Annotated in this window: 57 protein-coding genes (1 of these 57 running past the window's edge); 25 read left to right on the top strand and 32 right to left on the bottom strand. The window is 55.5% G+C overall.

The features are described from left to right. The 7 genes in view from VI895_01320 to VI895_01290 are tightly spaced (at most 9 nt apart) and all read left to right on the top strand, a layout consistent with a single transcriptional unit that may run on beyond the window. A protein-coding gene (locus VI895_01320; protein HLG18439.1) for a hypothetical protein crosses the window boundary here: on the top strand, window positions 1-100 show its 3' portion. Its footprint begins 794 nt before the window's first position; 100 of the gene's 894 nt are visible here — the last part of the coding sequence; its start codon lies off the left edge, out of view; the stop codon is at window positions 98-100. After that, the gene (locus VI895_01315; protein HLG18438.1) at window positions 100-633 is read left to right on the top strand and encodes a hypothetical protein; all 534 of its coding nucleotides are present in this window, start codon (window positions 100-102) and stop codon (window positions 631-633) included. The genes VI895_01320 and VI895_01315 overlap by 1 nt, the downstream gene beginning before the upstream one ends. Further along, a complete protein-coding gene (locus VI895_01310; GenBank protein ID HLG18437.1) occupies window positions 630-4,067 on the top strand; it encodes a molybdopterin-dependent oxidoreductase in 3,438 nt (1,145 codons plus the stop codon). The genes VI895_01315 and VI895_01310 overlap by 4 nt, the downstream gene beginning before the upstream one ends. Window positions 4,068-4,069: 2 nt before the next feature. After that, on the top strand, window positions 4,070-4,321 hold the full coding sequence (locus tag VI895_01305) for a hypothetical protein (protein HLG18436.1): 252 nt from the start codon (window positions 4,070-4,072) through the stop codon (window positions 4,319-4,321). A gap of 9 nt (window positions 4,322-4,330) precedes the next feature. Then, window positions 4,331-5,572, top strand: a complete 1,242-nt coding sequence (locus VI895_01300; GenBank protein HLG18435.1) for a 4Fe-4S dicluster domain-containing protein — start codon at window positions 4,331-4,333, stop codon at window positions 5,570-5,572. Beyond that, window positions 5,556-6,218 carry a molecular chaperone TorD family protein gene (locus VI895_01295; protein ID HLG18434.1) on the top strand — a complete coding sequence of 221 codons (663 nt, stop codon included), beginning with the start codon at window positions 5,556-5,558 and terminating at the stop codon, window positions 6,216-6,218. Before VI895_01300 ends, VI895_01295 begins: the two co-directional genes overlap by 17 nt. Then, window positions 6,215-7,672, top strand: coding sequence for an ethylbenzene dehydrogenase-related protein (locus VI895_01290; protein ID HLG18433.1), 1,458 nt, complete (start codon window positions 6,215-6,217; stop codon window positions 7,670-7,672). The genes VI895_01295 and VI895_01290 overlap by 4 nt, the downstream gene beginning before the upstream one ends. Window positions 7,673-7,897: 225 nt before the next feature. Here VI895_01290 and VI895_01285 read toward each other — a convergent pair whose 3' ends face one another. From VI895_01285 to VI895_01255, 7 genes are all read right to left on the bottom strand, one after another. Then, window positions 7,898-8,581 carry a hypothetical protein gene (locus VI895_01285; protein HLG18432.1) on the bottom strand — a complete coding sequence of 228 codons (684 nt, stop codon included), beginning with the start codon at window positions 8,579-8,581 and terminating at the stop codon, window positions 7,898-7,900. Between the two features lie 13 nt (window positions 8,582-8,594). Next, the gene (locus VI895_01280) at window positions 8,595-9,077 is read right to left on the bottom strand and encodes a DoxX family protein (protein HLG18431.1); all 483 of its coding nucleotides are present in this window, start codon (window positions 9,075-9,077) and stop codon (window positions 8,595-8,597) included. Window positions 9,078-9,131: 54 nt separating this feature from the next. Beyond that, window positions 9,132-9,272, bottom strand: coding sequence for a hypothetical protein (locus tag VI895_01275; protein ID HLG18430.1), 141 nt, complete (start codon window positions 9,270-9,272; stop codon window positions 9,132-9,134). After that, window positions 9,269-9,475, bottom strand: coding sequence for a hypothetical protein (locus VI895_01270; GenBank protein ID HLG18429.1), 207 nt, complete (start codon window positions 9,473-9,475; stop codon window positions 9,269-9,271). Before VI895_01270 ends, VI895_01275 begins: the two co-directional genes overlap by 4 nt. A 1,286-nt stretch (window positions 9,476-10,761) precedes the next feature. After that, a complete protein-coding gene (locus tag VI895_01265; protein HLG18428.1) occupies window positions 10,762-11,019 on the bottom strand; it encodes a hypothetical protein in 258 nt (85 codons plus the stop codon). Window positions 11,020-11,110: 91 nt separating this feature from the next. Further along, window positions 11,111-11,695, bottom strand: coding sequence for a hypothetical protein (locus tag VI895_01260; GenBank protein HLG18427.1), 585 nt, complete (start codon window positions 11,693-11,695; stop codon window positions 11,111-11,113). Window positions 11,696-11,761: 66 nt separating this feature from the next. Next, window positions 11,762-12,100, bottom strand: a complete 339-nt coding sequence (locus VI895_01255) for a hypothetical protein (protein ID HLG18426.1) — start codon at window positions 12,098-12,100, stop codon at window positions 11,762-11,764. Between the two features lie 60 nt (window positions 12,101-12,160). Here VI895_01255 and VI895_01250 point away from each other — a divergent pair, with 60 nt between their 5' ends. From VI895_01250 to VI895_01220, 7 genes are all read left to right on the top strand, one after another. Further along, the gene (locus VI895_01250) at window positions 12,161-15,607 is read left to right on the top strand and encodes an Ig-like domain-containing protein (protein ID HLG18425.1); all 3,447 of its coding nucleotides are present in this window, start codon (window positions 12,161-12,163) and stop codon (window positions 15,605-15,607) included. Window positions 15,608-15,624: 17 nt separating this feature from the next. Beyond that, entirely contained in the window at window positions 15,625-16,005 is a 381-nt protein-coding gene (locus VI895_01245) for a hypothetical protein (GenBank protein ID HLG18424.1), read from the top strand. 227 nt (window positions 16,006-16,232) lie between these two features. Further along, window positions 16,233-16,511, top strand: a complete 279-nt coding sequence (locus VI895_01240; protein HLG18423.1) for a hypothetical protein — start codon at window positions 16,233-16,235, stop codon at window positions 16,509-16,511. A gap of 42 nt (window positions 16,512-16,553) precedes the next feature. Then, window positions 16,554-17,630 (top strand): ACR3 family arsenite efflux transporter, encoded by a 1,077-nt coding sequence (gene arsB, locus VI895_01235; GenBank protein HLG18422.1) that lies wholly within the window; start codon window positions 16,554-16,556, stop codon window positions 17,628-17,630. A gap of 90 nt (window positions 17,631-17,720) precedes the next feature. Beyond that, the gene (locus VI895_01230) at window positions 17,721-18,050 is read left to right on the top strand and encodes a carboxymuconolactone decarboxylase family protein (protein ID HLG18421.1); all 330 of its coding nucleotides are present in this window, start codon (window positions 17,721-17,723) and stop codon (window positions 18,048-18,050) included. Further along, window positions 18,047-18,952 (top strand): 1,4-dihydroxy-2-naphthoate octaprenyltransferase, encoded by a 906-nt coding sequence (gene menA / locus VI895_01225; protein HLG18420.1) that lies wholly within the window; start codon window positions 18,047-18,049, stop codon window positions 18,950-18,952. Before VI895_01230 ends, menA begins: the two co-directional genes overlap by 4 nt. Before the next feature lie 11 nt (window positions 18,953-18,963). Next, window positions 18,964-19,959 (top strand): adenosine deaminase, encoded by a 996-nt coding sequence (locus VI895_01220; GenBank protein HLG18419.1) that lies wholly within the window; start codon window positions 18,964-18,966, stop codon window positions 19,957-19,959. A 3-nt stretch (window positions 19,960-19,962) separates the two neighbouring features. Here VI895_01220 and VI895_01215 read toward each other — a convergent pair whose 3' ends face one another. From VI895_01215 to VI895_01205, 3 genes are read right to left on the bottom strand one after another with little or no spacing between them, the layout of a single operon-like run. After that, window positions 19,963-20,532, bottom strand: a complete 570-nt coding sequence (locus tag VI895_01215) for a GNAT family N-acetyltransferase (protein HLG18418.1) — start codon at window positions 20,530-20,532, stop codon at window positions 19,963-19,965. 41 nt (window positions 20,533-20,573) lie between these two features. Next, window positions 20,574-21,122, bottom strand: coding sequence for a hypothetical protein (locus VI895_01210; GenBank protein ID HLG18417.1), 549 nt, complete (start codon window positions 21,120-21,122; stop codon window positions 20,574-20,576). Window positions 21,123-21,152: 30 nt separating this feature from the next. Then, on the bottom strand, window positions 21,153-22,889 hold the full coding sequence (locus VI895_01205) for a hypothetical protein (protein ID HLG18416.1): 1,737 nt from the start codon (window positions 22,887-22,889) through the stop codon (window positions 21,153-21,155). A 144-nt stretch (window positions 22,890-23,033) separates the two neighbouring features. On the opposite strand from VI895_01205, the gene VI895_01200 reads away from it, so the two are divergent. Together VI895_01200 and VI895_01195 are read left to right on the top strand one after the other, a co-directional pair. Further along, complete coding sequence (locus VI895_01200) at window positions 23,034-24,443, top strand: NapC/NirT family cytochrome c (GenBank protein HLG18415.1); 1,410 nt, start codon at window positions 23,034-23,036, stop codon at window positions 24,441-24,443. Between the two features lie 23 nt (window positions 24,444-24,466). Next, entirely contained in the window at window positions 24,467-25,300 is an 834-nt protein-coding gene (locus tag VI895_01195) for a hypothetical protein (GenBank protein ID HLG18414.1), read from the top strand. A gap of 28 nt (window positions 25,301-25,328) precedes the next feature. Here the strand turns inward: VI895_01195 and VI895_01190 are convergent, their stop codons facing one another. Beyond that, the gene (locus VI895_01190) at window positions 25,329-26,225 is read right to left on the bottom strand and encodes a hypothetical protein (protein ID HLG18413.1); all 897 of its coding nucleotides are present in this window, start codon (window positions 26,223-26,225) and stop codon (window positions 25,329-25,331) included. Between the two features lie 74 nt (window positions 26,226-26,299). On the opposite strand from VI895_01190, the gene VI895_01185 reads away from it, so the two are divergent. The 4 genes from VI895_01185 to VI895_01170 all read left to right on the top strand — a co-directional run bounded on the left by VI895_01185 (window position 26,300) and on the right by VI895_01170 (window position 29,302). After that, window positions 26,300-26,620 (top strand): hypothetical protein, encoded by a 321-nt coding sequence (locus VI895_01185; protein ID HLG18412.1) that lies wholly within the window; start codon window positions 26,300-26,302, stop codon window positions 26,618-26,620. A gap of 29 nt (window positions 26,621-26,649) precedes the next feature. Continuing rightward, window positions 26,650-27,183: a hypothetical protein gene (locus VI895_01180; GenBank protein ID HLG18411.1), complete on the top strand. Its 534-nt coding sequence runs from the start codon at window positions 26,650-26,652 to the stop codon at window positions 27,181-27,183. Window positions 27,184-27,401: 218 nt separating this feature from the next. Beyond that, window positions 27,402-28,733 (top strand): APC family permease, encoded by a 1,332-nt coding sequence (locus VI895_01175; protein HLG18410.1) that lies wholly within the window; start codon window positions 27,402-27,404, stop codon window positions 28,731-28,733. A gap of 68 nt (window positions 28,734-28,801) precedes the next feature. Then, entirely contained in the window at window positions 28,802-29,302 is a 501-nt protein-coding gene (locus tag VI895_01170; protein ID HLG18409.1) for a hypothetical protein, read from the top strand. A 57-nt stretch (window positions 29,303-29,359) separates the two neighbouring features. On the opposite strand, the gene VI895_01165 is transcribed toward VI895_01170, so the two are convergent. Beyond that, window positions 29,360-30,364 (bottom strand): dihydroorotate dehydrogenase-like protein, encoded by a 1,005-nt coding sequence (locus VI895_01165; GenBank protein HLG18408.1) that lies wholly within the window; start codon window positions 30,362-30,364, stop codon window positions 29,360-29,362. Then, window positions 30,348-33,920, bottom strand: a complete 3,573-nt coding sequence (nifJ, locus tag VI895_01160) for a pyruvate:ferredoxin (flavodoxin) oxidoreductase (GenBank protein ID HLG18407.1) — start codon at window positions 33,918-33,920, stop codon at window positions 30,348-30,350. Before nifJ ends, VI895_01165 begins: the two co-directional genes overlap by 17 nt. 299 nt (window positions 33,921-34,219) lie before the next feature. Here nifJ and VI895_01155 point away from each other — a divergent pair, with 299 nt between their 5' ends. Continuing rightward, on the top strand, window positions 34,220-34,564 hold the full coding sequence (locus tag VI895_01155; GenBank protein ID HLG18406.1) for an RNA-binding protein: 345 nt from the start codon (window positions 34,220-34,222) through the stop codon (window positions 34,562-34,564). A 60-nt stretch (window positions 34,565-34,624) separates the two neighbouring features. Here VI895_01155 and VI895_01150 read toward each other — a convergent pair whose 3' ends face one another. Genes VI895_01150 through VI895_01140 form a run of 3 tightly spaced genes read right to left on the bottom strand, consistent with a single transcriptional unit; the run spans window position 34,625 to window position 36,166 of the window. Next, entirely contained in the window at window positions 34,625-34,903 is a 279-nt protein-coding gene (locus VI895_01150) for a GIY-YIG nuclease family protein (GenBank protein HLG18405.1), read from the bottom strand. 12 nt (window positions 34,904-34,915) lie between these two features. Further along, the gene (locus VI895_01145) at window positions 34,916-35,851 is read right to left on the bottom strand and encodes an ROK family protein (GenBank protein HLG18404.1); all 936 of its coding nucleotides are present in this window, start codon (window positions 35,849-35,851) and stop codon (window positions 34,916-34,918) included. A 3-nt stretch (window positions 35,852-35,854) separates the two neighbouring features. Continuing rightward, window positions 35,855-36,166, bottom strand: a complete 312-nt coding sequence (locus VI895_01140) for a hypothetical protein (protein HLG18403.1) — start codon at window positions 36,164-36,166, stop codon at window positions 35,855-35,857. A 123-nt stretch (window positions 36,167-36,289) separates the two neighbouring features. Here VI895_01140 and VI895_01135 point away from each other — a divergent pair, with 123 nt between their 5' ends. After that, window positions 36,290-36,715, top strand: coding sequence for an OsmC family protein (locus tag VI895_01135; protein ID HLG18402.1), 426 nt, complete (start codon window positions 36,290-36,292; stop codon window positions 36,713-36,715). 39 nt (window positions 36,716-36,754) lie between these two features. Here the strand turns inward: VI895_01135 and VI895_01130 are convergent, their stop codons facing one another. Both VI895_01130 and VI895_01125 read right to left on the bottom strand, forming a co-directional pair. Continuing rightward, on the bottom strand, window positions 36,755-37,090 hold the full coding sequence (locus VI895_01130; GenBank protein ID HLG18401.1) for an RNA-binding protein: 336 nt from the start codon (window positions 37,088-37,090) through the stop codon (window positions 36,755-36,757). A 143-nt stretch (window positions 37,091-37,233) separates the two neighbouring features. Next, a complete protein-coding gene (locus tag VI895_01125; protein HLG18400.1) occupies window positions 37,234-37,731 on the bottom strand; it encodes a ferritin-like domain-containing protein in 498 nt (165 codons plus the stop codon). A gap of 93 nt (window positions 37,732-37,824) precedes the next feature. Here VI895_01125 and VI895_01120 point away from each other — a divergent pair, with 93 nt between their 5' ends. Continuing rightward, on the top strand, window positions 37,825-38,640 hold the full coding sequence (locus tag VI895_01120) for a BtpA/SgcQ family protein (protein HLG18399.1): 816 nt from the start codon (window positions 37,825-37,827) through the stop codon (window positions 38,638-38,640). Between the two features lie 262 nt (window positions 38,641-38,902). Here VI895_01120 and VI895_01115 read toward each other — a convergent pair whose 3' ends face one another. The 6 genes from VI895_01115 to VI895_01090 form a co-directional block, all read right to left on the bottom strand. After that, window positions 38,903-39,541 (bottom strand): hypothetical protein, encoded by a 639-nt coding sequence (locus tag VI895_01115; protein ID HLG18398.1) that lies wholly within the window; start codon window positions 39,539-39,541, stop codon window positions 38,903-38,905. 8 nt (window positions 39,542-39,549) lie between these two features. Beyond that, window positions 39,550-40,596 carry a hypothetical protein gene (locus VI895_01110; GenBank protein HLG18397.1) on the bottom strand — a complete coding sequence of 349 codons (1,047 nt, stop codon included), beginning with the start codon at window positions 40,594-40,596 and terminating at the stop codon, window positions 39,550-39,552. Between the two features lie 55 nt (window positions 40,597-40,651). Next, entirely contained in the window at window positions 40,652-41,803 is a 1,152-nt protein-coding gene (locus VI895_01105) for a serine/threonine-protein kinase (protein HLG18396.1), read from the bottom strand. Between the two features lie 24 nt (window positions 41,804-41,827). Then, the gene (locus VI895_01100; GenBank protein ID HLG18395.1) at window positions 41,828-43,648 is read right to left on the bottom strand and encodes an ABC transporter ATP-binding protein/permease; all 1,821 of its coding nucleotides are present in this window, start codon (window positions 43,646-43,648) and stop codon (window positions 41,828-41,830) included. 252 nt (window positions 43,649-43,900) lie between these two features. Beyond that, complete coding sequence (locus VI895_01095; GenBank protein HLG18394.1) at window positions 43,901-44,593, bottom strand: hypothetical protein; 693 nt, start codon at window positions 44,591-44,593, stop codon at window positions 43,901-43,903. Between the two features lie 349 nt (window positions 44,594-44,942). Then, window positions 44,943-45,422 (bottom strand): YbhB/YbcL family Raf kinase inhibitor-like protein, encoded by a 480-nt coding sequence (locus VI895_01090; GenBank protein ID HLG18393.1) that lies wholly within the window; start codon window positions 45,420-45,422, stop codon window positions 44,943-44,945. A 209-nt stretch (window positions 45,423-45,631) separates the two neighbouring features. Between VI895_01090 and VI895_01085 the strand changes: the two genes are divergently transcribed. Continuing rightward, on the top strand, window positions 45,632-46,873 hold the full coding sequence (locus VI895_01085) for an MFS transporter (protein HLG18392.1): 1,242 nt from the start codon (window positions 45,632-45,634) through the stop codon (window positions 46,871-46,873). Window positions 46,874-47,002: 129 nt separating this feature from the next. Here VI895_01085 and VI895_01080 read toward each other — a convergent pair whose 3' ends face one another. Next, complete coding sequence (locus tag VI895_01080; GenBank protein ID HLG18391.1) at window positions 47,003-47,338, bottom strand: hypothetical protein; 336 nt, start codon at window positions 47,336-47,338, stop codon at window positions 47,003-47,005. Between the two features lie 48 nt (window positions 47,339-47,386). Here VI895_01080 and VI895_01075 point away from each other — a divergent pair, with 48 nt between their 5' ends. After that, window positions 47,387-48,229, top strand: coding sequence for a HEAT repeat domain-containing protein (locus VI895_01075; GenBank protein HLG18390.1), 843 nt, complete (start codon window positions 47,387-47,389; stop codon window positions 48,227-48,229). 30 nt (window positions 48,230-48,259) lie between these two features. Here VI895_01075 and VI895_01070 read toward each other — a convergent pair whose 3' ends face one another. The 7 genes from VI895_01070 to VI895_01040 all read right to left on the bottom strand — a co-directional run. Then, window positions 48,260-49,231 carry a glycosidase gene (locus tag VI895_01070; protein HLG18389.1) on the bottom strand — a complete coding sequence of 324 codons (972 nt, stop codon included), beginning with the start codon at window positions 49,229-49,231 and terminating at the stop codon, window positions 48,260-48,262. 20 nt (window positions 49,232-49,251) lie between these two features. Further along, window positions 49,252-51,525: a glycosyltransferase family 4 protein gene (locus VI895_01065; GenBank protein HLG18388.1), complete on the bottom strand. Its 2,274-nt coding sequence runs from the start codon at window positions 51,523-51,525 to the stop codon at window positions 49,252-49,254. A gap of 92 nt (window positions 51,526-51,617) precedes the next feature. Then, window positions 51,618-53,444, bottom strand: a complete 1,827-nt coding sequence (locus VI895_01060; GenBank protein ID HLG18387.1) for an ATP-binding protein — start codon at window positions 53,442-53,444, stop codon at window positions 51,618-51,620. A 12-nt stretch (window positions 53,445-53,456) separates the two neighbouring features. After that, the gene (locus VI895_01055) at window positions 53,457-55,589 is read right to left on the bottom strand and encodes a response regulator (protein ID HLG18386.1); all 2,133 of its coding nucleotides are present in this window, start codon (window positions 55,587-55,589) and stop codon (window positions 53,457-53,459) included. Window positions 55,590-55,869: 280 nt separating this feature from the next. Next, the gene (moeB, locus tag VI895_01050; protein ID HLG18385.1) at window positions 55,870-57,006 is read right to left on the bottom strand and encodes a molybdopterin-synthase adenylyltransferase MoeB; all 1,137 of its coding nucleotides are present in this window, start codon (window positions 57,004-57,006) and stop codon (window positions 55,870-55,872) included. A gap of 5 nt (window positions 57,007-57,011) precedes the next feature. Continuing rightward, a complete protein-coding gene (locus VI895_01045; GenBank protein ID HLG18384.1) occupies window positions 57,012-57,287 on the bottom strand; it encodes a MoaD/ThiS family protein in 276 nt (91 codons plus the stop codon). After that, window positions 57,277-57,671: M67 family metallopeptidase (locus tag VI895_01040; protein ID HLG18383.1), on the bottom strand; the 395-nt coding region annotated here is incomplete at its 5' end. The genes VI895_01045 and VI895_01040, both read right to left, overlap by 11 nt.

The raw sequence follows: 57,671 nt of genomic DNA, 5'->3' as shown, positions 1-57,671 counted from the left end.
TGTGGCCGCGCGAGTCCGAACCGATTCGCCCGAATGGAGGCGGGAGAACGGGGCGTGCGAGCGCTGCGTGGAAGGATATTTGGCCCAAGAGATTCATTGATGGCGTCCCCTTTTTCTCTCGAACGCCGGCGTTTCCTCACCGGACGTTTTGCTTCTTCGGTCCGGGCTAAGGTCGTTCACAAAGCTCGCGGTTCCATCTTTCCCCCGGGCACCGAAAACTTTGAACGGCTCTTCTCGTCTTGCGATGCCTGCGGCGGATGCGTCGAGGGCTGTCCGAAACATCTCATTCATCTGGAGGGAGATCCGCCCCTTCCCGTTCTCCGCTTCGACCGATCGGGCTGTCTCTTTTGTGAAGGTTATCCTTGTGCGGCCGCATGCGATCGAAACGCTCTCACGCTTCCAACGGTAAAACTTCCGATCGGCACGGCCGTTTTTCATTCCTCGTACTGCGCGTCCGAGACGGGATCCGAATGCCGAATGTGTGCATCGGCCTGCCCGCAGAAGGCAATCGACCTGATCGACGGGCGGCCGCACATCAACGAGTCGTGCGACGGATGCGGTTTTTGTATTCCGGCCTGTTCAACCGTTTCCAAACCGGCAGCGATTTCCATTGAACCAAGGAGAGAGACATGATGAACCGACGCAACTTTATTAAGGTCAGCTCCGCCGCAGGCGTGGCTCTTTCCGCTCCCCGAGCATTCGCGTTCGGCTCACTGAAACCGTTGACCACCGAGGTCGGCAACCCGCTGGCCGGATACCCGAACCGCGGTTGGGAAAAGGTCTACCTCGACCAATACCGATACGACGATTCGTTCACCTGGGTCTGCTCACCGAATTGCACGCATGAATGCCGGCTGCGCGGCTTCGTCCGAAACGGAATTTTTCTGCGGAGCGAGCAGAATTACGACAATCACAAAGTCAAAGACCTTTACGGAAACAAGGCGACGTATGCGTGGAATCCGCGCGGCTGCTTGAACGGCTTCACGTTCCAGCGGCGTGTATACGGACCGCATCGCCTGCGGCATCCGATCATCCGCAAGGGATGGAAACAATGGGCGGACGACGGATTTCCCGACCTGACTCCGGAACTCAAAAAGAAATATCATTTCGATTCCCGGGGCAGCGACACGTTCGACCCGATCGGATGGGACGAAGCCAACACGTATATCGCGAAGGGAATGATCGCGATCGCAAAACGTTACAGCGGCGAAGAGGGGAAAAAACGGCTCTTGGATCAGGGGTATCACCCCGACATGATGTCGTATCTGGAGGGAGCCGGAACAAGGACATTCAAGTTACGCGGTGGAATGGGACTTCTCGGCGTCATCGGCAAGTATGGAATGTACCGCTTTGCCAACATGCTGGGACTTCTCGACGCCCATGTCCGCGGCGTCGAACCGGACAAAGCCAAAGGCGCGCGAGCATGGTCGAATTATACATGGCACGGCGACCAGGCTCCCGGCCATCCGTTCGTTCACGGTCTTCAGGCGGCCGATTGCGATTTCAACGATCTCCGGCACACCAAATTACACGTCCAGTTGGGCAAGAATCTGGTCGAAAATAAAAGGCCCGACTCCCATTTCTTCATCGAAACGATGGAAAGAGGCGCCAAGATCGTCTGCATCGCGCCGGAATACAGCCCTCCCGCAACGAAAGCGGACTATTGGATTCCGGTCCGTCCGCAGACCGACGCAGCCCTATTGCTCGGCGTGACGAAACTGATGATCGATCGGAAGCAATACAATGCTGCCTTCGTCAAACAGTTCACCGATTTTCCGCTTCTGGTCCGAACCGATACTTCGCGGCGGCTTTCGGCCGCAGAACTGTTCCCCGGATATAAACCGGCGGACCTAAAGAACGGCCCGTCGTATAAGATCCATGGGCTCACCGACGAAAATCGGACGAAACTCCCCGACTACGTTGTCTACGACGAAGCCTCGAAGTCGTTCAAAGCCGTTACCCGGGACGACGTCGGCAAAACCCTGGCGTCGAAAGGGATCGATCCCGCTCTCGAAGGCGAATGGACGGTAAAACTGACCGGCGGCAAAAGTGTGAAAGTGATGACGCTTCTTTCGATGTACCACCGTCACTTACAGGATTACGACCTCGATACGGTGCAGGAGATCACGCATGCCCCGAAGGATTTGATTGTTAAGCTGGCCGACGACTTCGCCACGATCTCACCGGCGGCGATCCATGTCGGCGAGGGGATCAACCATTGGTTCCACGCGACGGAGGTAAACCGCGCGGCGTATTTGCCCCTCATTCTGACGGGAAACATCGGAAAGCCGGGCGCCGGAAGCTACACCTGGGCCGGGAATTACAAAGCCGCTCTCTTTCAGGGAGCGGAAGGCGTGGGATACGGTTTCGGATCGTGGGTCGCGGAGGATCCGTTCCACTGCAACGTCGATCCGAACGCCAAACCGAAGGAGATCCATGTCCGCGAAATTTCCCGCGGAGAGGAACCGGCGTACTGGAATTACGGCGACAAGCCGCTGATCGCCAAAACGAAGAAGGGGCCGCGCAACTTTACGGGCAAGTCGCATATGCCGACGCCCACCAAAGTCATGTGGTTTACGAACGTGAACCTCATCAACAACGCGAAATGGGTCTACGAAATGATCTTCAACGTGGATCCGAACGTCGAGATGATCGTTGCGAACGAGATCGAAATGACGGCCTCCGTCGAGTATTCGGACATCGCGCTGGCCGCGAACTCCTGGATCGAAACGGACGTCCGCGAAATCACGGCGTCCTGTTCAAACCCGTTCCTCCAGATCTGGAAAGGCGGAATTAAGCCGGTTTACAACACGCACGACGACGCGCGAATCCTGGCCGATGTTGCGAAGAAGCTGGGCGAGCTGATTCACGACCCCCGCTGCGCCGAGTATTGGAAATTCATTCTCGAGGGAAGCTCGGATGTTTATATCCAGCGGCTCCTCGACAGCTCGACTACCACACAGGGTTATCAGCTCACAGATATTATGAAGGGCAAATACGGCGAACCGGGGGCCGCGCTCATGCTCTTCCGAACGTATCCTCGAATCCCGTTTTACGAGCAGATCCACGACAGCCTTCCGTTTTTCACGCCGACCGGACGGTTACAGGCTTACAACGACGAACCGGAGGTCATGGAGTACGGCGAGAACTTCATCGTCCACCGCGAGGGACCGGAAGCGACGCCGTATCTTCCCAACGTCATCGTCTCCACCAACCCCTGGATCCGGCCGGACGACTATGGCATCCCCCGCACGGCCATGGGCCCGGATGAACGGCAAGTCCGGAACGTAAAACTTTCATGGAAGGAAGCGAAGGCGACGAAGAACCCCCTCTGGGAAAAGGGGTATCGGTTCTTCGCTCTCACACCGAAATCACGGCACACGACACATTCCAGCTGGGCGGTCACCGATTGGCACGCGATCTGGAGCAATCAGTTCGGGGATCCCTATCGAATGGACAAACGAACCCCCGGCGTCGGGGAATACGAAATCAACATGAATCCAAAGGCGGCCAAGGATCTCAAACTGAACGAGGGCGATTATGTTTACGTCGACGCGAATCCCGCCGACCGGCCGTACACCGGATGGAAGCCGAACGATCCCCGTTATCGCGTGGCTCGCCTCATGCTGCGGGTGAAATTCAATCCGGCCTACCCCTACCACATCATTATGATGAAGCACGGCGCCTTCATCGCCACAGAAAAAACGGTTAAGGCGCACGAGACTCGGCCGGACGGAAGGGCGCTCTCGGGCAACACCGGCTATCAGGCGAGCTTTAGATACGGCTCGCACCAGTCGATCACGCGCGGCTGGCTCCCTCCGATGCACCAGCTCGATTCTCTGTTCCATAAGTCGAAGGCGAAAATGAAGTTCGTCTTCGGCTTCGAGGCGGACAACCACGCCGTCAATACGGTCCCGAAAGAAACGCTGGTGAAGATCACGAAGGCGGAACCGGGAGGCCTGGGCGGAATGGGCGCCTGGAAACCGGGGAGTGAAGGAATGAATCCGGGCGAGGAGAACGAACTCATGCAGGCGTACCTCACCGGCGATCTGACGAAGGGGGGTTGATCATGCCCAAGGATGAATTCGAGTTCGACGATCCGAACGTACTGGTCGGAATGCCCATGCCGGACGATCCGGCGGCCAACGAGGAGATGGCCCGGACGATCATTGAGGAGTACGCCCGCTTCGGGCACCCGAAAGAAGAAATTCTAAAACTGTTCGAGTCGCCGTTCTATCTCATCACCCATCAACTCTACAAAGCGCACGGCCGCGAAACGATCCTGCGTTGGATCCACGAGAGCACGCCGAAGCGGGAATAAGGAGGAGATATGCCGAAAGTCTTCAACTGGCAGATCAAACGGGAAATGGAGTACCCCTACGACGCGGCTTATCCCGATGAACAGTTCGCGTTCGTGTTCAACATCAACCGGTGCATCGGGTGCCAAACCTGCACGATGTCCTGCAAATCGACCTGGACGTTCTCCAAAGGACAGGAATACATGTGGTGGAACAACGTCGAAACCAAACCGTACGGCGGATATCCCCGCCACTGGGACGTCAAGATTCTTTCCATGATGGAAAAGGCCAATCCGGAAGGGCAAGTCTGGAACGGCGGGACCTTTGAAGGGAAGACGGTTTTCGAGGCCGCGGGGCTGGTGCCGGAGTTCGGTCAACAGAGAGTGCTCGGCTATCTCCCGGACGACGATGAATGGGCGAACCCCAATCTTCACGAAGACAGTCCCCGCGGGGCGCGCTTGATGAAAACCATCGCGCATACCGAAGGAACCGAGCTGCCGGTCCATAAGACCTGGTTCTTTTACCTTCAGCGCATCTGCAATCATTGCAGCTATCCGGCTTGCCTGGCCGCCTGCCCTCGAAAGGCGCTTTATAAAAGAAAGGAAGATGGAATTGTCCTCATCGACCAGGAGAGATGCCGCGGATACCGAAAGTGCGTGGAAGCGTGTCCTTACAAAAAATCGATGTATCGGCCAGCCACGCGCACATCCGAAAAATGCATCGGCTGCTATCCGCGGATTTCCGGTCACGAACCGATGTTCCCGGGCACACCGATCGAGACCCGCTGCATGTGCGCGTGCGTGGGAAAAATTCGTCTGCAAGGGCTCGTTAAGATCGATCCCAAGAACGGCGAGTGGAAAGAAGATCGAAACAACCCGCTCTATTACATGGTGAAGGTCGCGAAGATCGCCCTTCCGCTTTATCCGCAGTTCGGGACCGAACCCAACGGCTATTACATCCCCCCGCGATGGGTTCCCCGGCCGTATCTCACTCAGATGTTCGGGCCGGGCGTCGATCACGCCATCGACGAATACACATGGCCGTCCCGCGAAACGCTGGCGGTCATGCAGCTTTTCCGCGCCGCCCAGCCGATTATTTTCAAATACAAGATCGAACAGGGGAAAAAGGTGTTCGAAACGACGATCCGAGGGAAAAAACTCGAGGTCTATAACGACCGGATCATCGGATACGACAAAAAGGGTCGCGACGTGGTGGACGTCCGTGTCGAAGAAGAAGTCTATGAAAGGCCGGCGAAACATGCCAACTCCATCTGACCGCGCGTTCGCCCTCGCGAGGCTTTATCAGCTTCCGGCGGCCTTTTTTTCCACAAAGGTCGATGCTGATTTCTTTCGCTATCTCGCGACGAAAGATGCCGACGCTGATTTAACTGGGCTGGCGGAGCAATTGGCAGACCCGGAATTGATGCAGTCCGCGAAACAGTGGGGGCAAGAAGTAGCGCAACAGACGGACAAAGAGTCGGCGTTCGAAGAACTTTTCGAGCATCTTTCGAAATACGTGATGGCCGATACCTTCCCGCCGTACAGCGCCCGCTACGGAAACCGCCAGCTCTTCGGCGAAGAACAGATCATGGCGGATGTGGCCGGCTTTTACCGGGCGTTCGCCGTCGAGCCGAACGAAAAGGAACGGGTGGATCACATCGGCCTGGAACTCGAATTTCTTTCCTTCCTTGCGTTCAAAGAGGCCGTCGCGCTCCAACAGCACGACCCGGAGCGAGCATCCGTCTCGCGTGAGGCCCGGAGCCGATTTCTCCAGGAGCATGTCGTTCCATTTCTGTTCGCCTACCTCGATGCCACGGATCGCCGGGAACCCAACAAGTTGATGCCTCCGCTCGCGGCGTTCACTCGCGCCCTGGTTGAAAACGAACTGCGCTTTTTTGGCCTTAAAGGAGATCCATCATGAAAGCGACTTTGCTTATCTCGCTGTTGCTGTTCGTCCCTGCCCTCGCTTCCGCCGCGGACGGAAAGACGCTTTACGAGGTGAAATGCGGCGTGTGCCACGGTGCAAAAGGCGACGGCCTTGGGGACGCCGCGTATCTGCTTTTCCCAAAACCGCGCGATTTCACGCGAGGCGTCTATAAATTCCGCTCGACGTCGAGCGGATCCCTTCCGACGGATCAGGACCTGGATCGGACAGTCACGAACGGCCTTCCGGGCTCATCCATGCCGGCTTGGCCCCGGCTGACCCCTGAAGAGAAACAGGCCATCATCACGTACATCAAAGGATTCTCACCCGAGTTCAAAAATCAGGCGGCGCCGGAAGTGATGAACCTCGGAACGGCTCCGGCGGTGACGAAACAACTGATCTCTCAAGGTCGGGCGGTATATGAGCGAATGCAGTGTCGGGTCTGCCACGGCGCAGACGGCAAAGGCCTCGGGACGCAATCTCAAAACCTAAAGGACGATTTCGGCCTGCCCATCCGCGCCGCGGACTTTACGCGCGGCCATTTGAAGGGGGGCCAGCGCCTGGAAGATGTTTATCGCACGATTATTACCGGCATCAACGGCACGCCAATGCCCTCTTTCACGGACGTGCTCAAGCCGAAAGAAAATTGGGCGCTCTCCGCTTTCATTCTTTCCCTCTCCAAGCCGGTGCCGATCACACCGATTGCCGAGCGACAGGTCAAGGTGACCCGGGTCGATCGCGTCGCGATGGCCTATCCGGATCCCATTTGGGATAAAGCTCCCGTCACCCGAGTCCCGCTCAAACCTCTTTGGGCGTCCGGACATTTCGCCGACAATGCCGCCGTTCGGGCCATTGCGAACGGAAGAGGAATCGCTTTCCTCTTGGAATGGGCGAGCGCGCGAAAAGACGACAACTTCATGAGCGTCGACGCGTTTTCAGACGGAAGCGCGATCCAGTTCCCCTTGGAACCGACGAAGGGCGAACCCATCTACACGATGGGCGAGCGAAATCTCCCGGTGAATATCTGGCACTGGAAAGCGGCCTGGCAGAGGGAACTCGGCGTGCAGAGGAAGCTCGCGGATGTCTATCCGTACATGGCGACCGATATGGCCTTTATGGGGTTAGAGTCGACAACGCCTTATCTCACGGCGGTCGCCGCCGGGAACCGTTTTTCGTGGCCGACCCGCAGATATCCGGTCGAAGACTTGAACGCCACCGGCTTCAGCACGCTCACCACTCAGCCGGTCGAGGCGCAAAATATCGAGGGGTTGGGTACATTTTCGGATGGGAAATGGCATGTGGTCTTCCGCCGCTCCCTCGCGAGCAAAGATAGCGCGGACGCGAAGTTCGACAAGAGCGGCGAGCTCGCCATCGCCGTATGGGACGGACAGGAAAAAGACCGCAACGGGAAGAAAAGCGTCAGCGAGTGGATTGAATACCGGCTTGAATGACCGTATGACGCGGCGATCATCTTCAGCGGGGTCCGCTGGAAGAGCGGGTCGCCCGTTGGAAAATTCCATCTTTAGGCGCACGTTGCGCTAACCCGAGATCTCGTCAGACCGGGCGGCCGGACCGATTTTCGGAACCGCCCGATCCTCGTTTTTGGATTCTATCGATCAACGCCCAGGGCGTTAGCAGGAGTCACCCGAGGGCACGCTCCTTATTACTAAGAGGACTCAAGTCGAGCAACCGTCCGTGCTCCCTTGAATGGAGCCGTTCTCAATACCGTTCTCATCGAAAATGGTGCCGGTGATCGAATTGCCCGAGATGGTTCCGGAGGCTGAACCCCCCTCGGTCGATTGAACGGTAAATGTGTCTCCATCCCGTGTCCCTGTGAGGTTACCGCCTTCGAAGTCCCCTTGATAACTCCCCGTCACCGAATTGCCGGAGACCACCACTAGGAAGACACCCGAATCCTCACTTTGAAACGTCCCGCAAAAGACAAGGACGTCGTCCACCGACGAATCAACGCCTGAAAAGGTCCCGGCATCGACACCGTCCTGAGTCAACGAACCTGTGAACGTACCATCGTCCAGGTTCAGTGTTCCCGTGAACGTGAAACCGCCGCCCGAAAGCGTAAACGCACCGTTCGACGAGGTAAGCGTTCCCTCTAAAGGGACCGTTCCTCCCGGATAAATACATTCTCCGGTGATATTCGTGCCTCCCGACCCCTGCGCACGGACGTTCAGGCGGCCGGCATCGGCCGGAACATTGATCTGAATCGATCCGTCCTGGCCGGAGTCAAACGCGATCGCGCCCTGATACGTTCCCGCCGCGCCCGACGTGTCGTCACCTCCGCAGGCCGTCAAAACCGCACACAGGATTACAAGACTGAAGCTGAATAATTTTCTTTTGGACATTCCTGCCCTCCTTCTAGTTGTTCATACCATGGTATTGTTGTTTGAGCGTGAAATGGTTTTGATCTTTTTTGTCACCGAATACTTTCGCGTCCGAAGAGAACTTCCCGGGTCCCAACGCCAGGAACAAAACAGCGACACCTAAATAGACCAGCGCCGGCTCGTAGGAAGACCCCCCCGTGGGATTCACGAACGGATCCTTCAGCACGATCAAATGCAAATTGACGGCAACCAGCATTGTAAAGCCGATTCCCAGAGATGCGAGCGGCGTCAAAAGCCCGATAACCCAAGCGATGCCCCCGCCGAACTCCGAAAGTGCCGCCAAGAATTGGAAGAAACCGGGAACAGGGGCCGGGCCCATCCAGGCAAATGGATTTTGTATCTTTCCCCACCCGTGAAGAACAAACCCGGTTCCTGCAATCAGGCGCATCAGAAGAATAGCGGTCGACGCAAAGGCTGGATAGGAACGCACTTGCAATAGTCGCTTTACTTTCGCCATGATCGTTTACCCTTCTTAAGTTCGATCACCATGACTTCAATGCAAAGAGAGATTCTACAGGGCAGCAAGAGTACGGAAAAGTTTCGACCGATTCGCCGCCGGGTTTTTCGCTACGGCAAGATACGCTTCTCGAAACGGAGTGCCCTTCACCGCCATTTTGAGCGCTCGCTCCGCGGCGTACAGCTCCGGCGTCATCGAAAGCCGCGCTCGATTTTCGTTCGGCTCGACCCTTTCAAGACCTGATCGAACACCCCCTGGCGGACGTGTCGCATCGCTTTTGGACCTTTTCGATCCCCAAACGCTTGCGGCCCATCGCACGTTTTCCCTCGCCCTTTGCATCGGATGACGTCGCGACGAACCTGATGAGCTGGCCCCACAGCGGCTTTCACGTGCACCACTCGGATTCCTTCCCCGCCTCCGACCGGCAACAGCTCACCCGCCGCTTGGCCTATGCCTTTCGAACCCCCGTCTCGTTATCCCAACTGACCTACACCCAAAACTCGGTTTCCCTGCGGACTCGGATCCGTTGGTTCCAATCCTTAAAAAAATGGAAGAGCCCTGTTCTTTGATGAACGAAAATCCGACGGCGGAAAACATCGCGAAACTCATATTTGAAACTGCGCGCGCCAAAGAACTTCCCGTTGTTGAGGTTCGCCTTTGGGAAACGCCCATGCAGTACGCGGTTTATCGCGAAAGCCGTTGATTGCCATAATCGACTAATTTCATTAGAAATTCCTACACCGCCGTGTAGCCTGTCTAAATGGGTCGTGAAAATATATCTGCGTTTGTAGTTGCTCTATTATTGTTCGTGTCGACTTCCTACAGTCAGGATTGCTCCCAGAAAACGTCCTCATTTGAGCGAGATCGATGCTGGAGCAAAGTAGGGATCGATTCCAAAGACTCTACTACCTGCGAAAAGATTCAAAACAATGAGAGTAAGCTGGGGTGCTTTTCTGGAATAGCGGTAGGGACACATGAGCCAACCGTCTGCAATAGACTCCACGACGGACATCTTCAGGACCTTTGTTTTGTCTACGCAGCAGGACGACTTAAAGATTCGACCATATGCCCTAAGATTCAAGATCAGCGCCTCGTCGATGAATGTATGCAGAACTCGACTCTTCAGAAGGTAACAGATCGCGCAATCGAAAATAAGGAACCATCTTCTTGTGAAAGAATCGCAGATCTTTCCCGTAAGCAACAATGTTATCTGTCCTTGGCCAAGGCGACAAAGACCTATTCTCTCTGTGAACAATCGGGGTGGAGTGATGAATGCAAAGTCCTGATTGCTCAGGAACATGGAGATTCGTCTATTTGTCCGTCTCTTGGGACACTCGAATCGAAAAACGACTGTTTCTTTAAGGTGGGCCAAAAATTGAATGATGTTTTGTACTGTCGAAAAATCGAACAGAACGATCAAAAAAAGGACATTTGCATTGTGGCCGTTGCAAAAGGGCTACAAAACCTTTCGCTCTGTTCGCAGGTAACCAATCCAACTCTTCAGAACGTCTGTAAATCATCGCGCTAACCATCGACGTTAAGATTTTGGTTTTGAAATTCCCTCGGGGAGGACGGCGATCTCCATCCCCTCCTCCGCGGGGTGTATCGCGTCCTGTACGATCATTATTCCCACTTCCAGAAGGTCTACCCTACCCGATTTCAGGTTTTGCTCGGCCTCTTTCGTTCATGCGTCGACCACACGGGCGATCGGTTCCTGATCTGTGGCGATCCCCGGGAGGGGGTGGCCGTCTATTCGTGTGATTCCTGTGAGCAGAAAAGAATCGTTCCCTTTTCCTGAAAGACCCGACTGTTCTGTCCCTCGTGCCACCAAAAGCGAATTCTCCTCTGGGCGGAAGACCTGATCGAACACCCCCTGGCGGACGTGTCGCAGCGCTTTTGGACCTTTTCGATCCCCAAACGCTTGCGGCCCTATTGGCTTCATAATCTTTTGAATAAGTCCCAAAAAAGGTAAGCGATAAAGCATAGATCGAAGAGCAGCACTGAAATCAAGAGAACGTTGTAAAGCAGATTCATCATCGGCTTTTCGGCTTTAATCTAATACACGACAAGCGGTTGCTAAAAAAGCGGTGTTGACTGATTTCGCCAAGGAGCCGGAAGTTATCGACCTTCATCCAGGGTTTCATGTTCCACTCTCCCCCGACATTCAGGCTCCATCCGAAATCATTTTTCTGGTCAGAAAAGTACAGAGCCCGAGGAAACCACCGACGAAGCCAAGACCCGCAAGAGTCCGCAGCAGTTTTTTCTACGGGAATAAGGAAACGCCATGTTTTTTCTCTCTTGTAAAACACCGACCGAAACATTTCCTGGCCGACAATCGTCCAGACCATGAACAGCGCTACGGCTCCCAGCATCAGTTTGATGTTCTTCCACTGAAACCCGTCGCGCAAAAGGTCCGGAATCCAACTATCCCAACGGACCTTTAATGGAACCGCTGCGTGCAGAGGCGCAAAGCCGAGACCCTCCCCGTGGGCCGACAGAGCCGAGCGGAGATCTTTCGCTTCACCTTGATTTCCCGCCTGCACGAAGCGGGAGTTCTCTCGGATGACGTCGCGACGAACCTGATGAGCTGGCCGAACAGCGGCTTTCACGTCCCTCACTCGGATTCTTCCCTGGATTTGGCTGGATTTCGTCTTGTTTAGGGTTCCAGCAGACCCTCCGTTCCCTCAAAGTCCCCCTTCCCTCGCTTTGGCCACGCCCATCCCACACTCCATACCACCGCCGGAGTTTTCAAAATTACTAAGAGGACATCCCTTCGCGCCTGCTTCGCGCAATCCTTTCCCTGCGTCGCCACCAATTGAATCAGGGGGCCGGTTCAAATGTTTAGGTTCTTCCCCAAATACAAAAGGCAGGATCATCGCGATGCTCTCGACTGAGTGGCTCGTTCCGTTTTCGTTCCATTCCTTGAGCTTACGGTATGAAAAAAAGTAACAGATGTTTGTACTTTTTGCGAAACCCAATGTGAACTTTCGTTGCCATAAACGGCGCATCTCCTCTTCCTGCAACGCTTTTTTCGCGGTCTTCCGCTTGGCTTAAAGATTGCTCCATTCTCCCGGGGTGTATTAATGAAGGAGTCCGACACTTCCGCGCTACTCGGTTTCCTCTTGGCTCTTTCGTTCCTGTTCGCTGTACCTGTGGTTGGCTGCGGCTCGAGCGCCACGAAATCCGATTTGGTTCCAGAAGAAAAGGTTCAAACTTCCTCTTTTCAAACTTCCTATTCTGAAACTCTCAATGGCGAAGATTTTTCCCGCATAACCGGCCGACTTGAAATCCTTCAAGTCGATAATTTTGACAACCCCGTTGAAGAGCGGATGTACCTTCTCGAAGATTCGGTTTCGCACAAGACCTTTGAACTTCATTTTCCCGGAGAGCCGCCCGCCGGTTTATCCACGGGTTCAATGATCTCGGTTCAAGGCGCGGTTGAAGACCAGACGATTCATCTGGAGGCCGTTTCCTATTCGCCGATCGGTGCTCTCTCGAAAGAGGCGATGGGGATTGAGGTTCTCGAAACTCCGATGGTTTCCGAAGCGGCTTTAAGCAACGTACGGCGGGCGGTCATTCTGCTGGTGGATTTCATCGATTCACCGTCCTCCTGCACCACGGAGAGCCAAGCCGCCAACATCATGTTCACAGGGGTACAATCTGTGGACGGCCTGTATCGGGAGACCTCGTTCGGCGTCGTATCTTTCCCCGGAGACACCAACGGCAACGGGCAATCGGATGTGTATCGGGTATTGATCTCCGGCTCCAAAACGGAGTCTTGCGATCCAATCACGTGGGCAACGCGAGCTGATGAAGCGGCGGTAAATATAGGGATCGATCTGAACTTATACCAACACAAAGTTTACGTTCTTCCCTCGGACAGCACTTGTACATGGGCTGGGTTGGGCAACGTCGGATGCGCTGGTGTGTGCCGCGCTTGGGTAAAATACTGTGTCGCGGATATTTTTGCCCATGAACTCGGTCACAATCTGGGGATGGCACACGCTTCCGCGGATTGGAACAACGACGGGGTTAACGATAGTGAGTATGGAGACATCACCGATTTCATGGGGATGTCGAATAATATCTTTCGGCAGGTCAACGGGCGTCACAAGGAGCAGATGGGATGGCTTCCTCCCTCGCAGATTATGGAAATCGGCAGCGCAGGGACATGGACCGTGACCGTGGCGCCCTTGGAGACCGAACCGGCCTTGGCACTCTATCCACAGCTTGTCAAAATTCCTAAAGCAGGCACGGGTGAATATTACTATGTCTCCTATAGGAGAAAAATTGGATACGACACAGCACTTGGTTCAAGATATACCGACAAGGCCAGCATTCATTACAATAAGTCGCTATCCTCGAATACGTTCTTTGTGGACACGCTTGTCGACAGCGGAGTGTTCCAAGATTCGAACAGCTGGATTACGATGACACAACTCTCCCATGACACGAACGGCGTTACGGTTCGGGTTGATGTGCCCGTGATCAATGATGCGATCCTTTCGATGACGTTTCCGGCCAGCGGCGCGACAGTGACAGGGACCATTCCTGTGTCGGCGACAGCTTCGGAAAGCCTCGGCGTTGTGAGCGTACAATTCAAACTCGATGGAGTTAATCTGGGTGCGGAAGATACGACTTCTCCTTACTCCGTTTCCTGGGATACAACCTCTGTACCGAATGGCGCGCACTCGCTTGCTGCCGTCGCGCGGGACGCAGCCGGAAATACAACCGCCACCCGTGCAATCGTTGTAACCGTTTCCAACAGCCAGCCCGTTGACAATATACCTCCGGCTGTTTCGATGCAGTTTCCGGCCGACGGCGAGACGGTTTCAGGGGTCGTCAGTGTGTGGGCTAAGGCTTCCGACAGCTTCGGAGTTGTGGGCGTCCAATTCAAGAAAAACGGGTACGATTGGGTGGAAGATACGACATTTCCTTACGCTTTTTCTTGGGATACAACCAGGGAACGGAATGGCACGCACTCGCTTACGGCCGTGGCTCGGGACGCGGCGGGGCATACCACCACCTCCAGCGCGGTCGTTGTAACGGTTTCTAATCTCGACACCACCCCGCCGTTTGTTTGGATAACATATCCTGCCAGCGGTGCGACGGTGTCAGGAACCCTCAGTGTGTCGGCGACCGCTTCCGACATCAACGGCGTCGCGGGCGTTCAATTTAAACTCGACGGTGGGAACCTGGGTGCGGAAATTACGACCGGTACTTTCTATTCAATTTCGTGGAATACAACCTCTGTCACCAACGGCTCGCACTCGCTTTCGGCCGTGGCGCGGGACGCGGCGGGGAATACCGCCACCGCGAGTGCGGTCAATGTGACGGTTTCCAACTCGTCCCTGGACACGAGCCCCCCGGCCGTTTCGATGACGTCTCCGGCCAGCGGCGCGACCGTGTCGGGGACCCTCAGTGTGTCGGCGACCGCTTCCGACAACATCGGCGTTGCGGGCGTTCAATTCAAGCTCGACGGTGCGAATCTCGGCGCGGAAGACACGACCTCTCCTTACTCTATTTCGTGGAATACAACCTCTACGGCCAACGGCTCGCACTCGCTTTCGGCCGTGGCGCGGGACGCGGCGGGGAATACCGCCACCTCCAGCGCGGTCAATGTCACGGTTTCCAATCTCTCCTCTGACACAACCCCGCCGACGATTTCAATGATATCTCCGACGTTCGGTGCGATAGTGTCAGGGACCATCAGTGTGTACGCGACGGCTTCCGACAACATCGGCGTTGCGGGCGTTCAATTCAAGCTCGACGGCGTGAATCTGGGCGCGGAAGTCACGACTTCTCCTTACTATTTTTATTGGAATACCACGTCTGCAGCCAACGGCTCGCACTCGCTTTCGGCTGTGGCTCGGGACGCGGCGGGAAATACCGCCACAACCGCGGCGGTCAATGTCACGGTTTCAAATCTCGATACGATCCCACCGACCGTTTCGATGACGTCTCCTGCAAGCGGTGCGACAGTGTCGGGAACCACCAGCGTATCCGCTGCAGCTTCCGACAACAACGGTGTTGCGGGCGTTCAATTCAAACTCGATGGCGTGAACCTGGGCGTGGAAGACACGACCTCTCCTTACTCTATTTCGTGGAATACAACCTCTGTCGCCAACGGCTCGCACTCGCTTTCGGCCGTGGCGCGGGACGCAAAGGGGAATACCGCCACCTCCAGCGCGGTCAATGTCACCGTTTCAAACATCACATCGCAACCTCCGACAGCCAACGCCGGCCCTGACTTTTCCATCGTGAAAGATACGGTAAAAACGGTCTACGGATCCGGCAGTGATCCGGACGGTACCATCGCCTCGTATTGGTGGACGATCAGTTCAACCTCCTGCGCACTCTCGACGCCTGATGCTTCTCAGACCAACATCAAATGCACGGTCGCTGGCACCTTCACATTGACGTTGAAGGTCACGGATAACCAGGGGCTCACTGCCTCGGACAGTGCGATCGTGACGGTCACCTCCCCAGGGGGTGGCGGCGGGGGGTGCGGTAGTTGTAGAATCCAATAACAAGAAGTGGAGGGGAGATGATCTCTAAAGATCAAGGGAGCCATGAGCACCTCGTGCGTTTTGTTGCGCTGTCTTTTCTCTTCCTTTTGCTTTTCTTGCTTCCGTTCACATATAGGGAGACCTCCATTGCATTCGCGCAAAATAAAAATCCTTCCCGCATCACAGGCCGACTTGAAATCCTTCAAGTCGATAATTTTGAAAATCCCGTTGACGAGAAGATGTACCTTCTCGAAGACTCGGTTTCACACAAGATCTTTCAACTTCATTTTCCCGGAGAACCCCCCGCTGGTCTCTCTACGGGATCAACGATCTCGGTTCAAGGTAAGGTTGAAGGCAGCGAGATTTATCTGGACTCCGTTCCCTTGCCAGCGGCCACGCCTCTCTTGAAAGATCGTTAGGGGATTGAGGTTCTCGAAGCTCCAATCCCTCCCGAGGCAACATCGAGCAACGCGTGGCGAGCACTCATTTTGCGGGTGAATTTTGTCAATTCGGCGGCCACGCTGGCGACGACCTACTCGAGGAATCTCACCCCGCACCTCCAACCAACCAGTTTCGCAAGTCCCCGCCAGTCAAAGCGCGAGCTTCGAAAGAACGCATATCTTGATCGGATGCCGTGCGCAGGATTTTGGCTGTTTCACGTTCATGTATCCGGCCTCTGGTTGGAGAGAATCTCCCTCCGGGCCCTGATGGAATCTGCGCTCTCGTTCCTCAAGTTTCTCGCGCCCCCCCGCACAAACCGGTGGAGTCCTTCTTCAATCGGCACGGAAAGACTCCCTCCCTCCTCGCCCCGGAGGAACCCACACCGTACGAATCGGTCGACTTCAACCAGGAACAGATCGAATCCAACGCCGAGTTCGATCAACCGAGCCAAATGACGGGGCGGAATCTTCTCTATCGATCGTGACGAAAACCGGCGCCGCCGGTCACCTTCTCTTGATTCGTGGTTATGCTAAAACCCCGATTGATGGGAATCTTCGGACGTTTCTTGAGCCTCTGGGTTCTGGTTTGCATGGTGGCGGGTGTCGTGCTGGGAAGATTCTTGCCCGGCTTGACGGACCGTCTGCGAGGACTCGAGTTCGCCGACGGTAGCCAGATCAATATTCCGATCGCGCTTCTCATCTGGCTCATGATCTACCCGATGATGCTTAAGGTTGATTTCGCCTCGATCGTCCGGGCGGGGCGAAAGCCGCGCGGACTCGTGATCACGTTGGTGGTCAATTGGCTCGTGAAACCCTTTTCCATGGCCTTGCTCGCGTGGCTCTTTTTCCGGATTCTCTACGCGGCGTTCATTCCCCCCGAGCTTGCCGACCAATATATTGCGGGGTTGATCATCTTGGCCGCGGCCCCGTGCACGGCCATGGTCTTTGTTTGGTCTTACCTTTCGAAAGGGGATCCGGGCTATACGCTGGTGCAGGTTTCCGTAAACGATCTTATTATGCTGGTGGCGTTCGCGCCGATTGTGAAGTTCCTGGTGTCGGGTACGTCGGGGTTGGAAGTCCCGTTCCGTGTTCTGCTATTGTCTGTCTTGATCTTTGTTGTCGTGCCGCTCGCGGCCGGAGCAGTGAGTCGTCGGCTTCTCGTTGCGAAAAAGGGGATCGAGTGGTTCGAACACCATTTTGTCGCGAGGTTCCAGCCTTTTTCTGTCGCGGCGCTCCTGGTGACGCTGGTTATGATTTTCGCCTTCCAGGCCGATAATTTGGCCCAGCGATGGTTTCACGTCGTCCTTCTTTCGATTCCGATCCTTCTGCAAGTTTATTTCAACTCGGGGCTTGTGTACTTTCTGATGAAGCGCTTGGGCGTGGAATACGCTGTAGCCGCGCCGGGCGCCCTCATCGGAGCGTCGAATTTCTTCGAGTTGGCCGTGGCTACGGCCATTGCCCTCTACGGCCCCGAATCCGGCGCTGCTCTGGCGACCGTTGTCGGAGTGTTGGTCGAGGTGCCGGTGATGCTTTCCGTCTGCCGAGTCTGTCTGTCGACGCAGCACTGGTTCGCGCAAGAGAATCCTCTTCATCGCGCCGGATAAAGACCGCAACGGGAAGAAAAGCGTCAGCGAGTGGAAGTTGACGCCTGCGAGCACCTCGGTAAAAGAACAATGTTTCCCGAGAGGTGACGCATGCAACCGAAACCGCCGAAAACCTACTTCGACTTCATCAAAAGGTACCCCGAAATTGGTGAGGCTTGGGAGATCCTGGGCCGAGCGGGGAAAGAGGCCGGACCGCTGGACGCCAAGACCGTCCGTCTCCTCAAACTCGCGATCAGCATCGGAGGCCGGTTGGAAGGCGCCGTTCACGCGGACACACGGCGGGCGCTTGCCGCGGGCGCTACACGAGAGGAAATCGAGCAGGTGATCGCTCTCGCAGCGTCGACCATCGGTCTTCCGTCCACGGTAGCGGCGTTTTCCTGGGCTCGCGAAACGATTCGGGAATCCAGGCCCAAACGATGACCGGCCCCGGTCGCTACTGGCGTGCGGTCCGTCCATTTTCTCTTCCGGCCTCGGTCGTCCCCGTATTTCTGGGATCCGTGCTTGGAGTGAGCGAACTGGGATTCTCTTCGTTTCATCCGGCCGCCTTCATCCTGACGCTTATGGGCGTAGTAGCGCTCCACTGCGTCGGAAATCTCGTCAACGACTATTTTGACGATCGTAAAGGGGTTGATACCGGGCCGTACGGTTCTCGAGGATCCTTGGCCACGAAAGAAATGACGCCGGCCGGGGTGCGCCGCCTGATCGCGATCTTTCTTGTCATCGCTTCGGCGTGCGGAATCGTTCTGACGTTCACCCGGGGGACGTTTGTCCCTCTCCTCGGAGGTGTCGGGGTTCTTTTAGCTTTCACGTATACCGCCTATCCGATTCATCTGAAGTACCGCGGGGTGGGCGATCTCGTGATTGTTCTTGGATTCGGGCCGTTGGTGGTCCTCGGAAGCAATATGGTTCAAACACAACATTTTTCTTGGAAGTCGGTCTTCATTGCGCTCCCGATCACGTTCCTCGTGGATGCGATTCTCCACGCCAACAACACGCGTGATCTCACCATCGACCGCCAGAACCGGATTCGAACATGGGCCGGAATCCTTGGACCCTCCGGCGCCAGGACATTCTATTCGCTGCTGCTGATCGGGGCTTATGTTTCCGTGGCCACCCTCGTTTCCGTCAGTGTCCTGACACCGGTCGCCCTGGTGACGTTTCTGACGATCCCCGTGGCGTGGAAACTTCATCGAATGATGGATAGGCAAGAGCAGATCGAAGCCGCGGCGTTCGCTTTTATTGATGCAAAGACCGCCCAACTTCATCTCGTGTTCGGTCTTCTTTTGTCGGCGTCATTGATTCCTCCGGTACTTATAAGGTAAGTCTTTCTTCCGTGAAGGGGTTCATCGAAAAACTCCCCAAAGCGGAGTTGCACATTCACATCGAAGGTTCGCTGGAGCCCGAACAGATCTTCGCCTTAGCGAAGCGAAATCAAATCAAATTGAAGCACGCGTCCGTAGCGGTGCTTCGGCGGGCGTATGAGTTCACCAACCTTCAATCTTTCCTGGACGTGTACTACGAGGGAATGTCGGTTCTTCAAACCGAACAAGATTTCTACGACCTGATGACGGCTTACTTGAAAAAGGCCCACTCGCAAAATGTCCGCCATGCGGAAATCTTTTTCGATCCCCAGGCGCACACTTCACGCGGGGTCGCTTTTGAAACCGTGATTCACGGCCTGCGGCGAGCCCAGGAAGACGCCGAATCGAAATCAGGCATTTCGACGAGGCTTATTCTTTGTTTCCTTCGTCATTTGAGCCAGGACGATGCGCTCAAGACGCTCGAAGAGGCCCTCCCGTTCAAGAAATGGTTCGTCGCAGTCGGACTGGATTCCTCCGAAGTGGGGCACCCGCCGAGTAAGTTCACGAAAATCTTCAGTTTGGCTCGGTCGGAAGGTTTGTTAACGGTGGCGCACGCGGGAGAAGAGGGCCCGCCGGAATATATCTGGGAGGCGATCGAGCAGTTGCACGCTTCGCGGATTGATCACGGCGTTCGCTGTCTGGAAGACCCCGCGCTTATCCGATACTTGGCCGAGAAACACATTCCACTCACCGTATGTCCTCTGTCAAATGTTCGCCTGCGCGTCTTTAACGAGATGAAAGACCACACCCTTAAACGGCTGCTCGATTATGGGCTGTGCGTCACCGTCAATTCGGACGATCCCGCTTATTTTGGGGGATATATCAACGAGAACTTCGTGGCGGCTCAAAAAGCGCTCGGACTGAAAAAGGACAATCTTTTGACGCTGGCCCAAAACTCCTTCAAAGCTTCGTTTCTGTCCGAGAAAGATAAGTCTCGGCATCTTTCGGAGTTCACGGTGCCTGGTTAGTTCTTACAGCGCTTTACGCACACGCTGCTTCCCTCCGTCTCGGTTCCCGACGACTTTAAAACCCGCCTCTAGAAACATCGGTCGAGTGCCCGTATACGTAAAGGCGGCTGCGGTCGGCTTCCCGTCGGGAGAGGGGCGCACCGGATACCCTTCCACTATTTTCGCTCTCCGCTTCTTGAGGGCGGCGATTGCACGCTTGAGGAGAAGTCCGGCTACACCCTGCCTTCGATACCCGCGTTGAATAAAGAAACAGGGGATCGACCAGACACGATCGGCATCCGCACATGCCAGACTCGGGGACCGGTCCAATCGTGCATAGTCCGTCCGGCGATCGAAAGAACACCAACCGATCGGTTCTCCATCGGCAAACGCCAAAATCCCATGTGCCTGGCCGGATCGGATCAATTTCCGAAACCGTTCTTTGTTCATCTCACCCTTCATGTCATCCCATTTTTCCCCTTTTTCCGCCCGCCAAAACATGCACCAACAGCCACCGCAGGCGCCCCGGAGTCCGAATAATCGTTCGATCTCCGGCCACATTTTCGGTTTGACTTCTTTTGTTTCGAATTGCATCGGGTAAATTCTCCCATCGATGACGCTTGTTCAGCGACCAACTAAAATCTGAACGACGGGCCAACCGTCAGGTCGATGTCCACGTTGAAATTTCCGCCGTTCGGGTTCGGCACCGAATAGAAGAAGTTTTTTACATCGAAATTGATCCCGAGCCAGCGGATCGGCGTGTGAATGTCCAGGCCACCGCCGAGAAAACCTCCCCAGCCCGTCACATCTCCGAGTTGGATACGCATCGGGCCGGCGGTCGAATAAAGACTTCCGGTCCACGCACTCTCCGACAGGCCGAGACGAACCGGCATTCCGTAAAGAACGCCGAGATCGGTGATGAGGAATAGTTCGCCGTCCGAAACAAACGGTCGTGCTCCCTGATCCGTCGCCGTACCGCCAAGGATCATTTCAGCCGTTGCACCCCAATGAGACTCGGTTTCCACCATGTACGTCAATCCGCCCGCTGTCAGCGTCCGGAGAAAATCCCCTGTATAGAACGTCACTTTCGGGACGACGGTTTGTTCGACGGCCATCGCAACTCGGAAGTTGATCAATCCGGTCGCGCACATCAGGAACAAAAGGAGGCTTCGCCTATGATTCATGGTTCACTAGTGTATCGGGGTCTTTGAAAATTACGATTCGCCGGGTGTTCTCGACGTCCGCCGCAAAATCCTCGGCGCCAAAATAAGCGCCGCGCCGTAAATGGCGAAAGAAGCGAACAGCGTCGTCGAAAAACCGACCCGAAAATCTTCCCAGACCAGTTTTACGCCGCCCAGGAATAGAAGCGTGTACGCCAGCCAATCCGCCTGAAGATTCCGTTTCCAACGACCGACCAACGCAACGATCAATGCGGAGATCGCAAGCGTCATCGTGCGAACGGAAGCCAGGGCCGAGACATGCAGCGACCCCTCCGATCGCGCCGAGAGAACATCCGTCGCAAGCGACGTGATCAAGCCATTGATGGTGAAAACGACGGCGAAAAGCGCCGCCATTCCCGGGAGCCGGTTCGCAAGCAACCCTTCCCGCTTTCGAGGAGGTTTGGCGATCACCAACATGAGAATCGACGCCAGGATCGCCGTCAGCATGGGCCGATTCAGCCAAGCCTCCAGCGTGACCTCTCGGCGCATCGCTGCGTCCACCAGCGTCGCCACCCAACCGGAGTCGAGCAATGCCGCGGCGAGATAGACGGCGCCATGGACGCAAAGCGTCCCGCGTCCCTTCCAATTCCCCAGACCGGCGGCAAAAAGGGCCACAAAGCTCAGAGCTAAAACAAGATCGGCGCCACGCGACAGCACCACAATGGAAACGATCACGAGCGTCAGAGCCAACGTCGTGTAGGAAAAGAAATTTCGCCGAGTCTCCGCCTTCCGTTCCAAGAAGGCGAACGACGCCGCGTAACTCGCTCCCGCGAATAATAGACACGAGACTCCCAGCCAAGCTCCGGGTAACTCTCTGAAACGAATGGCGGCCAACATCCCCCCCAGTCCGATCGTCAACGCCGCCAAGGACTGGAGAATTTCCAATATGTGCACGGCCCGATTCTGGTTAAAGAGACGGATGGAGAAGCTTCCGAGATACGCGGCCAAAAAAGCCGTCTCCATGACGGAAAATGTGAGAAGGCCGACTCCCGCCACCGCTTCCGAATCGGGGCGGGCCACAAAAGCAAACCCGAAGACGAGCATGCCTAAATTGGCCACGCCCGCCGTGTAAGCCGAGAGGGTCGGCCAATCCCGGGTGTACGCCATCCAAAGCGTACCCAATCCCAACAACAGAAGTAGAATCAGGAATGGCACCGGCCGGGCCGTTCCAAAGGCAAGGCCCAAAAGAAGAGGGCCCGCGGGTATCGCGAACGTCCAGGCCAGGGTCTGGGATTTTCGAATCCAGGCGAAAGCGAGCGACATGGATGCGAAAACGAATACTGCGCCGGCACTGGCGGCGGGCGAAAAGAAACCGAATTTGATCGTCGATTCCCAAAGCAAAGGAAAAGCGATCACGGCGGATGAGATCCCGTAAAACAGCGAGCTGTCCATTCGGCCGGATTTTGCCGCGCGATTCGAGAAAACGATCCAGACGGCCGCATATGACAGCCCCATGACGGCGCCCACCATGGGGGGCAGCGCCCCGGATGAGGTCATGGCCCGCAGGAAAAATGCGCCGCCCAAGATGATCAGCGTCCGGCCGATCAACGCAACGATCGATCCGACGCTGGAAATTCGATCCAAGGGGGAAGCCGTCTTTGGAGTCCCGCCGGCGGAAGGACTCGAGCTGTCGAAAAACGAAGAAGAAACGCCGACTTTCTCCTCAAGCTCTCGAACCCGTTTCGAAAGCTCGTCCATTCGCGCCTTCAAGCGTCGAAGATCTTCGTTCATAGCGCCCTCTTTTTCTTTTACTTCAATCTTAGAATCGGCGAAACCAATGCTTGAGGGAGTCCGTCCTGATCCGAATCATGTCCTACGGGACGGCTCTGCGTACGATGATTTCACACGGGGATTCCCGTGGCAAAGGCAGGACGCATGCGGAAGTGGTTTAATTATTTTTTCCTCACGGTTACGCAATCGCCGCTAAGCCTGGCGGGTTCGACGATCACGACGGCCAGTGCATTTACGTTCCTGGCGCTGTTCGCGTTTGAGTCCCTCGGTTATTCGAAGGGTCCCTACTTCGGAATTTTAACCTTCATGATTGTTCCGGCGGTGTTCGTCGCCGGTTTGGTTCTGATTCCGGTCGGGATTTGGGTGTACCGAAGAAGATTGGCCCAGGGCGCGCTTCCCCGCATCCTGCCCGTGATCGATCTGAATAATGAGCGGACAAGGAAGGTCGTTCTGGCCTTTGCTGCGTTGACGATCGTCAATCTCGGAATCCTCGGAATCGCCAGTTATAAGGGCTTGCACGTCATGGAATCCAACGCGTTTTGCGGAACGACCTGCCATACGGTGATGCAACCCGAACATACCGCCCATCTCCGCTCTCCGCACGCAAGGGTCAACTGCGTGGACTGTCACATCGGAGCCGGCGCGAACTGGTTCGTTAAATCCAAACTCTCCGGCTCGTGGCAGGTGGTCGCAACCGCGTTCAACCTCTACCCGCGGCCCATCCCCTATCCCATTCATAACCTCCGGCCCGCGCGCGAGACTTGCGAGCAGTGCCATTGGCCGGAGAAATTCGTCGGGGACCGGCTGAAAGTAATCACGCGTTATAAGGAGGACGAAAAAAACACCGAGCTAAAAACAGTTCTCCTGCTACGAATCGGAGGCATCGAGGGGCGCGAATCCCACGGCATTCACTGGCACGTGGATCGAAACGTGAATGTCCGATACCTCGGCGACGAGAAACGCGACAACATTTATGACGTCGAGCTGATCAAACCGGACGGCAGTGTCGTGAAATATGCCACGCAGGCTGAAAGGCCGAAGGACGCTCGATTGCAGTGGAGAAATATGGATTGCGTCGATTGTCATAATCGCCCCACGCACATCTATCGCATGCCGTCGGACGATCTGGACCGATCGATCCAAGAGGGGAAAATCGACCGGTCCCTCCCCTTTATCCGACGAGAAGGCCTACGATTGTTAAAGGTGGATTATTCCTCGCACGACGATGCTCGGAAGAAGATCCGAGAGGGATTAACGGCGTTTTACGCGCAGCAGTATCCCGCCGTCGCTGCGGAAAAGAAGGAATTCGTCGGACGCGCGGCCGACGAACTCGGAAATCTTTACTCGTACAACGTTTTTCCCGCCATGAAAGTGAAGTGGGGAACCTACACGAACCGTATCGGTCACGAGAATTCCCCCGGCTGCCAACGCTGCCACGACGGCGACCATAAAACCGCCGGCGGCGCGGCCATTTCCGACGATTGCGACACGTGCCACAGTTTGCTGGCTCAAGAGGAGGAAAATCCGAAGATTTTGGCCGAATTACAACCTTAGCGTACCGTGTTCCACAAATGCATATGAAGCGCATCTGTTTCATTTTAGCGACGTTCCTCGTCGCGGCGCGGAGTGTTGCCGCGGCTCCGCCTGCGACAAACCCATGCCCGGGGCCGATCGAGTCGATCACCGACCCGGCGCCGGTGGATGTCGACAAGCTACTGGGGACCGTTGGCGCACTTAAGACGGCCAACGGTCAAAAGGCGCTCGAAGTCTCTCCCGCTATCGCGCAGGGAGTCCGAGATACGTTCAATCTCGCTTTGGTCAAGACCAAGATGGAACAATTCTATCGATTGCTCCACGTGATTCAGGCGGGAATTTCGAAATCGGCCGGGAAACGAACCCCCCTGGATTCTTTGGACGTTCGGAAGATGTTGATCGCTTCCGGTGTCTTCTCCGACGCTAAAACCCCGGCGCAGATCTCCGGCGTCGATGTCGACCGACGGGATCCGGAGCAACCGAAGTACGAGGTCAGGTTCAAAACAGACAAAACTACCGTTGCACTCAACCATGGGGCAGGCTTTTTCGGCTGGGAGAGCGGCCGCTGCCAGCAAACCAAGGCGCTGATCTTCAGACCGTCGTTCTCGTTCACGCTCCGGTTACGGAAGAACGGGAATCTTGTGGCCCAGAATTTTTCAGGCGTGGATCTCTTCGGCGATTTCGGAAGCCGGGGTTTGTTTGACGTCGACGTGGAGTATATCAGTCTCCGGTCGGTTGAATTTTACAAGGGCACGAAGCTCGGAAAAGTCACCGCCTACGTCTCACCGGAGGAGTTCAAAAAGAACGATCACAATCCGATCCTTCGCGTGATTACGAAGTTTGTGGGCGACAGCGCCGTACAGCCGATCGACTGGTAAAGCCGGCCCGGACTTCCGCGCCAGCCAGCTACATCGCTTTGCAGTACGACGGAATCCAGGAACGTTCCAAGAGTTGTGGCGATATCGAGCCGTATTCGAAATCCTCGCCGTCCTTCACCATTTGATCGATGTTGAACAACAAGCGGCTTTCCGGAATGTCCCGGTAAAACATTCGATAGAGGGGGCCGACCATTCGATGCGCGGCCCGAATCCCGACGTTTCCGATGAAATTCCGGCGCTGACCGATGTGCGCGATCTCGTCCACCATGATCTCGTAAAGCAACTCACGCACGCGCGCACAGGCTTCGACTTCATCGGCAAAAATGTCGTCCAAGGCGCCATCCACGTGCCGATAGAACGTGATCCCCATTAACTCGGTGATAAACGCGGGGGGAGCCATCAGCGCTTCCGGGACGTAAGGGAAAAGCCGGTATACACGCCCCATCAGCGGCCCCAAAGGCACCCATTCCACCCGGTCGAGATGAAAGGTCCGAAACATTTCATGAAAAAATCGCACGTGGCAAAACTCTTCCGCTAAATGGTATCGGCTGATCCGGTCCGTGACCGATTTCGTTCGAGCCATCGAAGGGATCGCATCCCACGCGCCGGAGATTCCGACCCACTCGTGCCTTGCGAATTTATAAACGCACGTGAGTAAGAGCGTCTTTCGGTCCAGCGTCTTGGGATCGTCCACGAGTTTCACGTAATTCCGATAAAACGATTCGGGGTCAACCAGCGGTTTTCGCGAACGAACGGGATTCGCCTGAAAATACGCGAGTTTTTCCCTCTTCTTCGACAAATCCTTCTCATCTTCGAAGATCTCGCCGGAGTGGCGCCTGGAAAACTCCCAATAGTCCAGGAAGTTCTGATTTCGATCATCCTTTTTCGAGGGAGCAAAGATAGACTTATACTTAGGCGACGGCATAGGCGGGAGCCTACCGAATGATGTCAACTTGTCGAGAAAAGATAAAACGAGGACTGCTTATTTTCTCCCTTGCAATGATCGCCTTGGGAATTTTTCTCGCTTTCTGGGGGAGGCAGGCGGCTGCGGAAAAGACCGGGGACTCCCCCTTTCCGAAATTCTGGCTTGAATGCAAGTCGGATGCGGATTGTCGGGTCGTTCAGGGAGTGTGCGGCGCCTGGGATTGCGTGAACCGGCGGGCAACGGCGGAACTCGATACACTCAATCGTAAAATGGAGAAGGATTACGGCTGCGGCGGCGGGGCGGTGTCCGTTCGACCGAAACCGAGGGCTATCTGCAAGACCGAAAGTTGCCGCTGCGATTTCGAACCGACGCCGAAGCCGGGCGGGAAGTGGTAATCTGCGAAAAAAGTGATAAACCTTCCCGCATGAACAAAACCCTTTGGACCTTTTTCGGAACGCTTCTTTTCGCTTTGACCACTTCATCGGCGAGTGAAGTCACCTATACGGCTCTCAAGGATTGGATCAAAGAATCTCCCTCCTCGAGCATGCGGCGGGACCAGTATCGCCTTCCCGGATCGAAGGGAGCGGAAGACGCTACGTTGAGCGTGTTTTATTTTCCCGGGACCGGCGGCTCGGTCGATTCGAATTTGCAGCGCTGGTACGGGCAGTTTCAAAAGAAAGACGGCTCTCCCGTAACGGGACCGGAAACGAAAAAAGAGATCAAGGCGAACGATCTTCCGGTAACGATTATTTACGTCACGGGGACCTATCTGGAATCGCAATCGCCGATGATGACGGGAGGCCCCGTCGAAAAGAAACCGGGATACGCCATGCTGGCGGCCATCGCCGAGAGTCCTTCCGGCCCCTGGTTCTTCAAGGCGACCGGCCCTCAAGCAACGATCGATCGATGGCGTTCCGGGTTCGAGCAGTTTGCGAAGACGTTTGAAGCGAAGAAATAGCGGCTTGACTCGTTACCTCCCATTGGGATAGATCGCTTCCTACCCGTGTTGAGCGTAATCAGCAGGACTTCTTGGTATCGATCCTATTGGCCCGCGGGCCACAAGTAACGCCGCGCCCAGGCGGCGCATTTCATTCACATTTTCACCTCCTGATTACAAACGGACCCTTTCACGCGAGGACTTTCTCGTGTGGACCGCAGAATAAAGAGGTTGGTACCATGAACACAACGGAGAATAGGTCCCTCATTCGAGGACTCGCTATTTCCGGCCTTTCGGCCGCGATTTTCAACTGCACGGTGGGAGGCGGCATTTTCCGCCTGCCCGGGATTGTTTATCTGCAGGCGGGAGCATGGACGCCCCACGTCTACTTGGTGTGCGGCGCGCTTATATTGTGCGTAGGATTTTGCTTCGCCCTCGTGGGCCGACAGACGCTGAAAACAGGGGGTCCGTACGCGTATGTGATGCAAGCCTTTGGACCGTACCCGGGATTTGTCGCTGGAGTCTTGGTCTGGCTTCTGGGGACGTTCGCAATGGCATCGGTGGCCAACGCACTCATGGACTCCTTTGCTGCTCTTTTTCCGGCTTTCGGCACGCTCACCGTACGCTCGGGGAGTCTTTTGGTTCTTTTCGCCGGCCTTACCTTAGCGAACTTCCGAACCGTTCAGAAGAGTTCCACGCTTCTATTGATCGTTACCGCGCTCAAGTTGTTGCCGCTTCTCGCCTTGCTTGCGTTCGGTCTGCCCGAATTGCGAGGTGGGGCCATTTTAATTCACGCTCCGTTCGAGCCGAAAAGTTTCGCTCGCACGGCGATGCTGCTCATCTTCGCGTACATGGGAATCGAAAGCGCCCTGGTTCCCAGCGGAGAAATCCGCGATCCTCGAAAAACCGTCCCGATCTCTCTCGCGATCGCTCTGGCCAGCGTTGTGGTCCTGTATGTGAGCCTTCAAATGGTCAGCCAGGCCGTCCTCGGGGACGGACTCAGCAAAAATGTCCAGGCTCCTCTTGTAGCCGTCGCGGGAGAACTGTTTGGGGAACCGGGGCGGTGGTTTTTGGTCGCCGGCGCGGCGATGTCCATGTTCGGGTTTCTCTTCAGCATGACGTTGTCTCTTCCACGCGTGCTCTACGCTTTTTCCGAACGCGGAGTTCTACCGAACTTTTTTTGCCGCTTAAATCCGAATCATCGGACGCCCAACATAGCCATCGCGACACAAAGTGCTTTGGTTTTGGTCCTGACGGTGTCGAGTTCATTCGAGGCGCTCGCGGTTTTGGCCAACTTGTCGGCCGTGCTTCTTTACATTTTATGTATCGCCGCCGCATGGATCGTGGATCAGCGCACGCGATTATCGTCTCGGTCTTCATCCAAAACGATCGTCGTTCACGCCTGCGCCGCCGTGTCCATCGGAACGATGCTCTGGCTGCTCACCAGCATCTCCATCAAAGAATGGGCGGTTCTGGTCTGTACGATCGCTGTTTTTTCGGTCTTGTACGTGCTGGCTGGAAGAAGATCCGGCCGTTCGGGTGCGATGCTCCCGGCGGAAGCTCTGAAGTAGTTTTCGGTATCTCCGTTGGCAATAAACGCGTCAGTCTGATACAGAACACGGCCGCGAAAGGAGTGAATATGCGCGAAAATAATTTCTTTGTAATTTCAACCGTTTGCATTTTGGCTCTAGCAACGTCCCGCTGCAGCAACGACACCATGGGGTTTTCGGAAACGTTCCGTGCCGACGACCTCGTGACGAACAGCATATTCAAAAAAGACAGCCGCGCTCAAGGAACGGGAACCGGCGACGAAGTTTCCGGGGAGTTCCGCCTTACGGTGGTTTCCGACGGAGTCTCCAGCGGATTCGTAAAGTTGAATGACAGCGACATCATGGATCCGAGCGATTTCCACAACGATTCGTTTGAAAAGACGATCGAAGTGAATCTCTTTGAGGAAAATACGATCGAGGTCGAGATCCGGGGCCAACCGGGTGACCAGCTCTGCGTCCGCGTCTTCGAGATCGAGAACGACGAATCCGAGCGCGGTATTTTCGAGCAGTGCGTGGACCGGACCGCGGGACCGCCGAACAACGTGTCGGTGGTGATCTCGCCGACCCCCACGCCGACTCCGACGCCATAATTTCCGTCTTCGTCCCTCTGGGACTCGACGGTTAGGGATTTTCCGGGGAATGCCGTTCTACCAGCGGAAGCTCTGAAGCAGCTTGATGTAGTTTCCGCGTGCGTACGCCTTCGGATCGGGGCAGTGGAGGAGATTCATGTTACCCCGCATTTTCTCCAGCGAATCGTACTCGTTCTTTTCGAGCCAATCCGACATTTCATGTCGAATCTGCGCCAAATACTTTGGACCTTTTCGGAGAAGGACCGAGACCAACTGAACCGCGTGCGCGCCCGCCATGGTCGCCTTCACGGCATCAATGCCCGAGTGCACGCCGCCGCTGACGGCGAGAGATGGCTTCACCCGTCCCGATAGAACGGCAAGCCACGTCAAACGGAGGGTCAATTCGCTCGGATCCGAAAGCCGGAGTGTCTGACGCACCTCCAGCTCCTCCGGGTCGATGTCCGGTTGGTAAAACCGATTGAACAGGACGAGGCCGTCGGCACCGGCCTCTTCAAGTTTTTTTGCAAAGTGCGGAAGCGAAGAAAAAAAGGGAGAAAGCTTCACGGCGATCGGGATTTTCACCGTTTTTCGAACGTTCCGTAGGATCGATTCCACCCGCCGTTCCACGGCGGCGGCATCGTCGCTTAAATCAGTGGGAACGGAATAGACATTCAATTCGAGAGCATCGGCTCCCGCTTCTTCGATGAGGCGGGCGTATTGGAGCCAGCCGCCTTCGGTCGTTCCATTGAGCGATCCGATCACCGGGACACCTACCGACAATTTGATCTCTCGAATCTGTTCGAGGTAGTCGTCCGGCCCGAGTTGATATTCCGCCGGAGTTGGGAGATAGCTCAGCGCTTCACCAAACGAGTCCGTGTAGCTGTCGACGTGCGCCTGCGCTCCGAGCGTCTCGCCGACGATCTGTTCCTCGAACAGCGAGTGCATGACGATGGCCGCCGCCCCCGAATCTTCCAGTATTTTCACCAGGTCGAGGTCGTCAACCATGGGCGATGCTCCCGGAATCAGCGGGTGAGGGAGCTTGAGGCCGAGATAGTTCGTCGTGAGGTCAGCCACGGCTTCCATTCCCCGTGCCGTCCTTACCGTCGTCTCTGGGGATCCGCAAGCCGGCGAGCTGCTCGTAAATCGACCAACGGTCGGCCGCCTGCCGAACCGCCTTCTGCATCAGGCGTTGAAATCGTTTCGGATCGATTTTCTCGGCCATACGAAAACGGGTCTCTCCTTGCATGTAGTCAATCGGCCGGCTCTTGGGAGGAGGCGAATCGAGTTGCAGCGGCGGCTGGTTTTCGGCCACACGGCGCGGATCAAATCGGTAGAGCGGCCAGATTCCCGAATCGACGGCCAGCTTCTGTTGCGCAGGCCCGTAAGCCATGTTGTACCCGTGTGCAATGCAGTGGCTGTAAGCGATGATCATCGACGGGCCGTCGTACGATTCGGCTTCCATGAATGCCCGCACCGTTTGAGCATCTTTGGCTCCCAGTGCCACGCGAGCGACATAGATATGCCCATACGTCATCGCCATCATCCCAAGATCCTTCTTGGGAAGTTCGCGTCCGGCCATGGCGAATTTTGCCGCGGCGCCCATGGGTGTGGATTTGGACTGCTGCCCTCCCGTATTCGAATAGACCTCGGTGTCCAATACCAAAAGATTGACGTTCTTCCCCATGGCAAGCACGTGGTCCAAGCCTCCGAAGCCGATATCGTAAGCCCACCCGTCCCCTCCGACGATCCAAATGCTCTTGCGCACCAGCTCGTCGGCCAATTCGAGAAGTTGGGGAGCCTCGGGCCGCGAATTTTTTCGCAGGCGGCCCTTAAGATCCTCCACCCGTTTCCGCTGCGCGGAGATTTCTTCCTCGGTCGTCTGCGGCGAATCGAGAAGTTGCCGTACAAATTCATCTCCCAAGTCGGGTTGAAGCGTCTCCACCAGACGCCGCACCATGCGGACTTTGGCGTCCTGCCCCAAGCGGTAGCCGAAACCAAATTCGGCATTGTCTTCAAACAACGAATTCGACCAGACCGGCCCCCGCCCTTCTCGATTTTTCGAGTACGGCGTCGTCGGAAGGTTGCCGCCGTAAATCGACGAACAGCCGGTGGCGTTGGCGATCATCAGGCGATCTCCAAACAGCTGGGTCAAGAGTTTCAGGTAAGGCGTCTCTCCGCAACCGGCGCACGCTCCCGAATACTCGAAAAGCGGTTGGAGAAACTGCGAACCTTTGACGTCGGCTTTGATCTTCGTCCGATCCGCCTCCCGAACTTGCAGAAAGAACGCATAGTTGGCGATTTCCGTTTCCCGGATCGGTCTCTGAGGAACCATGTCGATCGCCTTGTGTTTCGGATTCGACTTGTCCTTCGCGGGGCAAACCATCACGCAGAGCGTGCATCCCGTGCAATCTTCCGGCGCGACCTGGATGGTGTATTTCATTCCCGGAAGATCGTGGCTCTTAAATTCGTTCGATTTGAACGTTGGAGGCGCTTGAGCGAGATCTCCGGGTGAATAAACTTTGGCACGGATCGCCGCGTGCGGGCAGATCAGCGCGCATTTGTTGCACTGGATACAGATGCTCGGATCCCACGCCGGGATTTCCGACGCGAGATTTCGTTTTTCCCAGCGGCTCGTCCCCGTCGGCCACGTGCCGTCGGGCGGGAATGCGCTGACGGGAAGCAGGTCCCCTTTGTTTGCCATCATGAGCGCCGTCACACGCTGCACCAGATCGGGCGCCTCGCCGGCGACCATCGGCAGGCGCGGAGCGGACCATTTCGGCGACGCCGGCACGGGCAGTTCATGCAAATGCGCCAGAGTCTGGTCCACGGCCTCGATGTTCTGCCGGACCACGTCGGGACCGCGCTTGGCGTACGTTTTTTGAATCGCGCCTTTGATCGCGGCGATAGCTTCATCCTTCGAGAGCACCGAGGAAAGCGCAAAGAAGCAAACCTGCATGATCGTGTTGACCCGCCCCTTTATCCCGGCTTCTAAGGCGATTTTGTCCGCCTCAATTGAATAGACGCGGAGTTTTTTCTGAACGATCGCTTCCTGCGCCTCTTTCGGAAGATGCTCCCACACCCGATCGATCGGATACGGCGCATTGAGAAGGACCGTGGCGCCCGCCCTGGCAAATTCCAGGATCTCCAGCTTTTCGAGAAAATTGAACTGATGGCACGCAACGAAATCGGCCTCTTGGATTTGATACGTCGAGTGAATCGGTTTCTTTCCGAAGCGGAGGTGCGACGCGGTCATCGCCCCCGCCTTTTTCGAGTCGTAGACAAAATATCCTTGGGCGTAAAGATCGGTCCCTTCACCAATGATCTTGATCGAGTTCTTATTGGCCCCCACGGTTCCGTCCGATCCGAGGCCGAAAAATAGCGCTTCGGTCACTCCCTCACGCCGCGGTTCGGGCGCCGACTCGAATGGAAGCGACGTACGAGACACATCGTCGTTGATTCCGACGGTGAAACGGTTCTTCGGCACGGCCTGCTTCAGATTCGAGAACACCGCCTTCACCATGGCCGGCGTGAACTCTTTCGAGGAAAGCCCGTACCGCCCGGCCACGATTCGGGGGAACGCTTTTTCCGAGGATCCGTCGGCACGCGTTTCGTGCAGGGCGCACACGACATCCAAATAGAGCGGCTCGCCCGGGCCGCCCGGTTCCTTCGTCCGGTCGAGTACGGCGATCGATTTCACGCTCGCGGGGAGCGCTCGGCATAGCGCCCCAACGTCGAAGGGTCGATAAAGGCGTACGCATACGAGGCCGACTTTCTCGCCTCGACCCGCCCTTTCCTCCACGACTTCCAGCGCCGTCTCCGCCCCCGATCCCATCATGACGATGACACGTTCGGCCTGGGGGTGGCCGACGTAATCGAAAAGCCGGTATCGCCGCCCACTCCGTTCGCCGAATCGATCCATCATCTGCTGAACGACGGAAGCGCAGTTGGAGTACCAGGGATTGCAGGCCTCTCTGGCTTGAAAGAACGCGTCGGGATTTTGCGCCGTCCCGCGGATCACCGGCCGATCGGGAGTGAGCGAACGGTTTCGGAACTCGGAAATCCTTTTGGGATCGGTCAACGCTTTCAGATCGTCGTCGGAAAGCGGCTCGATCTTTGCGATCTCGTGGGACGTTCGAAATCCGTCAAAGAAGTGGAGGAAGGGAATGCGAGATTCGAGCGAAGCCATCTGTGCGATCAGCGCCAGATCTTGGGCTTCTTGAACGGAATTGGAGCAGAGAAAGGCGAAGCCGGTTGGCCGGCAAGCCATGACATCCGAGTGATCGCCGAAAATCGAAAGAGCGTGCGTGGCCACGGTTCGCGCCGCCACATGCAACGTAAATGGCGTCAGCTCTCCCGCAATCTTGTAAAGATTGGGGATCATCAGCAACAACCCTTGTGAAGCCGTGAATGTTGTTGTGAGAGCGCCGGTCTGCAAAGCGCCGTGCACCGCTCCCGCCACGCCGCCCTCGGATTGCATCTCCACGACCTCCGGAACATCGCCGAAGATGTTTTTCATCCCTTTGGCGGCCCACTCATCCGCCCATTCCCCCATCGGCGATGACGGGGTGATGGGATAGATGGCGATGACTTCATTCGTGCGGTACGCAATCGAACCGACGGCTTCGTTGGCGTCCAACATGACCGAGCTGTTTTTCTTCACTGTTCCACTGTCCGGGTAAACGGTTGAAGGGACCATGATCCAGATCATTTATGCTGCCTGGCGTTAAATTCTCCGTATGCCGGAAGTCTTTGAAACTATGCATATTTATTCGATTGACTGAAGTTTGAACGACCACCAGACAGACTCTTCTCGTGACGTTGCGCCGATTGACACGTACCGCGAATTGTGGCAAAAGCATTCGCCGTCGCCTCAGGGAGTGTTCGGCATGGTGCTTTGATCCTCTTTCGTGGCAACAATCCTCGAAAGAAGGAAAACAAATGAACAAGAAACTGTACGTAGGTAATTTACCCTTTTCTATTAACGACACTTCCCTCACGGAAATGTTCTCGGCTTTCGGCACCGTCGAATCCGCAAAGATCATTACCGACCGGGACACGGGTCGGAGCAAGGGTTTTGGTTTCGTCGAGATGTCCACGGACGCCGAGGCGAAAGAAGCGATTGCAAAGCTGAACGGCACCGAGCACGAAGGTCGTGCGCTTACGGTGAACGAAGCCCGTCCGATGGAGCCGCGGAGCGGCGGCGGAAACCGCAGTGGTGGTTTCGGCGGCGGCGGCGGCGGTGGCGGCAACCGGGATCGCGGTGGCCGCGGCAAGCGCTGGTAATTTAGAAAATCCTTTTTCCCCGCCCCTCTTTGGCCGGTAACGGCTGGAGAGGGGCGGTTTTTATTTGAGCTTTAAGAGTTCAAGCTTCGCGCGGCGCGAGAGCTTCTTGATGGCCGCCTCTCTTTTGAGAGCCGGAGATCTTCCCAAAACCTTTTCCTTAAAAACCACCTTCCGAGGCTTCGAGAATCGGAAGAACTTCGCGCCTTTTCCGGTTCGTTTGTGTTCGTCCATCCTTCGATCGATATCCTTCGTAACGCCTGTATAGAATTTTCCATCTTTCGTTTGAAGGATGTAAACGCACCATTCCTCCGCGTACGAATTGAATTTGCGTTTGACCATACGGTGGAAGGATCAGGCTCGGCGATTTCCCCCGGCAAACACCAGATAAGCGGCGCCCAAAAGACTCGCGTCGTTGGGATAACGGCCCCGAACAACCTCCAGATTTCGGGCCGGGTGATTTCGCAAACGACGCCGAAGCTCCCGTTTCATCGCCGGGGCAAAAGCCGAAAACGCGTGAGAGAGATTTCCTCCGACAACGACCAGATCCGGATCCAGACAGAAAGCGAGTGAAGCGATTCCCGAGGCCAGCGCTCTTCCCATTTCCTCAAATGTGCGCAGAGCCCTCCGGTCGCCGCCGCGCGACCGGCGGAAAAGTTCCTCCGCTGAGCGCCCGGTTCTCCTCTTCATGGCAGTTCCGGAGGCCATGGCTTCCAAGCATCCACGGTTTCCGCAGCCACAGAGGTGACCCCGTGGGTCCACGATGATGTGCCCTAGTTCGGCCCCTCCCCCTCTCGCGCCTCGAACCAAATGACCGTTCATCAGGATTCCACCACCGACACCGGTCCCTAACGTGAGAAAAACGACGTCCGATAACCCGCGAGCGGCTCCCTTCCAATGTTCGCCCAAAGCGGCGCAGTTACCGTCGTTTTCGAGATAACAGGGGATTTGAAGTTCTCGCCGGAAGGACTTCGCCAGTTGAACATTTCTCCAGTTCGGGAAATTGGGTGAGTAGGAGACCGTGCTTCCAGACCGATCCAAGAAACCGGGGACGGACACGCCGATGCCTTTGATTTTCCGGCCGATTGAAAAAAGATTGCGCGTTAATCGGATGATTTGGGCCAAAATTGCCTTCTCCGCGCGCCCACGCGGAGTCGGCTCGCTTCGTTGACCCAGAATCGTTCCATTGCGGGACACCATCGCAACGCGCAGATTCGTCCCGCCGATATCAATCGCCAAAGCAACCTGCCGTTCCGATGGTCTCCGTCGATTCTCGTTTCTACGCTTCACGATTTATTTCCCACTCTCGTACCCACCCAGAAATAACTTGGTTTCAAGCTCCATCGTAGCCCCTTCTCCCACCTTATAAGCTTCGAACAAAGCTTCAAGTGCGGAGATCATCGCACCGTATCGCGTAATCGATTCCGCGAACGTTAACGAATCCCTCGTATGCTCCGCCGTGGCGATCACACTGCGGTAATTCGGGAAACTTGATAGGTCTCTTTCCGCAATGGCCCGCATTTCGGGATTCGGCTCGGCGGCATACACAAGCTTGGCTTCGGTCAAGAGGAGCCGCGTGAAGATTCCGGTAGCCTTTCGGCACATAGGATCCGCGGTCGATTTTCTTACGCCATAATCGAAACGGAGTAAATCCATCGGGACAAAGCTCCTTTCCCATGAGCCGTACTGAGGAAAATGGTATAAGCGGAAAACCCGAAAGGAGAACCGATGAAACGAACCGCCTCAGCCGTCTGGACCGGCGACCTGCAAAAAGGAAAGGGAACGCTTAGCACCGCCAGCGGAGTTTTAAGCAATACCCCGTATTCCTTCACAAGCCGTTTTGAAAACGGGAAGGGAACCAATCCGGAAGAGCTGATCGCCGCGGCTCACGCGGGCTGTTTTACGATGGCATTATCGGCGCGCTTAAGCAAAGCGGGCTTCCCGCCTGAAAAACTTTCAACGCAAGCGACATTGACGCTGGAGCAGGTCAGCGGAAATTGGACGATCACGACGGTGCACTTGGATCTCACCGCCAAAGTTCCCAACGCGAATCAAACCAAGTTCGATGAATTGGTGGCCGACGCAAAGGCGAATTGTCCGGTTTCGCAAGTGCTGAAAGCGAACATTACGCTTACGGCCAAGCTCGAAAAATAACGGAAGCCTCCGAAGAGGCTTCCGTTTAAAATTCAGCGTTTACCAGCGGGCGGAACGTTTGCCGTTGCCGCGATAATCGCGCGATCCCGTTGAATCGCCGTAATTAGCGGCTGAAAACTTCGGCTGCCGCTCCCGGGCTTCATTCACCGTAAGAGGGCGTCCGTCGATCTCTTTGCCGTTTAGAGCTTGAATCGCGTTCTCAACGCTTTCGGAGCCCGAGAGTTCGGCAAAGCCGAATCCACGGGACCGACCGGTTTCACGATCGCGAATAATTTGTACGGACGAAACCTGAAGTCCGTTCGACTCGATAAAGGCCTGAAGGGCCGTCTCGTCGAGGGTATAACTGCAATTTCCAATAAATAACTTCTTAGTCATTAACTTTTCCTTATCCGATTATCTTGATTTTAAGTTTATGTTTTGGAGCGCGATTAACGATCTAACCGGAAAAACTATCGATAGGCGGGCCTACAAAACTGTTGTCAGCGGCGTTTATCCCGCAATCCGAGCGGCTTGTCAAGTCAGCGGGGTTTGAGCATCATTCCGATATCTTCCTGAAGGGCCTGCAAATCTTCTTCGTGCTGCACCTCGTCCTGCAGAATTTGGAGCACCATGTTGTACGTAACGGGGTCCTTGTCTTTCGTCAGTTCCATCATTTTCTTGTAGACCCCGATCGCGCACTGCTCCCCTTTGACGTTCTGTTTTAAAAGCTCGACCACATCCGGGTTTTCCGGCGCGTCGTATCCACAGTTGGTTAATTTGTTCCACTTTTCCGGCGTCGTGACCGGTGTGCCTCCGAGTTGGACAATTCGATTGGAGACCATATCGGCATGGCGCAGTTCGTCCGTCGCGTGTTGCATTAGTTCCGCGATCACCGCTTCTTTCATGGGTCCTTTGGCGACCTTGGCGCCCAGCCAATACTGATAATACGCCAACCACTCATCGGCGAATGCCCGATTTAACAGACCAATTAATTCTTCGACATCCATTCCAACGATTTCACGACCTTTGCTTCCCATGGCGGCTTTTCTCCTTTCGGGAGCGAGGCTATTCCAAGAGCCCGTCGGTGTACAGGAGTTGCTCTCGATCTTGTTCCCGCTTAATCTGCCCGCGTGAGACCGACAGAGACAAAGGCTCTCTTTGGCGCTCCGAAGGCCCTTATCGGAATGGTCCATGTTCGTGCGTTGCCCGGAAGCCCGCGTTCGGAGTTGGCGATGAAGTCGATCGTCGAAACTGCGGTGTCGGAAGCGAAGGCTTATGAAAAGGCCGGCTTCCACGCCGTCATGATTGAAAACATGCATGACCGGCCGTATCCAGCTCGAACGGCGGATCCCGCGACAACCGCCGCCATGACGGTGATCGGACAGGAGGTGCGCAAATCGGTGCGCATCCCTCTCGGCATTCAAATTTTGACCGGCGCCAACCGCGAGGCCCTCGCTGTAGCACACGCCGTGGGTGCTTCGTTCATGCGCGCCGAGGCGTTTGTCTACGCCCATATCGCGCATAGCGGATTTATCGACGCTTGCGCGGCGGACCTTGTTCGCTACCGCCGATCCATCGGCGCCGAGGACGTGAAAATTATCGCCGATATTAAGAAAAAACACGCCGCTCACGCGATCACGCAGGATGTCGACATCGTGCAAGAAGCGACGGCGGCCGAGCGTTTTCTCGCGGACGGCGTCATTGTGAGCGGCAAGGAAACGGCCTCCCCCGCGGACCCGGAAAAAGTGAAACGGGTTTCCGAAGCCGTGAATATTCCCGTATGGATCGGATCCGGAATCACAAGTCGGAATTTGTCCGAATATCTTCCGCACGCCGACGCCATGATCGTCGGCTCTTCGCTCAAAGAAGGGGGCCTATGGTCGAATCCCCTTCGACCCGCCGCGCTCCAAGAACTCGTCTCCACATTCAACAAGCTATTGGCCTAAATTTTGTTCTGCTAAATTTCTTGGACGCCGGAGAAGACCTCGGTCGCCTTGCTCCAGGGCTCCGAATCCTCGTCCACGCCTCGGTTGCTTCGGCGAGGGTCCCTCGCCTTCCGCGTCACACCACGAAGTGGCGCATCGCGGAAGCGCGGAGGGGCCCCCGTCGTAGCGACCGTAGTGAACCGAGGAGACGAAGCCTTGGAGTGACCCGAACTCCAAAATCCCAAAACTTCTAAATTGCTAAGTCTATTTCGGCGACAGGACGCTAACTGCACGATTGACCCAGGACGTAACCAGTCTTGCAAAAACATTGGCACTGCGCCTGTTCCGCACCCGGCATACAGGTCGGCGTCACGTGCGCCGTGAAGGTGACCTGCCGGTCTTGAAGATCGGTCAGCGTCACGGTTAGAAGAAACGTGTTGTCATAAATATTCGAATCGGACCAGTTGTTCGGACAGAGAGGGATGTTGGAGAAGGTCGAAAGATCGGCCAGAGCGCTGCTTCCCCATCCATCTTCGACAGGAACCAAATTGAAGCTTCGGTTATCAAACTGAACCTGCTGCGTCGCTTCGTCTTGCAACGACGCCTCTAAACGGACGCCGCATGCGCCGAAGTTCATCGCTTTCACACCGATAAACATCACGCGCCCACCCTGTGGCGGTTCCATCAAGGAAATCGTCACCCCTTCACCGACATCGGTCGTCGATCCATTTTCTTGGCGCGCAAGTACGGTTATCTGAGGGTCCGAAGCTGCATCCCCGAACATCGCCGTCGTCCGTTCGCCGGAATCCGTGTCACACGTCGTCGTGGTCACGGTATTGGAGTTTTGGCCGGCGTCGTCGCCGCTGCAACTAGAGAGGAGAATCAACAAACAAATTGCGCTCCACGTCGTTGGATTTTGCATGGGGACCGTCAAAAGCAATTGATGTTATCGACCTTCGGATAATAGTAAACGAACACGTTGCAATGCTCGGCCAGCTGCGTGCTGTTTCCAAACGTGTAGCAACAGTCCTGAAGATCGCTCGGTGTATTGAAGTACGTGGCATCGAAAGCGTTCACGTCGCTGCACGTGAGGTCCCCCGGAGGGTTCTTCCATTCATATTCACAGGTGTACCAAATCCCGCCGTTGACCGGAACGACCGCGTCGAGTTCCGGCGAACGGGCCATCGGCGGTTCGTCCCATTCCAGAGATTGATAAAAGTGATCGGAATCCGGCGGCCGCGTGAGGGATACGCCGTCCCAGGTATAGAGATCGAATTGCTTCCCGCGGCTATGGAAGTGGCTGTTCGCCCCGATGATATGGATCGGCTCCGTATTACTGAAATGACAGGAGCCGTCGAACGCCGGTTCCGGATTTGATTCGCAAACGCGGATCGACTGCTTGGTAGCGAATAGAGTCCCCACCTCCGATCTAACTTCCGCGGCGGGCATCGTCCAAAAATTCACTTTCACGTGACCCACGGTCGGCGTTTGCTGCGTAACGGCGTTCACGTAGTGACTTTGAAGCATGATGACCTCCCCCGGCACGAAGCTCTCCGCAACGCCTTCGGGAAGCTTCCAATCCAAGTAACCCGATTCTTGGGAATTGACGATAAGCGGCCAATCGGCCCAATTCACGGAATCGGCGCAAGGGCCCACGCCGTCGGAGGCGGTTTGAATATCCCCGTTCGCGGGATCCAACTCGAGAATCGTCTTCACACGAAAAATATTCATATGGTGTGAACCCTCGTTTTGGGCGACTTCAAACTTGTTGATGTACACCGGATCGGTCCCTTCGCCCGGGATTTTGAAGAAATAACAATCCTGCTCTTCGGTGCCGAACGGGACGGAGATATCTTGGGTCTCGTATTGAAAGCCCTCGCCCTCCGGCGGAGGATCGAGACTTGCCGTAGTGGCCGAATCTCCCGAACACCCGAAAGCCAGCGATGCCAGATAAAAAGCCAAACTTCTTTTCAGCATTTCGTGGATTTAACCACCGCCGGTTCATTTCAGCAATTCTGATTTTGAACGCGTCTTACATCCATTTTGACACCCAAGAAGCGGCAAACCGGCCTGCCGAAGCCAAGACTTCCCAAAGCGTGATCCAGTCCGGGCGTAACGAAGGATGTCCAAAGTACACCTCTCCCAACAGGGCAAGCGCTAGCAAGAGCAGCAGATACGGCCTTAATCGAGAAACCCGTGGTTCGATTTCGGTCTCTTTGATGGCGGAAAACGCGGTAGCCAGTGGGCCGTCCACCGTGGTCTCCGTCACGCCCTTCGGGAAAAGATGAAACTCCGGAGAGACCATCCCTTCCTCGAGGAGGTACTTCCGGATCGTCACCCGTTCCCCTTGCGGAGTCACCTGGGAGAGGTATCGCTCCAGTTTGCGTCGAGCTTCCGTCGCGCTTGAAATCCTTTTAGTTACCTTTTTGTGCAGACATTTCCCGATTAAATCCCGCAAAGGTCCCGGATGCTTGCGGGAAGGCTTTGCGTACTTTCCTTTTCGAACTTCCTCAATGGCTTCTTGCAAGGTCGACGCTCGAAACGGCGTGCATCCCTCCAGCATTTCGAAAAGCACAACGCCGAAAGAGAATAAATCGCTTGAGAAATTAATCTCCTGGCCGAGCGATTGTTCCGGAGACATGTACGCTGGGGTGCCCAGGATCTGCCCCGGTTGAGTCATCGGCTCCAGCTCCGGACAGAGAGAGATGCCGAAGTCCATCAGCTTGACGATCCCTTCCGATGTGACAAAGAGATTTCCCGGCTTCACGTCGCGATGCACGACCCCGTAACGATGCAGATATTCGAGCGCCGTCAAAGCCTGAATGCCGATCGCCGTCGCGACGCGGGCCGGAAGCGTGACCGTTTTAGACAACAGTTCTCGAAGCTCGAACCCATCGCAATATTCCAAGATGATGTAGCGCGTGCTCCCGCTCATCCGGTAATCGTACAAGTGAATCAGATTCTCATGTTTGAAGTGCGCCCACATCGCCGCTTCGCGCTCAAAGCGCTTCGAGACTCCTTCCGACAATCGGGTTTCGGGAGCGAATCGTTTGATGGCCACATAGCGACCCAGAGTCTTTTGAACGGCTCGATAGACCGTCGACGTGGCTCCGCGCCCCAGGATCGAATCGACCGTGTAGTCGGGGAGGTCCCGTTCTAGAACTCTTTGACCGTCCGCCGACATCACGCGACCAACACGAGCATCGTTTTACCCGGCCGCTCTTTTTCGAATTTCCTCGCCAAATTCCTCCTCATACCGCTCCGCCTCTTGTTGGCGCGCCCACATCGATGCGTATTCGCCCCCCTTAACGAGCAGCCGTCCGTGCGTCCCCCGCTCCACGATTCTACCCTCCTTCAAGACAAGAATTTCATCCGCATCCACGACGGTGGAAAGGCGATGGGCAATCATCAACGACGTCCGGTTTTTCGATACGTCATACAAAGAGGCTTGGATGTCCTTTTCGGTGTGCGAATCGAGTGAGGAGGTGGCCTCATCGAACAGAAGGATCTGCGGGCTCTTCAAAATTGTGCGGGCGATCGACACCCGCTGTTTCTCTCCGCCGGACAACTTAAGCCCCCGCTCCCCCACGACAGTCTCATATTTCGCCGACAGGTTCTGAACGAAATCGTCAATGTGAGCCAAACGCGCAGCCTCGAGCACTTCCTCTTCCGTCGCCCCGACACGCCCATACCGGATGTTGTAACCGATCGTGTCGTTAAACAACACCGTATCTTGGGGTACGATCCCTATGGCGGATCGCAGGCTCTCCTGCGTTACTTGCCGAATATCCTGGCCGTCAATCCGAATCGCCCCGGATGTCACGTCGTAAAACCGAAACAGAAGGCGGGAAATCGTCGATTTTCCGGCGCCGCTCGGTCCCACAATCGCCACCGATTTTCCCGGCTGAACGCGGAAACTGACATCTTTCAAAATCGTGCGGTCGGAAGCATAATAAAAGCCGACCTTGTCGAATTCAATCTCGCCCCCATTCACGACGAGTTTGCTCGCGTTCGGAGCATCTTGGATCGTGGGATATACCGCCAAAAGTCCGAACATCTTTTCCATGTCGATCAGTCCCTGCTTGATCTCCCGGTAGACGAACCCGAGAAAGTTCAGCGGCAGGTAAAGCTGGATCAAATAGGTGTTCACCATCACGAAATCGCCGACGCTCATCTTTCCCTCGACGACGCCGCGGCCCGCCATAACCATCAAGAAAATCAGGCCGGTGCCGATGATCGTGCCCTGCCCGATATTCAACAAAGAAAGGCCCAGTTGGCTCTTCACCGACGCCGTTTCGTACGCGGCCAGGGACCGATCGAATCTTCGGTGTTCATGAGTCTCGTTGCCGAAATATTTGACGGTTTCGAAATTCAACAGGCTGTCGACCGCTTTCGTATTGGCTTCGGTGTCGGTTTGGTTCATCTCGCGGCGGTACCGCAACCTCCAGTTCGTAATGCCGAACGAATAGCCGACGTACAACACAATCGTGAGGAGGACCACGGCAGCAAAGCCGGCGTTGAATCGCTGGAAGAGAATCGCCGTGACCAGGAAAATTTCGACCAACGTCGGCAGGATGTTGAACAGCATGAACGTCAATACGAATTGAATCCCCTTGGTTCCGCGATCAATCACGCGGGAGAGGCCTCCGGTCTGCCGTTCCAGATGAAAACTGAGCGGTAGCGCGTGGAGGTGCTGAAAAGTCTTCAGGCCGATGACTCTCTGGGCGTTCTGCGAAACTTCAATGAAGACGAGGTCGCGCAATTCCCCGAATAATTGGGCGAGCACCCGGGCCAAGCCATACGCCACGATCAAGAAAAGCGGCAGCGTAAGAACCGACGGCTGCGGCGCCAGAGCATCAACGCCGAGTTTAAAAAGATAGGGGACGCAGACGTTGACGGCTTTGCCGAGAAGGAGGAATCCCATCGCCGCCACGACTCGCATCCGGAGATCCCGCCGGTCGGGCGGCCAGAGATAGGTGACCAAGGTTCCCAGCGTTTTCCATTGGCTTCTGGACTCCGAATCGTTCACGCCATCTCTATAAAGGAGAACAGGGCCCCCGCCAACCTTGTGAGGGGAAATCTTAATTTACGGCGGCGGATGCAGCTCACATCCCGCAATAATGCATTACGAATGAAATCCCTCTATATTGCGGATGAGGATCTCCGCCAGCCGCCTTTTCGACGACTCTCCGCGATTATCAAAGATGATAGTGCCGTTTCCAGGTCGTCGGCTTCGTGCCGCCGAAATCGGGATTGACCATCAAAGCACTTCCCACCGCGCCTATTTCTTTCGAAAGAGTGTTTTGAGCCTGGATCCGATCCTTTGGGCGCTGCCCGAGACCGATCTACCCAGATCCGTCGCTCCCGTGGCGACACCAAGTAGAACACGTCCGAGGAGCAGGTCGACCACATGAGCGGGCGTGACTCCCCCGGACTTTTTACCGATGTCCGTTAGATGTATGTCCGGAATCGAAATCGTGTTCATTTGGCCCAACAGTTCAAGATGAACCTTGGCCTCTTTGAGCCAGAGATCATCGATAACCACTTTCGTCGACGAACTCTTTTCTCCTTTCCGCCCCGATTCGGCAGGCACGAAACTTTGGACGTTCCTTTGAATCGTTTCCAGATTGGCCCCCTCTTTCGTAATCTCCGGTGCTTCAATGAGAACGGAGCGGACGTGAATGACGTCGCTCGCAAGCGAAGTCGGGTTAAGCGAGATGCGGAAATTCTTCAGTTTAACCGCCGACTCCGATTTAAAACCGGCCGGGTTGCCGATCACGAGGCCACGGATCCGCCCACTCCCCGTGAATGGCGAGAGCGTTACCAGACTCACGTCGACTGCCGTCTTGGTCACTTTGGGGCCGACACTTTTGATTCCTGCTTTGATGATTGACCCAAGAAAAAAATAAGGAGTAATCAGGAGAAGCAGGAGCAGGACTGCTATTCCAAGGAACCATGTCTTAATCCGTGGCATACAACCTTCCACTCCCGGACCCTCGCCAGGTAATCGGCGAGCTGGTCCATCGTTCCGGTCCGGCGTTGGTTTCAGACGGGTGGATCATCAATGGGATAAAGGAGCCGGAAGTGCCATCTCTTGCAACGGAACGATCTTGTTTTCCCCCGGCGCGTGGAAGCACTCGTCGGGCGGCCAAAGTTCCGTTCTCAGCACAACGTTTTTCGTGGACCGGTCACGCAGGTCACCCGCCTCGAAATACGCTTGGAACTCCAGGGACGGAGGGAAGCTCAGTTCATAATGGACGGCAGAGATGCCACCTCGGCTCCTTCGTTCATGGGTGAGCCCCGATCCCGGACTCATCTTTTACCTACCTTTTTTGCTTCTCGTAGGTGCCCAAGAGATCCGATTTGCCAAGGATGCTGTCTTTCATCGCTTTTTCAAGCCCCTGTTTGGTCGGAGTTCCCAAATCGGGAAGATCCTTGGAGAGGGCATAGAGCTTGAAGAAATAGCGATGTTCTCCGATGGGCGGACAGGGTCCTCCGTAGCCGGTCCGTTTCCAGTCGTTCAAGCCTTCTTTGGTGCCTTTCGGGAGATCCGTCGCACGAACCGCTTCCTTCAACTCCGCTGTCGACGCCGGTATATTATAGAGAACCCAATGCACCCAGGTCATTTTGGGAGCTTTGGGATCGGGAGCATCGGGGTCATCGCATATCAACGCAAAGCTCTTGGTTCCCGTGGGGGCTCCCGCCCATGAAAGTTGCGGCGAGATATCCTTCCCTTCACAGGTGTATAGGGAAGGGATTTTTCCCTTGTGATCGAAGTTCTTGGACTGAATTTTGAATTCCATGTTCGCACCTCCATTGTCTTGGGCTAAGCCGGTTGAAAGGCAAAGTGAGCAAAACCCAAGGATGAATAGATTGGCTGCCTCCAAAATACGCATGATCGGTTCCCTGGATAGTCCAAATACCGAACGTTCGCAATAGAGGCTCGAACTATTTCCGCTAGATGTGAGAACAATCTTAGACAAAAGAATTGTCTGATAGAATTTTGAAGCCCGTGAAAGACACCCCAAAGAAACTTCTCAATGAGTACGAGCGTCCCACCCGTACGCATTATCGGATTCTCTGGTTGAGCTGGGCCGGCTGGGTATTCGATTTCTACGATCTGATTCTTTATACCTTCCTCGCCTTTCCGATCGGCGCCGAGTTCAATCTGTCCAACGAACAACTCGCTTACGTTCTCGGCGCGTCGCTTACGGCCACGGCGATCGGCGGAGTGATATTCGGAGTCCTCTCCGATCGTTACGGCCGGCGGAACGTCCTTCAGTGGACGATCCTCACGTACAGTCTCGGAACTTTTCTCTGCGGCTTGTCGGCGAATATTTCAACGCTCGTCGTTTTTCGAATCATCACCGGTCTCGGCGTGGGCGGGGAATGGGCGACGGGCCAGACCTATGTCGGCGAAACCTTCCCTCCCCGCATGCGTGGGCGGTACGGCGCGTACGTTCAGACCGGAGCGCCGGTCGGAATCGCCCTTGCCTCCGTGGTGGGAGGCCTGATCGCCCCGCTCATCGGTTGGAGGGCGACTTTCTTTATCTCGATCCTTCCCGCGCTCCTGGTGATCGCCATCCGAAAGAGCATGCCGGAGTCGGACGTCTGGTTGGACCGCAAACGAACGGTTCCTTCGGAGAGCAAATTTCTGAGTCTTTTTTTTGCGCCCTTCCGAAAACTGTTTTTCCTTTCGTTGGTCCTGGCCGTTTTCGACATGTCCGCCTATTGGTTCACCTATTCCTGGCTCCCCGGCTATCTGCACCAACAAAGGCAATTCTCGTTGGCCAAGTCGACTCTCTGGATGCTCATCACGCAGAGCGGTGGATTTCTCGGCTACTGGACGTTCGGGTTTTGCGCCGACCGATGGGGAAGAAGGCCGGCCTATTCGATCTATTCTTTTCTGATGGCTCTCGGACTCACGATGATCACGATCTTTTGGAACTGGGTCGCCGTATATCCCCCCGTGATTTTAGGATTCATGTTCCTGGTGGGATTCGGCACCGGGATGTTCGGCGGTTACGGGCCTCTCTTTTCGGAACTCTTCCCCACGTCCATTCGCAACACCGCGATGGGCGCGGCTTTCAATCTTGCCCGCGGAGTGCAGTTCTTCACGCCGGTCATCATCGCCAAAGTGGCCCATCGCTACGGTCTCGGCGGCGGAATTTTCCTGGCTTCCTTTTTCGCGATTCTCACCGGTACGTGGATCTGGCTATTCCCCGAAACGAAAGGGAAGAAAGTGACACATTAACCAATCCGCCAGCTCTTTAAGGGAATATACCTCATGTATCGGCCTCGCGTCGCCGGAGCGCGGGTTCCGATTCCGGTTGATCCACGCCGCAGGGATGGAAGGCCACAATGAAAATAGAATCTCACGATCTCACCGGCCCAAAAAATCGCTGAACCCCTTCTCCGAGCTGCATAGATTCGAGTAACCTCCCTCGATTTTTCGGACGTACTCGAGAGTTTGGCGGTGCCGCCATCGCGGAACTTTGGGGGCCACGACCACAATGGAGGGCCAGACGCGATCGTCAAGATTCTCTTGCCGCGCCGTTTCTTTCGCTTTGAGGATAGTATTCCGGCCCGCATTATAGCTTCCGAACATGAAGCTTAAGCGATCCGGAATCGAATCGTGGTCGCGCCACGAATTCCACAGCTGTCGATCGTAAAAAATGCCGGCGGCGATATTCCACGTAGGGTCGTTGATCTTTCCCAATATTGAGTCCGATAATTCGCCAGTCCATAAAAACCTTTCTCCCGAGCGATGATTCGCCGGCATTATACATGGGCGGCCCGCCGCACCGACGATTTCTCCGATTTGTCCTGGACGAATCGGGAATACGTCGGTAGGTATGGATCGCAGGTCCCGGACATGTGGCAGGAACGGATGAAATTCTGGCTTGCGCCCGTAAGAAAAATTAAACTGTTCCGTCGGAAGACTATTGTGGCAGGGTGGATTTCAATTTTCGTCCTCGGCTGGGCCGGAACGTGTTTCGCCTTCCAAGTCTCAGCGCCCGCGCCGACACCCGTTGTCTCCCCGACGCGGTCGGTGTTCCCGGTTGCCACGCCAACCCCCGCGGTTCCCACACCCTCTCCAACGCCCACAAGAAGTGCCCGGGAATGGGCGAAGGATTTGGCCGATCCCGATCCAAAAAAACACACGGCGGCCGCGAATGCATTGGAGGAAATGCGGGAGCAGGCGATCCCGGAATTGATCGAGACTCTGTCGAGCCGTTCTCCGCTTGCCCGGGCACTTTCGGCCACACTCCTTTGGAAGTTGGGCCTGCCCGCTAATTCCGCAACGCCCAAGTTGAAGTCGATTCTGGCCAGGGACAAGGACGAAGGCGTGCGACTTCGGGCCGCGCAAGCGCTGAGCAGGATTGAAGCCAATCCGGACTACGTCGTGCCTCACCTGACGAAATGTCTCAAAACATGTTCCGCGTGGGGCAGGTCGGAAGCGGCCAAGATCCTCGGGGAATTTGAGCCGGCCGCGAAACAGGCGCTACCGGCCCTGAAACATGCCTTGAAGGATTCCAACAAAGACGTGCGAAGTTCGGCTAAAGAAGCGATCCGAATTATTGAAGGGGACGGAGGCTCCCGGAATTAATCCTAGGAGATTCGATTGCGCGGCTCAGGCTCACACCGGAAAGCGTTCGGGGCGGCCGTTTTGGTCAAGCCAACTCAATAATTTTTGAAGGCTCGCGTTGGCCAAGGCGATGCACGTGTCCGCCGCTCCATAATATAGATGAATCGTGTCCCCATCCGGATCGATGGTAAGCCCGCACGGAAAGACGACGTTGCCTACATCCCCTTCCCGCTCGTAGGTCTCTTCGGGTCCGAAGATCCACGTTTCTCCCCGCAAAAGACAATGTTCCACACGTTTTAAATCCAACAGCGCGAGGCCCAAACGATAGAGACCTCCGGCGGCCGTGTGTCGCACGCCGTGGTAAATCATCAGCCAACCTTGCGGCGTTTCAATCAGAGGCGTGTTGAGACCGATCTTGTTGGCGTCCCACCACGCGCCCCGCCGGGCTTGAAGCACAAGCTTGTGGTCCCCCCAATGCCGGAGATCGGGCGAATACGAACTCCAGATGTGCGACCCAAGCGGCGTGGAGGGCCGGTGAATCATGACCCATCTCCCATCGATGCGATGGGGAAGAAGCGCGGCATCTTTGTCTTCGGGAGGCATTACGACGCCCAGGCGCTCGAACGTTCGGAAGTCTTCCGTCAACCCAATGGAAACTCCCGGCCCGCCCCTAGAAAAAGACGTGTACACGACCGCATATTTCTTTAATTCCGCGAGATACGTGATCCGGGCATCCTCGATTCCCCAAACTTCCTCGGGATGATTCTCGGGATCGGGTTTGAATGTCGGCTGAGAATCCACCTGCCAACCGTCGACTCCATTCTTCGAGCGCGCGGCGCAGAGATGCGAATGCCCGGTGCGGTCCTCCACCCGGCAGAGAAGCAGGGTGGTTCCATCCGCCAGGCGCGTGGCCCCGGCGTTGAAGACCGTGTTTACGGCATACGACCAATCGGTGGCCGAAAGAATGGGATTTCGTTCACTTCGGACGAAAAGATCGTCGTATTCCTTTTTCCCCGGGCTCATGCACCACTCCGTTTCTTGTTTTAAATTTGCAGCACTTGATCGGCCAGCCTGAGTTCCAAGAGCGCCATCAAGAACGCCAACGTCGATTCGGCTCCCTGATTCTGATTGACGCGATCGGAATGAAGCCCGTCCCTGCAACCTCCGGTGGAGGGATCGTAGAGCGGAAGCCTCAGGTCGTTGCGGCCCAGGAACCATTCAAAGGTGCGCTGCGCATCCTTCCGCCACTTCTTGTCGGCCGTGATGCGATACGCTTCCAGGTATGCGGACACCATGGTTTGCGCCTCGATCGGCTGCTGATCAAAGCGCGCCCGGTCGCCTCCCCGACGATAGAATCCAGAAGACCCGATCGGAACGAAGTGACCCTCGTTGGCTCCCTGGATGGAGCCAAGCCACGAAAGCGCCCGAAGCCCCGTTTCGATGTATGCGGAGCGCCCCAAAGCGGAACCCGAAACAAGGAGCGCCTGGGCGAGTGAGGCGTTCGAGTACGTCAGAACGTCTTCAAACCATGTCCAGTCCGCGGACGCGTTGCGGGCGAACATTTCCGTCAATCGCTCGGCGAGCATCTCCTGCATTTGGCGGGCGTCGCGGTCGCCGGCATAGCGCTTGAGGTAATCGTGCAACCCGAGAAGCGTGAAAGCCCACGAACGCGGGCTCGTGCAGTCTTTCATCGCCTTTAAAGCCGTGTTGAAAAGTTGTCCCGCCAGGGCGGCCCGCTCTGAATCCCGCGATCGGCCCGACACGCTCCCCAAGGCCCAGAGAGCCCGCCCGTGGCTGTCATCCGAACCCATTTCCTCCGACCAGCGCCGGTCGAATCCGAGAAAATTCCGGAAACGTCCGTTTTCGGGATTGTACGCGTAAGAGACAAAAGCCAGATACCGAGCCGGCAGATCTTCCGTTTCCTGAACCTCTTCTTCCTCCCCAAGGTCCTCGAGAAGTACCGTAAGGATCAAGCCCCGCGTGTTGTCATCCGTGGTGTACCCCTCACGATAGTTGGGGATGGTGTGAATCGCATGCTGAAAAAGGCCGGTTTCATCGGTGAGCCGGTTCAGATGATTCAGGGACAACGGAGGTAATTCGGCGGGCCTTTGATCCAGCGTCCGGACCGAAAAGGGCTTCGGCCGCCGCCTCCGATGCTCACGCACCTCTTCGAACGTCTGCATGTATCCGGCGGCCACTTTCGACCAGATCATCTCCCGGCCGAAAAGATACGCCCGTTTCCGGATGGCATGCCGGTCGGCTTCCGTCTGAAGGAGCTCGATCACTCGACCCGCGATGGCCTGCGCGTCTCGGAAGGGAACCAGGATTCCGCGGCCGTCGGCGAGGAGTTCCTCGGCGTACCAGTACGGCGTGGAGATCACGGGTTTGCCGGCCGCCACCGTATAAGCGAGCGTTCCCGAGCAGATCTGCTCGCGGTTCAAATAAGGCGTCACGTAGAGATCCGCGGCCCCGATGAACTCCACCAACTCCTCGATATCCACAAAACGATTGTGGAAAACGACGTTTTGATTCACGCCCAGGTCCGCGGCCAGCCGCTCCAGTTGCAGGCGGTACAGTTCGCCATCTTCCTTCAGCACATTCGGATGAGTCGCCCCGACGACGATGAAGACCAGGTTCGGGTATCGCTCCAGAATCGCCGGAAGGGCCTCGATCACATACTCGATCCCCTTGCTGGGCGAGAGCAGCCCGAACGTGAGAAGGACGGTCTTCCCCTCCACACCGAAGCGGTCCTTGTGAAAATTGGGATCCACAAACGGGACGTCGGGTGCCCCGTGGGGGATCATCTGGATCCGGTTCGACGGGACATGGTAGATCTCTTCGAGAAACTTCACGCCCCGCTGGCTCAGCACCACCAGACGGTCCGAGAGCCGCGTGAGTTCTTCCATCACTTTTTTCTGATTCGGGTCCGGGTTCTCCAAAATCGTATGGAGAGTCGTGACCACCGGCATCCGGAGTTCACTCAAGAGCGCCAGGATGTGGCTTCCCGCCTTCCCCCCATAGATCCCGTATTCGTGCTGCACACAAACCACATCCACATTGTTGATGTTGAGAAAATCGGCGGCACGCCGATAGGAGGAAAGATCGTCCTGGGCGATCTCAAAACGGACGCGGGAAGGATAGTCGTACCCCTCGTCCGTATCATTCACAGGGGCGGCAAACACATCGGTATTGGGGAACTGGGTTGAAAGGGCCTCGCAGAGATCCGTCGTGAACGTCGCGATGCCACATTGGCGTGGGAGGTAATCGCCGATCGCCACGATCCGCTTGATATTCGACGTGCCCGCCGGCTCGTTCATCCCGACCCTTCTACGCCTTTGCGAGAAGAGATACCAGCGACAACGCCGCGCCAAGTGGCGTGCCGTCTATCTCCGGATCAAACATTACCTCCTTAAACGAGCTTGGGAGAACCGGCGCGTCGGCGAGCGATATCTTGTCTCAAGATTTGATTGACCTTCTCTAACAACTCCTTTCGGGTGAACGGTTTTTGAAGAAACATTTCTTTCGATTCGAGAATCTCATGGTGTTCGATCACCGATCCGGAATAGCCGGACATAAAAAGGACCTTAACTTTTGGATCAATCGCGCGCAGTTTTTTCACCAAAAGGGGTCCTGAAATTTGCGGCATGATAATGTCTGTCACGACTAAATCAGGCTTTTTTCGTTGTGTTTCAAAGAGGTGAAACGCATCCATCCCATCTTCCGCCGGCAAAACCCTGTAACCACCCATTTCTAAGATCCGGCGAGTGATATTACGCACTTTCGGATCGTCTTCCGCCAGCAACACAAGCTCCCCGTTGCCCGCGGAAACAGCGGGCTGCGCTTCCGTTGCGACACGCGCAATATGCGTCTTGGTAACCGGCAACAACACCTTAAACGTCGTTCCCTTGGCCGGCTCCGAATAGACCCAAACATTCCCCAGCGATTGTTTGATGATTCCGTAGACCACCGACAAACCCAACCCCGTCCCTTTGTCGCTGGGCTTGGTGGTGAAAAACGGCTCGAAAATGCGAGCCGCTGTTTCTGCATTCATGCCGATCCCGTTGTCACTCACGCTCAACTGAACGTATTCTCCCGGCGTCACTCCTTTTCGCTGGCTTGCATAGGCCTCATCCACGGACACATTTGAAGTCTCAATTACAATCTTCCCCCCCGAGGGCATCGCATCACGCGAGTTCGTGAAAAAATTCATGAGGATTTGCTCTAAATGCCCGCGGTCCATGTTTATATCGTTCAGATCATCGGCAAGATCGGTCTTAAGAGTGATATCCTCGCCAATCGTCCTTCGGAGGATTTTTTCCATTTCTCGCACGACGTCGTTTACGCACAAGGTCTCAACCTTCGGGAGATCTCGGCGGCTGAAGATCAGAAGCCTTCGGGTCAGGCCTACAGCCCGCAGGGCGGCTTGTCGAATCTCTTCAACATCCGCCCTGACCGGGTCCTGGCCGTTCAGTTGCTGAGAGACGAAGTCTCCGTAATTTAAGATAACCGAGAGAATATTATTGTAATCGTGCGCGATTCCTCCCGCCAATCGGCCGAAGGACTCCATCTTTTGAGCCTGGCGAAGCTCCTCCTCAAGCTGAACTTTCTCCGCCTTTGCCCGCTGTTGTTCAGTGATATCCTGACTGAGAATAAGATACCGCTCGATCGCTCCCGCTTCGTTCCTCACGCCTGAAACAACTCCGTATTGCTCGCCTATTTCATCATTTTTCTTTTTAAAGCGAAGTTCGCCCGACCAGTACTCTCCTTTTTCGATCGCATGGAGAAGGTCGGCTTCCGCCTGAGACGTTCCATCCGAAAATAGAAAGGACCTCCAGTTCAAGCTCGGCAGGTCTTCTTTAGAATATCCATTCACATCCATGAAACGGTCATTGGCGTATTTGACGTTTCCCGCTTTGTCTACGATAACGAAAATATTTCCGCTCTTCTCGATGGCTGTCGTAAGAGAGTTTCGCTGCTCCAGCGTTCTCCTGAGCGGTTGCATGAGAAAAAAATATGCCGTGGGAAGAAGCACGGAAACGATGCAAAGAGCCTCGATCAGCCAGTGATACGGGCCCAATCTATGGAGAAATCGTTCCCCCGATACGTGCAGCCCCCCGAGAACCAAGAAAACCATGAGGGCCACCCACCCGAAATTGAACCAAAAAACCGCTTCACGAGGATCAAAGCTGACCGGCCACCTAACTCCAAAGACCTTTCGATAGTGTCGCGCTATCATTGTGCCTTCCTCTTACCCTGCCCCTTCACTCGCGATCGAGAGCGCGTGTTGGTGGATGAGTTCCGAGAGCCTCTCCGGTTTGACCGGTTTCGAAATATAGCCATTCATGCCCGAATCGAGACACTTCTGTTCGTCGCCCTTCATCGCATAGGCTGTCAAGGCGACGATTTTAGTATGCGCATTTGGGTTGTTGCTCTCACGGATCCGCTTTGTCGCCTGGAAACCGTCCATTTCGGGCATTTGACAGTCCATAAGAATGAGGTCGTATTTCTTATGACCCGCCGCGAAGATGGCTTGGACGCCGTTTTCAGCTAGATCGGCCTCGTGACCCATCCTTTTCAAAAGTGCCAGGATGATTTTCTGGTTAATAACATTATCCTCCGCCACGAGAATACTCAGCCTCGTCGCGACGGCGGTCGTTGGCGGCAAGGGCCTTTCACTTTCCTCAGGCGCCGGCGGTACTTCACGATGGAAGATCGCTTCGAGGCACTCATAGAGCGTGTAGCGCTTAACCGGTTTCGTCAAAAAAGCATCAAAACCAATGTTCTTAAATCGGCTCTTTTCCCCGATGTCGCCGGCTGAAGTTAGCATCACCAGCGGCGTGTCTTGCAGCAAGGCGTCGTTTTTGATCGCCTTCCCCATCTCCTCGCCGTTCATGTCCGGCATCTGGAAATCCAAAATCGCCGCGGCAAAAGGAGCGTGTTCACTAACCGATTTGTAAAGCAACATCAGCCCGGCGGTGGGATCTTTTGCGGTGCTGACTTTAGCGCCGACCATCTCAAGTTGTCGCTTCAGAATTTGGCGATTCGTGGCATTGTCATCCACGATCAGTATCTTTCTATCCCTTAATGACTTGAAGGAATGGAGCATTTCCTGTCGATCTTTCGCAATGATCTGCAGCTTGAGGTCGAACCAGAATTCGCTCCCTTGCCCGGCGGAGCTCTTAAAAGAAATCTCGCCGCCAAGCAGCTGCGCAAGTTTGCGCGTAATGGCCAACCCGAGTCCCGTCCCTTGGTATTTTTTTGTTGTCCCGCCATCGGCCTGAAAAAACTCTTCAAACAGACGATCTTGCTTGTCTTCCGGGATGCCGATTCCCGTATCCTTAACCGTGAATCGGATCGTCATATACTCCCCTTGCCGGTCCACGGGTCGCACCGAGAGACTGACTTCCCCCTCTTCCGTAAATTTCACGGCATTCGATATAAGGTTGACGAGAATCTGCCGAAGCCTTAACGGATCCGTTCGAACTCCTTCGGGAAGAAGAGTGTCAAGATCGCAGAGCAACTCGACGCGCTTTTCGAATGCCTGCAATGCCATCATTTCGACGACCTCCTCGACAATCGTGCGCAAGGAACAGTCCACGGCCTCAATCTCCAGCTTACCTGATTCCATCTTCGCAAAATCGAGGACATCATTAATGATTCGCAACAATGATTCCGCGCTCTTGGTGACACTTTCAACATATTCACGTTGTTCGTTATCCAACTTTGTGTCGAGAAGCAGTCCGGCCATACCCATGATACCGTTCAAGGGTGTTCGTATCTCATGGCTCATGTTTGCAAAGAACGAGTCCTTTGTCCGCGCCAGAGCTTCCGCTTGGGTGCGGGCCTGAAACTCCAGGAATCTTTCAATGGCCATGCCGAGATAGCCGGCGATCGCCTCCAGTAACTTGAGGCGGCGAGCCTGAAATGGCGGGTCTTTATCGGTATAAAGGAACATGACTGCGATGGTTTTTCCATTCGACTTGATGGGCAAGATGTAATGCCCATGCTCCGTCATTCCGGCGAAGGTGTGTTCGTGACGCTTATCGGTAAAAGAGCTATTGCTTACGATACTTTCACCGGACTGGGCGACCCGGCCACACAGGCAAGCGCCCATGGGAATGACGGCTTCCTTGGCGAGAAATTCATCCGTAAAGGAACCGTACGACCTTGCTAACTTGAGCCGCTTCTCCTTCTCATCGACAAGAAAAATGCCGCCCTTGGATTCGATTTCAAGTCCCGGGAGTTCAACAACCGCTTTGAGGCAACGATCCAAGAGCTCGTCAAGATTTCTGCAATACTGAGCCGCGGTGAGAATATTGAAGAGAACTCTGACGTCCTGTTCATCCATGACAGCCGGTACGGAAGTTTCCGCGGAATCCATGAACCCTCCTCTTTAAATACGCCGCGCGTGTTGTGATGTTATCAGGCTATCAATACTTTAGAAGGGAGCCGTCTAGCCAAAAATGGCGCGAAGAAAAATTGGCGTGCAGTTTGGCTCAAAAGCGGATCACAAAATCTTGTGACGTTCGGGACCACGTCGAGCACGAATGCGACCAATTTTTGGGTAGTCTTGTCGTTTGCACGGGCCGCCCGGCCAAGACGCATGCCTCCCTTTCGGCTTTCACCTCATACTCGGAATGGGAACGCCCCGGGGGCACCGGTCAATATTTTGGAACGGACGGATCGATTTCATTCGACCAGGCGTTGATTCCGCCCTTTAGGCTCATGACTTTTTTAAATCCGGCTTTGCGAAGTTGGTCGGCGGCGGTTTGCGAGCGTTTCCCCATTTTGCAATACGCAATGATTTCCTCGCCCAGGTTCAGTTCATTCAGACGGTTCGGCACCTCACGCAGCGGAATGAGTTTCGCCCCCTCCAAATGACAAATCGAGTACTCGTTCGCTTCCCGGACATCAAGAAGAACGAACTTGTCCCCTCGATCGATCCGAGTTTTCAGCTCTTGAGGCGTAATCTCGAACGCCTCTTCCACCACCGGATCCGGTCGAATCCCGCAAAATTCGTTGTAATCGATCAATTTTGTGATCGTCGGCCGGTCGGAGCAGATCGGACATTCCAGGTTCTTTCGTAATTTGAGCTCTCGGAACTTCATCGAAAGCGCATCGTAAAGAAGAAGGCGGCCGATCAACGATTCTCCGCGGCCCAAAATCAGTTTCACCGTTTCCGTCGCCTGAATCGTGCCGATGACCCCAGGAAGAATTCCCAGGACACCTCCTTCCGCGCAGCTCGGGACAAGTCCGGGAGGCGGAGGGACGGCATAAAGGCAGCGGTAGCATGGCCCTCGCGTGGCATCAAACACCGATGCCTGCCCCTCGAAACGAAAGATGGAGCCATACACGTTCGGCTTCTTCAGCAACACGCAGGCGTCGTTCACCAGATACCGCGTCGGATAATTGTCCGTACCGTCCACAACGATGTCGTATCGTCCGATGATCTCCATGGCATTTTCCGAAGTGAGCTTTGTCTCATGCGTTTCGATCACAACGTTGGGATTCATGTTCGCGAGTCGATCCTTCGCGGCACCCAGTTTGGAACGGCCCACATCGTCCGTTCCATAGATGACTTGACGGTGCAGGTTCGAGGCGTCCACGCGATCAAAATCGAGAATGCCGATCCGTCCGATGCCCGCCGCGGTCAAGTAAAGACCGAGAGGAGCGCCGAGCCCCCCGGCGCCGATCATCAGGACCGATGCTTGTTTCAAGCGCTCCTGTCCCTCCGTCCCGACCTCCGGCATGATGAGATGGCGGCTGTACCTTTGGACCTCTTCTTGCGACAGCGACATTTTCCTCATCCTCCCGCTATCGACGGAACGATCGTCAGGGTATCGCCATCCTTGAGCGGCGTGGCGTCCTTTTTTAAGAAGCGCACATCTTCGTCATTCAGATAAACGTTCACAAAGTTTCGGAGAACTCCTTTGTCATCAAAAAGATGTTTCCTGAGATCCGCATATTGCGCGGTCATGTTTCGCAGGACTTCGCCTACCGTGTTCCCCGCCATTTCGAGGCTGTCCTTTTCTGCCGTGTAGGCTCGGAGCGGAGTGGGGATCAGTACTTTAATCGACATATTCGTTCTCCCTTCGGATCTCTTCACTTAAAAATTCCCCATTCTCTCGATTCATCGTCCATGAAGTAAATCCCTTGGACTTCCCTTTTTCAACCCCCACAACGACGTACGAGTAACCTACCCACGCGTTTACCCGATCGAACTCGCTCGGCGCTGCCGGATGATCGGGATGAGAGTGGTAGATTCCAACGATATCCAGATGATCGGCGCGAGCCCCTTGATCAGCCATCATGAATTCTTTCGGGTCAATCGAATAGCGCCGCCCGCGGCTTTCGCCTCCATAATTTTGAGAAGGTTGAACTCGAATTACCCGTCGGTCTCCTTCAACCGCACGGCCGATAAGAAAACCGCACCCTTCCTCCGGGTAACACTTCTCCAGATGTT

The organism is Bdellovibrionota bacterium (genome assembly GCA_035292885.1).
Lineage (GTDB): Bacteria > Bdellovibrionota_G > JALEGL01 > JALEGL01 > DATDPG01 > DATDPG01.
The sequence above is the reverse complement of the archived record's forward strand: the minus strand, read 5'-3'. Positions and strand labels throughout refer to the sequence as shown.

Bases quoted from the DNA above. Each gene is read 5' to 3' on its own strand.
- VI895_01315 (HLG18438.1), top strand. From the start codon at position 100: ATGGCGTCCCCTTTTTCTCTCGAACGCCGGCGTTTCCTCACCGGACGT.
- VI895_01310 (HLG18437.1), top strand. From the start codon at position 630: ATGATGAACCGACGCAACTTTATTAAGGTCAGCTCCGCCGCAGGCGTG.
- VI895_01305 (HLG18436.1), top strand. From the start codon at position 4,070: ATGCCCAAGGATGAATTCGAGTTCGACGATCCGAACGTACTGGTCGGA.
- VI895_01300 (HLG18435.1), top strand. From the start codon at position 4,331: ATGCCGAAAGTCTTCAACTGGCAGATCAAACGGGAAATGGAGTACCCC.
- VI895_01295 (HLG18434.1), top strand. From the start codon at position 5,556: ATGCCAACTCCATCTGACCGCGCGTTCGCCCTCGCGAGGCTTTATCAG.
- VI895_01290 (HLG18433.1), top strand. From the start codon at position 6,215: ATGAAAGCGACTTTGCTTATCTCGCTGTTGCTGTTCGTCCCTGCCCTC.
- VI895_01285 (HLG18432.1), bottom strand. From the start codon at position 8,581: ATGTCCAAAAGAAAATTATTCAGCTTCAGTCTTGTAATCCTGTGTGCG.
- VI895_01280 (HLG18431.1), bottom strand. From the start codon at position 9,077: ATGGCGAAAGTAAAGCGACTATTGCAAGTGCGTTCCTATCCAGCCTTT.
- VI895_01275 (HLG18430.1), bottom strand. From the start codon at position 9,272: ATGACGCCGGAGCTGTACGCCGCGGAGCGAGCGCTCAAAATGGCGGTG.
- VI895_01265 (HLG18428.1), bottom strand. From the start codon at position 11,019: ATGAAGCCAATAGGGCCGCAAGCGTTTGGGGATCGAAAAGGTCCAAAA.
- VI895_01250 (HLG18425.1), top strand. From the start codon at position 12,161: ATGAAGGAGTCCGACACTTCCGCGCTACTCGGTTTCCTCTTGGCTCTT.
- VI895_01245 (HLG18424.1), top strand. From the start codon at position 15,625: ATGATCTCTAAAGATCAAGGGAGCCATGAGCACCTCGTGCGTTTTGTT.
- arsB (HLG18422.1), top strand. From the start codon at position 16,554: ATGCTAAAACCCCGATTGATGGGAATCTTCGGACGTTTCTTGAGCCTC.
- VI895_01230 (HLG18421.1), top strand. From the start codon at position 17,721: ATGCAACCGAAACCGCCGAAAACCTACTTCGACTTCATCAAAAGGTAC.
- menA (HLG18420.1), top strand. From the start codon at position 18,047: ATGACCGGCCCCGGTCGCTACTGGCGTGCGGTCCGTCCATTTTCTCTT.
- VI895_01215 (HLG18418.1), bottom strand. From the start codon at position 20,532: ATGCAATTCGAAACAAAAGAAGTCAAACCGAAAATGTGGCCGGAGATC.
- VI895_01210 (HLG18417.1), bottom strand. From the start codon at position 21,122: ATGAATCATAGGCGAAGCCTCCTTTTGTTCCTGATGTGCGCGACCGGA.
- VI895_01205 (HLG18416.1), bottom strand. From the start codon at position 22,889: ATGAACGAAGATCTTCGACGCTTGAAGGCGCGAATGGACGAGCTTTCG.
- VI895_01200 (HLG18415.1), top strand. From the start codon at position 23,034: ATGCGGAAGTGGTTTAATTATTTTTTCCTCACGGTTACGCAATCGCCG.
- VI895_01195 (HLG18414.1), top strand. From the start codon at position 24,467: ATGAAGCGCATCTGTTTCATTTTAGCGACGTTCCTCGTCGCGGCGCGG.
- VI895_01190 (HLG18413.1), bottom strand. From the start codon at position 26,225: ATGCCGTCGCCTAAGTATAAGTCTATCTTTGCTCCCTCGAAAAAGGAT.
- VI895_01185 (HLG18412.1), top strand. From the start codon at position 26,300: ATGATCGCCTTGGGAATTTTTCTCGCTTTCTGGGGGAGGCAGGCGGCT.
- VI895_01180 (HLG18411.1), top strand. From the start codon at position 26,650: ATGAACAAAACCCTTTGGACCTTTTTCGGAACGCTTCTTTTCGCTTTG.
- VI895_01175 (HLG18410.1), top strand. From the start codon at position 27,402: ATGAACACAACGGAGAATAGGTCCCTCATTCGAGGACTCGCTATTTCC.
- VI895_01170 (HLG18409.1), top strand. From the start codon at position 28,802: ATGCGCGAAAATAATTTCTTTGTAATTTCAACCGTTTGCATTTTGGCT.
- VI895_01165 (HLG18408.1), bottom strand. From the start codon at position 30,364: ATGGAAGCCGTGGCTGACCTCACGACGAACTATCTCGGCCTCAAGCTC.
- nifJ (HLG18407.1), bottom strand. From the start codon at position 33,920: ATGTTGGACGCCAACGAAGCCGTCGGTTCGATTGCGTACCGCACGAAT.
- VI895_01155 (HLG18406.1), top strand. From the start codon at position 34,220: ATGAACAAGAAACTGTACGTAGGTAATTTACCCTTTTCTATTAACGAC.
- VI895_01150 (HLG18405.1), bottom strand. From the start codon at position 34,903: ATGGTCAAACGCAAATTCAATTCGTACGCGGAGGAATGGTGCGTTTAC.
- VI895_01140 (HLG18403.1), bottom strand. From the start codon at position 36,166: ATGTGCCGAAAGGCTACCGGAATCTTCACGCGGCTCCTCTTGACCGAA.
- VI895_01135 (HLG18402.1), top strand. From the start codon at position 36,290: ATGAAACGAACCGCCTCAGCCGTCTGGACCGGCGACCTGCAAAAAGGA.
- VI895_01130 (HLG18401.1), bottom strand. From the start codon at position 37,090: ATGACTAAGAAGTTATTTATTGGAAATTGCAGTTATACCCTCGACGAG.
- VI895_01125 (HLG18400.1), bottom strand. From the start codon at position 37,731: ATGGGAAGCAAAGGTCGTGAAATCGTTGGAATGGATGTCGAAGAATTA.
- VI895_01115 (HLG18398.1), bottom strand. From the start codon at position 39,541: ATGCAAAATCCAACGACGTGGAGCGCAATTTGTTTGTTGATTCTCCTC.
- VI895_01110 (HLG18397.1), bottom strand. From the start codon at position 40,596: ATGCTGAAAAGAAGTTTGGCTTTTTATCTGGCATCGCTGGCTTTCGGG.
- VI895_01105 (HLG18396.1), bottom strand. From the start codon at position 41,803: ATGTCGGCGGACGGTCAAAGAGTTCTAGAACGGGACCTCCCCGACTAC.
- VI895_01095 (HLG18394.1), bottom strand. From the start codon at position 44,593: ATGCCACGGATTAAGACATGGTTCCTTGGAATAGCAGTCCTGCTCCTG.
- VI895_01090 (HLG18393.1), bottom strand. From the start codon at position 45,422: ATGGAATTCAAAATTCAGTCCAAGAACTTCGATCACAAGGGAAAAATC.
- VI895_01075 (HLG18390.1), top strand. From the start codon at position 47,387: ATGATTCGCCGGCATTATACATGGGCGGCCCGCCGCACCGACGATTTC.
- VI895_01070 (HLG18389.1), bottom strand. From the start codon at position 49,231: ATGAGCCCGGGGAAAAAGGAATACGACGATCTTTTCGTCCGAAGTGAA.
- VI895_01065 (HLG18388.1), bottom strand. From the start codon at position 51,525: ATGAACGAGCCGGCGGGCACGTCGAATATCAAGCGGATCGTGGCGATC.
- VI895_01060 (HLG18387.1), bottom strand. From the start codon at position 53,444: ATGATAGCGCGACACTATCGAAAGGTCTTTGGAGTTAGGTGGCCGGTC.
- VI895_01055 (HLG18386.1), bottom strand. From the start codon at position 55,589: ATGGATTCCGCGGAAACTTCCGTACCGGCTGTCATGGATGAACAGGAC.
- moeB (HLG18385.1), bottom strand. From the start codon at position 57,006: ATGTCGCTGTCGCAAGAAGAGGTCCAAAGGTACAGCCGCCATCTCATC.
- VI895_01045 (HLG18384.1), bottom strand. From the start codon at position 57,287: ATGTCGATTAAAGTACTGATCCCCACTCCGCTCCGAGCCTACACGGCA.